The sequence below is a fragment of the Streptomyces sp. NPDC002055 genome, from assembly GCF_040296705.1.
Classification (GTDB): domain Bacteria; phylum Actinomycetota; class Actinomycetes; order Streptomycetales; family Streptomycetaceae; genus Streptomyces.
In genome coordinates, this window is the sequence record NZ_JBEOXS010000048.1 from 1 (window position 1) to 54,806 (window position 54,806).

Sequence of the window (54,806 nt, forward strand, 5' to 3'; positions counted from 1 at the left end):
GCCCCGCACGCGGCTGCGTGCGGGGCCCTGCGGACCGTACGGGACCGTGGCCCGGTCCCGTCCGGCAGCGGCGTCCGGAGAGGTCAGCGGACGTCGCCCATCAGCTGAATGATCTTCTTCCGGTAGGCGTAGACCCCGGCACCGGCCAGGACCGCCATCGTGGCCTCGGTCGCCACCACGGCGGAACCGCTCAGGTCGACACCGCCGATGGAGAGCAGCCCGGTGATGCAGTCGCCGGCGGTGACGGCCAGGAACCAGACACCCATCATCTGGCTGGCGTACTTCTCCGGAGCCATCTTGGTCGTCACGGAGAGGCCGACGGGGGAGAGGCAGAGCTCACCGGCGGTCTGGATCAGGTAGATCGAGACGAGCCACATCGGGCTGGCCTTCGCGCCGTCCGCGGCCATCAGCATCGGCACGACGAAGACGAAGAACGAGCCGCCGATCATCAGCAGCGAGAGAGCGAACTTCACCGTGGTGGTGGGCTCCCGGTCGCTGCGCGCCAGCCACAGCCACAGCCAGGCGAAGACCGGGGCCAGCGCCATGATGAACAGCGGGTTCAGCGACTGGAACCAGGACGACGGGAAGTCGATCCCGAACACCTCGCCGGCGGTCTTCGTCTCCGCGAAGGCGGCCATCGTGGAGCCGCCCTGGTCGTAGATCATCCAGAAGATGGCGGCGACCACGAAGAACCAGATGTAGCCGCTCACCTTCGTCTGCTCGACGGCGGTGAGCTCCTTGTCGCGCTTGATGCGCACCAGCACCGCGGCCGGGATGACCAGGCCGAGCAGGGTGATCGGGACCAGCGCCCAGTTGAGGGTGAAGTTCCCGGTGAAGGTGACGACGCCGTAGAACACGGCGGCGACGACGAGCCAGAGCAGGCTCTTGATCAGCGTGGAGTTCCGCTCCTCGGCGGAGAGCGGGGTGGGGACGACACTGCTCTGCGCGTCGAGGTGCCGCGAGCCGATGAGGAACTGGATCAGGCCCAGACCCATGCCGACGGCGGCGAGCCCGAAGCCCAGGTGCCAGTTGTACTGCTGGCCGACCGTGCCGATGACCAGCGGCGCGAAGAAGGCACCGAGGTTGATGCCCATGTAGAAGACGGTGAAGCCACCGTCGCGGCGCGGGTCCTGCGGGCCCCTGTAGAGCTGGCCGACCATCGTGGAGATGTTGGCCTTCATCAGGCCCGAGCCGAGCGCGACGAGCACCAGGCCGAGGAAGAACATCGCCTCGCCGGGCACGGCCAGCGTCAGGTGACCCGCCATGATGACGCTCGCCGCGATGGCGACCGTCTTCCGCGGGCCCCATACCCGGTCGCCGAACCAGCCGCCGGGCATGGCCAGCAGGTAGACCATCGCCATGTAGACGGAGTAGATGGCCACCGCGTCGGCCTCGGGCATGCCCAGACCGCCGCCCTGGGCGTCCTTGTCGGCGTCGGGGCCGCCGGAGATCAGATACACGACGAGCAGCGCCCGCATGCCGTAGAAGCTGAACCGCTCCCACATCTCCGTCATGAACAGGGTGGCCAGGCCGCGTGGGTGGCCGAAGAACGTCTTGCCGCCGGCAGGGGTCTCCTGCGGGGAAGCGCCCTTCGTCTGGCTGGATGCCATGGTGGGATCCTTGCTCGCTCGGGACGCGCCGCCGCGGGGTGGGCGCCCGGAATGGGGGGAGGACGGCACCGGAGCAAGCAAGTACACAGGACCGCATCCGTGCACCGTGCGGCGCGCGGACCGGCCCAGAGGTCCTTCACCTTGTCCCATGCCGGTGGTACCGGCCCTGCACCGCAAAGGGACCCTCGGCGTGTCCTACGAGCCAAAGGTCCCTGAGGTGCTATGGGCGCATCGACACCTTACGTCACAGTAGCGTGCTATATGAAAGGACTTGAGATATGGATCACAGCCGCACCGGGAACTGGTGACGCGTGTCCGACGGTAACTGACAGCCCGTCCAACGAGTCCTCCGGGGGGCTCCCTCCGAGCGGCCCCACCCCACCACCTGCGCGGACTACCATCGGTCCATGACCCGAGTACTGCTCGCCGAGGATGACGCATCCATCTCGGAGCCGCTCGCCCGCGCACTGCGGCGCGAGGGGTACGAGGTCGAGGTGCGGGAGGACGGTCCCACCGCGCTCGAAGCCGGCCTCCAGGGGGGTGTCGACCTCCTCGTGCTCGATCTGGGCCTGCCGGGCATGGACGGCCTCGAGGTCTGCCGGCGCCTGCGCACCGAGGGCCATGTCTTCCCCGTCCTCGTGCTCACCGCCCGCGCCGACGAGGTGGACACCGTCGTCGGTCTCGACGCCGGCGCCGACGACTACGTGACCAAGCCCTTCCGGCTGGCCGAACTCCTCGCGCGGGTACGGGCCCTGCTGCGCCGGGGCGCCGTCGAGACCCAGCAGCAGGCCCCCGCCACGCACGGGGTGCGGATCGACGTGGAGTCGCACCGCGCCTGGATGGGCGAGGAGGAGCTCCAGCTGACCGCCAAGGAGTTCGACCTGCTGCGGGTGCTGGTGCGGGACGCGGGCCGGGTGGTGACCCGCGACCAGCTGATGCGCGAGGTCTGGGACACCACCTGGTGGTCCTCCACCAAGACCCTCGACATGCACATCTCCTGGCTGCGCAAGAAGCTCGGCGACGACGCGGCGAACCCCCGTTACATCGCCACCGTCCGGGGCGTCGGCTTCCGGTTCGAGAAGAGCTGACGCCGCCGCCGGGCGCGCCCGCTCACGGCGCGTTCCGGACGCGCAGCTCTCCGCGTCCGCGGAAGCGGCGGGCCGGTGATGCGACATCATCGGATACCGGGCGGCGGAGACATCCGCCGCGCTCCGCTCCAGAAGCGGACCCGATTCGCGAAACCGGCCCGGAGGGCACTGTGCGCCGCCGACTGATCAACTCCACGCTCGCCGTGGTGCTCGTGGTGATCGCCGTCTTCGGCGTCTCCCTCGTCATCGTGGAAACCCGCACCATCGAGAACAGCGCCCGGGAGAGCGTCGAGTCCGAGGCGGTGCGCCTGGTCAGCATCGTCGACAGCCGGCTCCTCGGCGGTGAACGGGTCAGCACCGAGGTGCTGCGCGACCAGGTCGGCGAGGGGCGCTACGCACGGATCGAGATGCCCGGCCGGCAGCTCATCGAGGTCGGCAAGCCGCCCGGCGGCGGGGTCATCGAGTCCCGCGAGACCGGCGAGCGGGGGGAGACGGTCACCGTCCAGGCCCCCGCCGCCGCCGTCAGCGAGGAGATCGGCCGGACCCTGCTGATCATCCTCGCGGTCGCGCTGCTCGCGGTCGTCGCCGCCGTGCTGCTCGCCGTACGGCAGGCGCACCGGCTGACCGCGCCGCTCACCGACCTCGCCGAGACCGCCGAGCGGCTGGGCTCCGGCGACCCGCGCCCGCGTCACCGCCGCTACGGGGTGCCGGAGCTGGACCGGGTCGCGGACGTCCTGGACGCCAGCGCCGACCGCATCGGACGCATGCTGACCGCGGAGCGCCGGCTGGCCGCGGACGCCTCCCACCAGCTGCGCACCCCCCTGACGGCGCTCTCCATGCGGCTGGAGGAGATCTCCGCCACCGACGACCCGGACACGGTGAAGGAGGAGGCGACGATCGCGCTCGGGCAGGTCGAGCGGCTCACCGACGTCGTGCAGCGGCTGCTCACCAACTCGCGCGACCCGCGGAGCGGCTCCGCGGTCGCCTTCGACCTCGACGAGGTGGTCAAGCAGCAGATCGAGGAGTGGCGCCCGGCCTACCGGAGCGCGGGGCGGGCCATCGTCTGCTCGGGCACGAAGGGGCTGCGGGCGGTCGGCACCCCGGGCGCGGTGGCCCAGGTCCTCGCCACGCTGATCGAGAACTCCCTGATGCACGGCGCGGGACCGGTGGCCATCCGCACCCGGGTCACGGGCAACCAGGTGGTGGTGGAGGTCACGGACGCGGGTCCGGGCGTGCCGCCCGACCTCGGGGCCCGGGTCTTCGAGCGCACCGTCAGCGGCCGGAACTCCACCGGTCTGGGGCTGGCGGTCGCCCGGGACCTGGCGGAGGCGGACGGGGGCCGCCTGGAGCTGGTGCAGCAGCACCCACCGGTCTTCGCGCTCTTCCTGAGCCGCGAGGCGGGTCACTAGGCGTCGCGGCGGACCGGCCGGGCGGGGCTCCCGCGGCCGTGGGGCGGGCGCCGGGAAGCGGCGGCCCGAGCGGCCGGAGCGGCCGGAGCGGCCGGAGCGGTGCCGAGCCCCTGCGCCGAGCCCTTGCACCGACCCGGCGCCGGGCGGCCGGGAGGCCGGCCCGGGGAGCCGCCGGGGCTACTTGGTCCGGCCGGCCTGGTAGCGGGCCTCGCCGAGCAGGGCGTCCTCCTCGAGGAACGATTCAGCAGTCTCCACCGCCTCCCGCGCCGGAAGCGCGCGGAAGACCCAGGTCCGGTAGGACCAGAAGCGGAACGCCGTCCCGATCCCGAGCCCGATCACGTTCTTCGCGACGTTGTCGGCCACGGTCGAGGTGAAGCCGAAGCCGTAGTGCGAGAGGGCCAGGATGCCGTTCTCGATGATCAGGCCGATGCCGCTGAACAGCAGGAAGAGCGAGAGCTCCCGGCTGCGGTGGGACTTGTCGGAGCTCCGGTAGGTCCAGTAGCGGTTGCCGATGTAGTTGGTGCCGATCGCGACGACCGTGGCGATCACACCCGAGCGCACCACGGCCAGGCCGAAGGCGTGCATGCACAGGTTGAAGACGACGAAGTTGACCAGGAAGCCGACGGCGCCGACCGTCCCGAATTTGGCGAGTTCGCGGGCCAGCTGCCGCAGCCGCGAACGCAGTGTGGGCCGTTCACTCATAGGGATCGTGTGGCTCCGTGGTTGGCGTTGATCGTCTTTGTCCGGCTTCCTCATGCTAACCAGGGGGCGGGCGGCCCGCCGCCCGGACGGTCCCGAAGGCGGCCGTCCGGGGCGGAAACGGAACGCAGCCGGAGCAGTACCGTCGCATTAGAGGATCCTCCAATGTCCAGAAGTGCGCCGCTCCGGTGTCCGGCTACTCTGGTCGGGTGACATTCCCGGTAGTCGGCATGGTCGGCGGCGGTCAGCTCGCCCGTATGACCCACGAGGCGGGCATCCCCCTCGGCCTGAAATTCAAGCTCCTCAGCGACACCCCGCAGGACTCTGCGGCACAGGTCGTCAGCGAGGTCGTCATCGGCGACTATCGCGACCTCGACACGCTTCGTGCTTTCGCACAAGGCTGTGATGTGGTCACCTTCGATCACGAGCATGTGCCGACCGAGCACCTCCGTGCCCTGGAAGCCGATGGCATCCCGGTGCGCCCCGGTCCGGACGCCCTGGTGCACGCCCAGGACAAGGGCGTGATGCGGGCCAGGCTCCGGGAGATCGGTGTGCCGTGCCCGCGGCACCGGATCGTCTCCGGCCCCGAGGACGTCGAGCGGTTCGCCGTCGAGGAGGGCGACGGGTACCCGGTCGTCCTCAAGACCGTCCGCGGCGGATACGACGGCAAGGGCGTGTGGATCGTCCGCGGCCAGGAGGAGGCGGCCGAGCCGTTCCGCGCGGGCGTGCCGGTGCTGGCCGAGGAGAAGGTCGGCTTCGTCCGGGAGCTGGCGGCCAACGTCGTCCGGTCCCCGCACGGCCAGGCGGTCGCCTACCCGGTCGTGGAGTCCGTCCAGGTCGACGGCGTCTGCGACACCGTGATTGCCCCCGCCCCCGGACTGTCCGAGGAACTCTCCGCCCGGGCGCAGCAGCTGGCCCTCACCGTGGCCGAGGAGCTCGGCGTGGTCGGCCATCTCGCGGTGGAGCTGTTCGAGACCCGCGGCGCGGACGGAACGCCCGGGATCCTCGTCAACGAGCTCGCCATGCGCCCGCACAACTCCGGCCACTGGACCCAGGACGGCGCCGTCACCTCCCAGTTCGCCAACCATGTGCGGGCCGTGCTCGACCTGCCGCTCGGCGACCCCCGCCCGCGCGCCACCTGGACCGTGATGACCAATGTCCTCGGCGGCGACTTCCCCGACATGTATCCGGCCTATCTGCACTGCATGGCCCGGGACCCGCAGTTGAAGATCCATATGTATGGCAAGGACGTGAAGCCGGGCCGTAAGGTCGGCCATGTCAACACCTACGGCGACGACCTCGCCGAGGTACGCGAGCGCGGCCGGCACGCCGCGGACTACCTGCGCGGGACCGTCGTTGAATAGTTCCGTGGCCGAAGAGGAGAGCTCAGGAATGACCGCCCCGTCCCCCGGCCACGAATCCGGTACCGGCACCGGACCCTCCGCTCCCCTCGTCGGCATCGTGATGGGCTCCGACTCCGACTGGCCGGTGATGGAGGCCGCGGCCCAGGCACTCGACGAGTTCGAGGTGCCCTACGAGGTCGACGTCGTCTCGGCCCACCGGATGCCGCGCGAGATGATCGCGTACGGCGAGCGGGCCGCCGAGCGCGGCCTCAAGGCCGTCATCGCCGGTGCGGGCGGCGCCGCCCACCTGCCCGGCATGCTCGCCTCGGTAACGCCGCTGCCGGTGATCGGCGTCCCGGTGCCGCTGAAGTACCTCGACGGCATGGACAGCCTGCTGTCCATCGTGCAGATGCCCGCGGGCGTTCCGGTCGCCACCGTCTCGGTCGCCGGCGCCCGCAACGCCGGGCTGCTGGCCGTCCGGATGCTCGCCGCCCACGACGACGAACTCCTCGGGCGGATGCGGCAGTTCCAGGACGACCTGAACGAGCAGGCCACCGAGAAGGGCAAGCGACTGCGCGCCAAGGTCGACGGCAGCGCCGGCTTCGGCTTCGGACAGTAGGGCGGCGACGGTGACCGATCATCTCGCCGCGGCCGGGGAGCTCCTGGCCGCCCACCCCGTCGTCGACGGACACAACGACCTGCCCTGGGCCCTGCGGGAGCAGGTCCGCTACGACCTCGACCGGCGGGACATCGCCACCGACCAGAGCGCTCACCTCCACACCGACCTCCCGCGGCTGCGGGCGGGCGGCGTCGGCGCGCAGTTCTGGTCGGTGTACGTCCGCACCGACCTGAGCGGGGACGCGGCCGTCAGCGCCACCCTCGAACAGATCGACGTGGTGGGCCGGCTGATCGACCGCTACCCGGCCGACCTGCGCCGGGCGCTGACCGCCGACGACATGGAGGCCGCCCGCGCCGAGGGCCGGATCGCCTCCCTGATGGGCGCCGAGGGCGGCCACAGCATCAACTGCTCGCTGGCCACCCTGCGCGCCCTGTACGAGCTGGGCGTCCGCTATATGACGCTCACCCACAACGACAACATCCCGTGGGCGGACTCGGCGACCGATGAGCCGCGGCTGGGCGGCCTCAGCCGGTTCGGCGAGGAGGTCGTCCGGGAGATGAACCGCACGGGCATGCTCGTCGACCTCTCGCACGTCTCGGCCGGCACGATGCGGGACGCGCTACGGGTCACCGAGGCACCTGTGGTCTTCTCGCACTCCTCGGCGCGCGCCGTCTGCGACCATCCGCGCAACATCCCGGACGATGTCCTGGCGCAGCTGCCCGCCAACGGCGGCATCGCCATGGTCACGTTCGTCCCGAAGTTCATCCTGCCCGCGGCCATCGAGTGGACGTCGGCCGCCGACGAGAACATGCGCGCCCACGGTCTGCACCCGCTGGACACCACCGAGGCCGGGATGACGGTGCAGCGGGCCTTCGAGGCGGCCCGCCCGCGGCCGGTCGCCACCGCGGCCACCGTCGCCGACCACCTCGACCACATGCGCGAGGTCGCGGGGGTCGACCACATCGGCATCGGCGGCGACTACGACGGCACCGCCTTCACCCCGTCCGGCCTGGACGATGTGGCGGGCTATCCGAACCTGGTCGCCGAACTGCTGCGGCGCGGCTGGTCGACGGCCGACCTGGCCAAACTGACCTGGCAGAACGCCGTCCGCACGCTGCGGGCCGCGGAGGACGTGGCGCGCGGGCTCCGGGCGGATCCGCGCCGCGGCCCGTCGAACGCGACCCTGGAGGAGCTCGACGGCGCGGCCGCCGACGCCCGCACCTGAGGCGGTCGACGTCCCCACCTGAGGCTGTCGACGCCCCCACCTGAGACGGCGGACGGCCCTCCCGCCCCGGCGTTCCGAGGCGGGCGGGCCGTTCCGTGGTCCGTCCCGTCAGGAGGGTCGCGGTGCCGGTGCGCCCGGCACGGCGGGATCAGGCGCGGGGCCGCCCCAGCGCCCGGTACGTCCAGCCCGCCTCGCGCCAGCGCCCCGGGTCCAGCGCGTTCCGCCCGTCCAGCATCCGCCGCTGTGCGACGACCTCGCCCAGCGCCGCCGGGTCGAGCTCGCGGAACTCCTGCCACTCGGTGAGGTGCAGCACCACATCCGCACCGCGCGCCGCGTCCAGCGCGGTCGGCGCGTAGCCCAGCGTGGGGAACAGCCGGCGGGCGTTCTCCATGCCCTTGGGGTCGTAGACGGTGACCTGGCCGCCCTGGAGGTGGATCTGGCCGGCGACGTTGAGCGCGGGGGAGTCCCGCACATCGTCCGAGTCGGGCTTGAACGCCGCGCCCAGCACGGCCACCCGCTTGCCCAGGAAGCTGTCGCCCACCGCCTCGCGGGCCAGCTCCACCATCCGCGCCCGGCTGCGCATGTTGATCGAGTCGACCTCGCGCAGGAAGGTCAGCGCCTGGTCCGCGCCCAGCTCACCGGCGCGGGCCATGAACGCCCGGATGTCCTTCGGCAGGCAGCCGCCGCCGAAGCCGATGCCGGCCCGGAGGAACTTCTTCCCGATGCGCTCGTCGTGGCCGATGGCCTCCGCGAGCTTCACCACATCGCCCTCGCCCGCCTCGCACACCTCGGCCATCGCGTTGATGAACGAGATCTTGGTGGCCAGGAAGGAGTTGGCGGAGGTCTTGACCAGCTCGGCGGTCGGGAAGTCGGTGACGACGAACGGCGAGCCCTCGCCGATGGGGGCCGCGTACACCTCGCGCAGCTGCTTCTCCGCGCGCTCGCCGGCCACCCCGACGACGATCCGGTCGGGGTGCAGGGTGTCCCGGACGGCGAACCCCTCGCGCAGGAACTCCGGGTTCCAGGCCAGCTCGGCGTCGGACCCGGCCGGGGCCAGCTCCGCCAGCCGCGCCGCCAGCCGCTCCGCGCTGCCCACCGGCACGGTGGACTTGCCGACCACCAGCGCCGGCCGGGTCAGATGCGGGGCCAGCGACTCGAAGGCGCTGTCCACGTAGCTCATGTCACACGCGTACTCGCCGTGCTTCTGCGGAGTGTTCACACAGACGAAGTGGATGTCGCCGAATTCGCCGGCCTCGGCGTAGGAGGTGGTGAAGCGCAGCCGCCCGGTGGAGCCCTCGTGCCCCGCGACGTGCTTGCGCAGCAGCTCCTCCAGCCCCGGCTCGTACATCGGCACCCGGCCCGCCGCGAGCATCTCGATCTTCTCGGGGACCACGTCCAGCCCCAGCACCTCGAAGCCCAGCTCGGCCATGGCGGCGGCGTGGGTGGCACCGAGGTATCCGGTGCCGATCACAGTGATCTTCGGGGCCATGTATCGCTCCGTGGTCGAACGGTCTGGACTGCGCGCCCGAGCATAGTCGGGCCGCGGACCGGGCATGGGGCCCGCTGTCGGCAAGCTCACGTATGCCCGGATGGGGCCGCACCCCTAGACTCGGGTTACTTAACGGTAGTTAGCAGTTTGGGAGTGAGGACACCGTGGCGCCCTCGGGGAGCACAGCGAACGACTTTGACCTCTACCGGCCGTCCGAGGAGCACGACATGCTCCGGGACACGGTGCGCGCGCTCGCCGAGGCGAAGATCGCGCCGTTCGCCGCCGAGGTCGACGAGGAGGGCCGCTTCCCGCAGGAGGCCCTCGACGCCCTGGTGGCCTCGGACCTGCACGCCGTGCACGTGCCCGAGTCCTACGGCGGCGCGGGCGCCGACGCCCTGGCGACCGTGCTCGTCATCGAGGAGGTGGCGCGCGTCTGCTGTTCCTCCTCCCTGATACCGGCGGTCAACAAGCTGGGCTCGCTGCCGGTCATCCTCTCCGGCTCCGAGGAGCTGAAGAAGAAGTACCTGGGCCCGCTCGCCAAGGGCGACGCGATGTTCTCCTACTGCCTCTCCGAGCCGGACGCCGGCTCCGACGCCGGCGGCATGAAGACCAAGGCGGTCCGGGACGGCGACCACTACGTCCTCAACGGTGTGAAGCGCTGGATCACCAACGCCGGCGTCAGCGAGTACTACACCGTCATGGCCGTGACGGACCCGGAGAAGCGCACCAAGGGCATCTCGGCCTTCGTCGTCGAGAAGTCCGACGAGGGTGTCTCGTTCGGCGCCCCGGAGAAGAAGCTCGGCATCAAGGGCTCCCCGACCCGTGAGGTCTACCTGGACAACGTCCGGATCCCGGCCGACCGCATGATCGGCGCCGAGGGCACCGGCTTCGCCACGGCGATGAAGACCCTCGACCACACCCGCATCACCATCGCGGCGCAGGCGCTCGGTGTCGCCCAGGGTGCCCTGGACTACGCCAAGGGCTACGTCCAGGAGCGCAAGCAGTTCGGCAAGCCGATCGCCGACTTCCAGGGCGTCCAGTTCATGCTCGCCGACATGGCCATGAAGGTCGAGGCCGCCCGCCAGCTCACCTACGCGGCCGCCGCGAAGTCCGAGCGCGGCGACAGCGACCTCACCTTCCAGGGCGCCGCCGCCAAGTGCTTCGCCTCGGATGTCGCCATGGAGGTCACCACCGACGCCGTGCAGCTGCTCGGCGGCTACGGCTACACCCGTGACTACCCGGTGGAGCGCATGATGCGCGACGCCAAGATCACCCAGATCTACGAGGGCACCAACCAGGTCCAGCGCATCGTCATGGCGCGCAACCTGCCGTAGCAGGGTTTTTGCAGGTCATGGGCTGTTTGAGAGCGTCGGGGGAGTCCGCCACGGCTGCCGGTCCGTTCGGGCTCCATCCGGCCCGTTCCTGGGCGTCATGCCGGGGAAATCCCGGTCCGGCGCTGCGGCAGTAGGGCACTTGACCTGCGGAAACATCACGGCCCCCGGCATCACGCCGGGGGCCGTTCGCGTCGGCCGTCAGGCCACCCCACGTCCGTTGCGCTGGGCGTCGGCTTCGCATTTCTCGATCTTGAACGGTTTGGACGGAGACATGAGGGCGCTGCGGGCCACTGCTTCGGCTTCTTTTCCGGATGCCACTCGCAGCGCCCGCAGCGCGGCTCCGAGCTGTGCTCTGTTCACGTCCCGTACTTGTGCCACCATTCGGTAAACGGTTCCGCGTGAGCGAGTGCCGCGTCACGGTAGCGCTTGAATTCCGCCGTTCGTTCCGGCGGCAGAACTTCCGAACCCAGGTATTTACCTGTTCCGTCATAGTCCATCACGGCAACGGACCCGGAGTCGAAGAACCAGAAGTCCGGAACCCTCTCCAGAGGGTTGGGTTTGCCGGTGACGTCGAGGATGAAGAACTCCTCACCCCCGGTCATGTTCCTTTGATAGCCCCACCCGAGCTCGAACCTGAGGTAGTCCGTCAGTGGGCGGGAAAGAATGTGCACCCGGTAGATCCGATTCCCCTTCTCGGTGTGCGAGCGCAGTTCCTCGACCCAGTCCGCGTTGTAGCGGTCCGGCCGCGACTCCCCGGCCAGGAACGCGTGATACGCGTCAACGTTCCCGGACTTGCTGTAGTCGTCCAGGGTTTCGAGGCGGAACGCCTCGCGCTCGAATACGTCGAAGAGGTCGCTGAGGGTCCTGGATGAGGTCGTCACGGATGGCCTTCCGGATCAGTTCCATTGGAATCTCGACCAGGGTTTAGTGCGCGGGAAGCCGAAGCCCGTGGTCGGTCGGCGTCTCGCCCTGTAAGCGAGTCCCGGCCACAACGACCGAGGCTTCCTTGGTGCTTCGACTATGCCACAGGGCAGGCCAGTTCAAGGTTCGAACGATTCGGGGAGCACGTCACCACTGCCAGGGACAGAAACGAGGGACGTTCGAGGTAGAAGCCGTACGACACATCAGCACCGGAGTGCAGTTGTGCGGCAGCCGTGTTCACGAGCCGGGCCAGATGGGGCGGGTCGCGCTCCCTCTCGGAAGCGAACCGGGACGCGTATTCGGCCAGCCGCTCACCGAGCCAGGCCGCCGCCTCTTTCGCCTCATCCCATGTGCCACGAACGAGAGAACGGGGCTTGATGAGCCAGTACGCCGTTTCCAGGGGCGGCAGGTCGACGGTCGGGAACTCTGCCGCCACCTCGCGGTACCGCTGAATCAGTTCCGGTCTGCTTCCGGCAGGGGGCGGCTCAGGATGCGGGGGCCGTCGTAGCGCTTCCTGGTCGAAGCGCTCTTTCGGGCCGGTCCATAGATAGCCGTGGTGGTGCACCTGTCGATCCCGGTTCGTGTTGTCGGTCGAAAGACCAACCGGCCCCGATCCTGTGGAGGGTCGGACCGGAGCCGGCTGGAGATGCTGGAGGATCAGGCGCTCAGGCCGAAGCGCGCGGGGTCGATCCCAGCCACGCCCAGCTCCTCCGTGGTGAACCGCAGCGGCTCCGCGTCGGGCCGCTTGCTGTCACCGAGGGCCCAGGCGTCGTCGCCGATGCGGGCCAGGGTCACGCACCCTTCGGTGCAGGGGCCGCCGCACGCCTTCAAGAACGAGGCCCCGTTGATGTCGAGTGCGTACAGCTCATTTCCGTTCAGCATCACTGCACCTTCCTGCTCAACTGATCGCGATCATGACTGACCGCCGCCGCCCATGCCGGGCGGGAGTCCATTGGAGAGGAGAGCGGGAAAGCCTGCGCCTGAAACTCTGGCGGCAGAGCGGTAAAGGCATACAGGGCAGCCGAAAACTGTCTGCGGTTCACGATCCAGTTTGGTCGGTCGTGTTCCTTCGGCGGCAGCTCCCTCGCTGGACGAGGTTTTCTGTTCGCTCTCCATGACTTCCATCATGGACCCTCAATGCGTCTGCATGGAGTGCTAGTTACGTTGACGCATAAAGCCGCCTGCTGCCCCTTCCAGGAAGGCGGAAGCATCGTCACCGGTCAGAGCGTGCGACCAGAAGAGCTCAAAAAGGCCAAGGTGCTGGGTTATGTCCCGAGGGTCACGCAACACGACTTCGCCGGAGAACAGTTCGACAGTCACGAGGCGATCGTCGTAGACCACGAAGATGTTCATGGGAGTTCCGGGGACGCGCGCCCCTTGTGGGACTATCCCAATTTCGACGTTGGGTTTCCTGTTGACCTCGGCCATGTGTGAGCACTGGGCCGACATGGCTTCGATGCTCGCTCGTTGCCACTTGACAGCCTGTTCGGTCATCAGGAACCAGAATGAGCGCGCTGTGTCATCCAGAATGGCCTGACGGTCCATACGTGCCTGCACAGCCCGTGCCACGTCCCTGGCCGGGTCACCTGTCACCGTAGGTGAAAGAGTCTCGAAGGCGTACTGACGTACGTGCAGCAGGCCAGTAGGGATGGCCGGGAGGAAGTGCCGCATCACCCGCGAGGAAGACTCGAGGGCTCCTAGCTCGGCCTGCTTGTGATACAGGCCAACGCGTGCATAAGCCCGCCAGGACGCATAGTCCACATTGGCTCGGCGTGCCAGTCGAAGAAGCTCGTCGGCCACCTCGTCAGGCACAGCGAGCGCTTTGAGAATGCGCTCGACATCGATGACCGTTGGCAGGGCGCGTCCGGTCTCAATGCGGCTGATCTTTGTTTGGCTCATGTTGCAGCGCAGCGCCAGGCGTTCGCCGCTGAGGCCGGAAGCGCGACGGAGACCCCGAAGGGCCTCCGCCAAATCCTTCCGTTCCCGTGCTTGCGTCTCAGGTTCGATAGGCACTGAACGGTACGGCACTTTCTAGCGCGAGATCCCGCCATGCGAGATACTTACTGATGTCCGGGTTCTGGATCAGTTCCCGATTGATCTGCGTTCCGTCGGGACGGTAGTTGAGATGAACCACGGTCGATTCGTCGAACAGCCAGAAGTCTTGCCCGGGCAGTCCGAGGTTCGGCCCCTCTGTCGAATCAACGATCTGGTAGTTCTCCCCGGCCGCGACATTTCCGGGGATGCACCACTCGAACAGGTAGCGGCTGTACGGCGTGAGCGGGCGACGCACGATCTTGGCTCGGGTCATCGTCCGACCGGCGGCCGTGTGGTCGCGAATCGTCTGGTGCCATGGCGCGTTGAAGCCCTCCGGCATCGACGCCCCGGCGAGGAAGTCGCGGACCGTCCGAGCTTCCGCAGGCATGGTGTAGGTCTGGTGGACTTCCAGCCGGAACGCGGAGCGCTTGAAGTCGCGGAAGTACGCCTGCCACTCGTCGCCGTCCAGTAGAACGGGGCTAGAGCCATCCACGGGCACGCGCGGCCTCCTTGAGGATGTCCTCCGGGATCAGTACAACCGACTCGCCTTGCGGCGTCGGGTGGGTCACGTCGTAGCCCTGGATGGCCAACATGCCCGGCTCCTGGGTGGCGTACACGGTCGGGCAGTCTCCGTTCCCACACTTGTCGTCGTCGCCGCTCTTGCACGGTCCGCCCGCGATCATCCGCAGTTCGTCCACTGAGGCCCCTTCCAGTCTGTGTGGTCAGCAAACTACGAACCGTGATACCCGTCGGGCAAGGGTGGCTCAGCGGCTAGTCACGATGTCGCATAGACCCGCGGGTGTGTGTCATCAGCCGGCACTGCCTGCGCAGGAGGACGAGGGCCGCTCAGGCGCACGGTGCGTGACCGTCTGCCAGGCCCGCGACCACGCCGACATACGCAGAAGGGCCCCACCGACCGGTGGGGCCCTTCTGCGTACGAGGAATGGTGTGCGGCGGGGCGGTCAGTTGCTGGAGACGGTGACCTTCTCGTCGTTCTTGAGCTGGCTCACCAGCTGCTTGACCTTGGCCTTGTCCCACTGGAGGTTGCCGCCGCCGACGCTGCCGGAGGTCGGCATGTTCATCTGCTTGCCCTCGCCGCCGGAGACGCTCTTCATCGCGAAGAACATCTCGGACAGGTCGAACAGGCCCATGTCCTTGTCGACCACCAGCGTGTCCAGGCCCGCGCCCATCGTCGGGTAGAGCCGGAACGGGTTGAGCACCGTCGACGGGGTCGCGGTCTGGCTCGCCAGCGCGGAGAGGAACTTCTGCTGGTTCTTCGTCCGGTCGAGGTCGCTGCCCGGCAGGGCGTAGCGGGTCCGGACGAAGGCGAGCGACTGCTGGCCGTCGAGCGTCTGCTTGCCCGACTTGAAGTCCGCGCCCGACTTCTCGTCCTTGAAGCCCTTGGGGATGTTCATCTCGACGCCGCCGACCGCGTCCACGATCTTGGCGAAGCCGCCGAAGCCGATCTCCGCGTAGTGGTCGATGTGCAGACCGGTGTTGGACTCGACGGTGCGGACCAGCAGCTGCGGGCCGTCCTCGGAGTAGGAGGCGTTGAGCTTGGTGTGCCGGCCCTGGCCCGGGAAGAGCTTGCCGGAGTCCGAGCCGCGGTAGGAGGGGATCTCCACGTCCGAGTCGCGGGGCAGCGAGATCATGGTGTTCCCGTTGCTGCCGACGTGCAGGATCATCATCGAGTCGGTGCGCTTGCCGTTCGCCGACCCGGTGTGCAGCCGCTTCTTGTCCGCGGCGGTCATGCCCTCACGGCTGTCGGAGCCGACGATCAGGTAGTTGGTGCCCTCGCCGGTCTCCGGGCGCTCGATCACCTTGCTGAGGTCGACCCGGCGCTGGAGCTTGGAGTCGGCCCAGAAGTAGGTGCCGATCGAGACCGCCAGCAGCGCGACGACCAGGGTGATCGCGCCTATCTTGATCCGGCGGCGCCAGTCCGGCGCCGGGCGGCCGTACTGATCGCCGCCGGCGCGGCCCCCGCGCCCGCCGCCGTAGACCTGGCCGGTGTTGTAACCGTTGTCGTACTCCGCGTAGTCGTCAGGGCCCCGCTGGCCCGGGACGGAGCCGCGATGCGGCGACAGATGCGGCGGCAGCGGCGGCTCCCCCTGCTGCCCGCCGCCGTAGCCTCCACCGCCGCGCTGCACATGGCGCATGGCGCGGGCGGACTCGGGACGCGAGCTCGCACTGCCGCGTCCGTACCTGTCCCTGCTGTCGCCGGTCCATCCCTCAGGCCAATCATTCATAGGCAGAAGTGTGCCTGCCCGGGGGGACCCTCTTACAGGGTGAGTGGCGAATCGCACCTGGCCTGTAGCAGATCTGATGCAAAGAGGGGAAGGCGGGGGCAGGGTGTTTCCCCGCATATGGTGGACGGCATGACTGACCAGGCCCAAGCCCCGGAGGGCGAGATTCCGGGCAAGCCCACCGCAGCCTCCCGTACCACGCTGTCACACATCATGACCGGCAGTGACACCAACCTCCTCGGCACCGTCCACGGCGGCGTGATCATGAAGCTGGTCGACGACGCGGCGGGCGCCGTCGCCGGGCGGCACTCCGGCGGGCCGGCGGTCACGGCGTCCATGGACGAGATGGTCTTCCTGGAGCCCGTCCGGGTCGGCGACCTGGTGCATGTGAAGGCCCAGGTCAACTGGACCGGCCGGTCCTCCATGGAGGTCGGGGTCCGGGTGATGGCCGAGCGCTGGAACGAGTCCACGCCCGCCTCCCAGGTCGGCAGCGCCTATCTCGTCTTCGCGGCGGTGGACGCGGACGGCAAGCCGCGGACGGTGCCGCCGGTGGTGCCGGAGTCCGAGCGCGACAAGCGGCGCTACCAGGAGGCGCAGATCCGGCGCACGCACCGGCTCGCCCGCCGCCGCGCCATCAAGGAGCTCCGCGAGAAGCGGATCGCCGAGGGATTCGACGACTGACGCCTGACGGCCGGCGTCTGACGCCTGACGCCCGACGGCCGGCGACAGCGGGCAGCGGACCGGCCCCGGGCGGCCCCTCAGCGGCACATGATGTGGTCGCCGGTGAGCGCCGCGTCGTCCAGCGCGTCCGCCACCCGCACCCGCCGCACGGACCGGAAGTCCGGTCCGACCGTGACCCGCATCACCGGGCCCTGGCCGTACACCGGCCGCAGTTCGGCGCCGGGCAGCGCGGCGGCGAGCGTACGGGCCGAGCGGTCCCAGCCCGGGTCGTAGCCGATGACGGTGCGCCGCACCGGGGCCGCCGCGGTCACGGGGGCACCGGAGGTGACGAAGCCGGCCTTCCGCAGGGCCGTGTCCGCCCGGGTGCCCAGGCCGGCGCGGTCGGTGCCGTTCTCCACCTGCACCCGGATCCGCTGCGGCGCGACCTCGACCAGCTTGCCGCGGCCGCCCCGCCGGTGCCGGACCGCGAGCGGCCGGTCGGCCCGGAGAGCACGGAAGATCTTCGTGGCCTTGGCGGTGTCCCAGCGCACGGTGGAGCCCAGGCCCGGCACCCGGTACCCGGCGTCCGCGACCGGCACGGAGACGAACTCCGAGGAGGCCGGGGAGAAGCCGCGCATCGCCCGGCCGAGGTCCATCAGTTCGTCCGCGCCGAGCCCCCGGTCCGCGCGGACCGAGCCCACCAGCGTGCCCGCCACCTTGTTGAGCAGCACCGGGTTCATCAGCACCCCGCCGCTGGTGACGCGCTGCACCAGCGCCGCCATGAAGTGCTGCTGACGGCGCATCCGGCCCAGGTCGGCGGCGCCGTCCACATGCCGGGAGCGCACGTACTGCAGGGCCTCGCCGCCGTTCAGCCGGCGGGTGCCGACCGGCAGGTCCAGGCCGGTGTAGCTGTCCCGCATCGGGCGCACGGCACAGATCTCCACCCCGCCGAGGGCGTCCACGGTCCGCATGAAGCTGGTGAAGTCCACTTCGAGGTAGTGGTCGATGTGGATGCCGGTCATCTGCTCGACGGTGCGGACGGTGAGCCGGGGACCGCCCTGGGCGTAGGCCGCGTTGATCTTCCCCGGGTGGGCGGGGAACTGCTCCCCGGTGGCCGGGTCGGTGTGCTCGGGCAGCTGCACGTAGCTGTCGCGCGGGATGCTGACGACGGAGGCGCGGTCCCGGTCCGCCGAGAGGTGCACCACCATGATGGTGTCGGTGCACCGGCAGGGGGCGCCGCCGAGGTGGTACTTCCGGCGGGTCGCCGGGTCGAGCCTCTCCCGCCCGTCCGTGCCGACGACCAGGAAGTTCAGCCCCTCGGTGCCGCGCGGCCGGTCGTTGAGGCCGGCGAAGGGGTCGACCCTGCCGATCGCGGTGTCCAGCCCGGTCACCATCGCGTGCCCGGCTCCGGCGCCGGCCAGCAGGAGCGCGGCTCCCGCCGTGGCCAGCCGCACCCCCCAGCGGGGGCGGCGCGGCGGGGGCACGGTGCGGGGGTGCGGCTGGGTGGGGGGAGCCGGGACGGTCACAGATGACACCTCCGCGGGCGCGTGGGGCGTGACCGAACTCACGGTAGGTCCATACGATCTGCATCCCGTGGCCCCACGCCGCCCGCGCACCGCCCTGCCACTCGGCCGCGTACGGGCGTGTCGGCCATTCGCGGTAACGTGAGTGCCGACCTGCAGTCTCCGGGGGCGCGGCCCCCGTACCCCCGAGGACCCACCGTTGCCCGCAGCACCCGAAGCGAAGCTCCCGGCCGTCTCCGTGATCATGCCGGTGCTCAATGAGGAACGGCATCTGCGCAATGCGGTGCGGCACATCCTGGAGCAGGAGTACGCCGGTGAGCTCGAGGTGGTGATCGCCCTCGGCCCGTCGGCGGACCGGACGGACGAGATCGCCGCCCAGCTCGTGGCCGAGGACCCCCGGGTGCACACCGTGCCGAACCCGACGGGCCGCACCCCCGCCGCGCTCAACGCGGCCATCAAGGCGTCCCGGCATCCGGTCGTGGTCCGGGTCGACGGGCACGGCATGCTCTCCCCGGACTACATCGCCACGGCGGTGCGGCTCCTTGCGGAGACGGGCGCGCAGAACGTCGGCGGCATCATGCACGCCGAGGGGGAGAACGACTGGGAGCACGCCGTCGCCGCGGCCATGACCTCGAAGATCGGCGTCGGCAACGCCGCCTTCCACACCGGTGGCGCGGCAGGCCCGGCCGAGACGGTCTACCTCGGTGTCTTCCGCCGGGAGGCCCTGGAGCAGCAGGGCGGGTACAACGAGGAGTTCATCCGGGCCCAGGACTGGGAGCTGAACTTCCGGATCCGCGAGGCCGGCGGGCTGATCTGGTTCTCCCCGGAGCTGAAGGTCTCCTACCGGCCGCGGCCGTCGGTGCGGGCCCTCGGCAAGCAGTACAAGGACTACGGCCGTTGGCGGCACGTGGTGGCCCGCTACCACCAGGGCTCGATCAACCTCCGCTACCTGGCTCCGCCGACCGCGCTGACCGCCATCGCCGCCGGAATCGTCGTCGGCGCGGCGCTGACCCCGTGGGGCTTCCTGGTCCCGGGCGGGTACCTCGCGGCCATCGCGGCGGGCTCGGTCCCGGCCGGCCGCGGCCTGCCGCTGAAGGCCCGGCTGCGCATCCCGATCGCGCTGGCCACCATGCACATGGCCTGGGGCTGGGGCTTCCTGACGAGCCCCCGGGCGCTGGCGCGCAAGGTCATCGCCAGCCGGCGCCCCGCGGTGCTCGCCGGATAGCCGACCGCCACCCGTACGCAGCAGGGGCCGGACCCGACGGGTCCGGCCCCTGCTGCGTAAGCCGCTGTCACCAGACGTTCGCCGGGTTCACCTTCATGCAGGCGGACTTGTCGTCGCCCTTCAGCGCGTCGGCGCTGTCCGGGGCCTTGTCGTCGCCGGGCTTCTCGGCCCCCGCGGACTTCGGGTACTCCATTCCGGTCCGCCAGTCGGCCCCGATGACCAGGGTGACCTGCGAGACCTCCGCCGCCGGCCGCACGGCGCTGTCCGGCAGCCCCAGGGCCTTGGCCACCGCCTGGGCGTCACCGCGCTGGTCCGCCTTGGCGTAGGAGACCGTGGTGTCCGCCCGGGACTTCGGGGTCGCGTCGGTGGCGGCCTGGGCGAAGCCGAGCCGGGTGAGCTGCCCGGCGATCGTGGCGGCCCGGCCGCGGACCGCGATCTGCGCCGCGGTGCCGGTGCCGTTCTGCACGGTGACCGGGATCTCCCCCTTGGGGGCGGCCGGGTCGCTCGGCACGGGCTTCTTCTTCGGCCCGTGCTTCTTCTTGTCCTTGCCGTCGAGCCCGACGTCGTTCCGCATCAGCGAGAAGGTCTTGTCGGCATCGCCCGGCTTGGGGATGACATGGGCGGGGTTCTGCGCGTCGGGGACCCAGGGCATGGTCGCCATGGTGATCCGCTTCGTCGGCACCCGCTTGAGGTCGTTGCCCAGGTCGTAGAGCTTCTTCACGGTGCCCAGGCCGTCGTCCACGGTGAGTGCCTTGGTGGCCGCCTCGGCGAGGTCGGTGAGCTTGTCCGGGTCGGTGAGCTTCGTTCCGGCCTTGAGCTGGCGCACCATCGCGTTCATGTACAGGTGCTGGGCCTTGGCCCGGCCGATGTCGCTGCCGTCCTCGAAGCCGTGCCGGGTGCGCAGCCACTGCAGGGCCTGCACGCCCTTGATGGTCGAGTCGCCCTTCTTCAGCCGCAGCCCGGATTTGGCGTCGTAGACGTTGTTTTCCACGCAGACCGGAACGCCGCCGACCGCGTCGGCCATGTCCACCACACCCGAGAAGTCGATCATCATGAAGTGATCGATCGGGATGCCGGTGAGCTCCTCCCAGGTCGCCACCGTGCAGCCCGGACCGCCGTGCGCCAGGCTGGAGTTGATGGTGTCGCTGGTCTCCGGATAGACCTTGTCGCTGTCCTTCTTGTCGGTGCACCGCGGGATCGTCACCCGGGTGTCGCGCGGGACGCTGATCACCGACATGTTGCTGCGGTCGGCCGAGACGTGCAGCAGCATCTGCACATCGGCGAGCGCCGGGCGGTCCCGGTCGGCCCGGGCCCCGCCCAGCTTGACGTTCTCCTTGGACTTCCGGCTGTCCGAGCCCAGCAGCAGGATGTTGAGCGGCGTCTGACCGGCGGCGTTCGGCGCACTCTTGTCGAGCTTGTTGTCGCCGAGGTTCAGATCGTCCTTGTCGAGATTGCCGTTGAGGTGCTCGTAGTAGAGGTATCCGGCGCCGGCCGTCCCGAGTATCAGGACGGCCAGCGTGGTGGAGACCCAGCGCAGGACCCGGCGTTTGCCACCGGGCCCCGGCGGCCCGCCCCCCTGGTGCCGGCCGCCCCGGCGCTGCCCCGGTACGTCGCCCGTCCCGGCCCCGTCCCGGCGCGGGCCCCCGCCCGGCTCCGTCGTCTCGGCACCGGAGGTGCGGCGTTGCGCTCCCGGTCCCTGAACACTGCTCTGCCGCATCGGGCCTCCCCCATGGATTCGGTTGTGCCGACCCGCCCGAGCGGCGGCCGTGTCACTTGGCGCAGACCTGCTTGTCCGCGTGGACCTTCTGGACGCCTTCCGGTGCCTTCTGCGGTGCGGTCAGCGGCGTCCCGGCGGACTTGAAGTCGGCGCCGAGCGTGAGGGTCATGTTCGCCCTCGGTGCGGCGTTCTTGCCGCCCGGCTTCAGAGCCGACGCCGACAGGCCCATCATGTCGGCGAGCCGCCGCGCCTGGTCGGCCTGGTTCGGCGCGTACTCCAGCGTGGTCTTCTTCAGCTTCGTGCCGGTGGCGTTGCCGCCGTTGCTGGACTTCAGCACACCCTCGGTGTTCTGCATCCAGTCGACGGTGTCCTGTGCGGCACCGAACGGCCCCCCGCCGTTGAGCACCTCGACACGCACGTCGGCCGGATCCGCCTTGGGCCCCTTGAGCTTGGCGGCCTCCTTGGCCTTCGCCTTCTTCTTGACCTCGGTCAGCGACTGGTCGGCCCGCATCATCGCGAAGAGCTGCTCCGCGGGCTGTTCGTTGAGGACGACCGTGGTCTTGACCTTCTCGGCCGGGTTGTCGATGACCGGCAGGGTCGCGAACGTGATGTTCTTGGTGTCGACCCCGCTCAGATTCTGGCCCAGGTCGCTGAGTTTCTTGATGCTGCCTATGCCGGTGTCGACGGTCAGCGCCTTGGTGGCCGCGTTCGCCAGCTTCCAGAGCTTGCTGCCGTCGGTGAGCGTCTCGTTCGACTTCATCTTGCGGATCATCGAGCTGAGGAACTGCTGCTGCAGCTCGATCCGGCTCAAGTCGCCGCCGGTGCCCACCGAGTGGCGGGTCCGGACGAACGCCAGCGCCTGCTCACCCTGCAGGGTGTGCGGGCCCTTGTTCAGCTTGAGGTGGGAGTCCGGGTCGTCGATGTCCTTGCCGAGGCACACGTCGACGCCGCCCACGGCGGTCGTCAGGGACTTCACCGCGTTGAAGTCGGCCATCATGAAGTGGTTGACCGTCAGGCCGGTGAGCTTCTTGACCGTCCGCATGGTGCAGCCGGGGTCGCGCCCCTCCTGCCCGAGGCTGGTGTTGAACCGGGTCTTCGGCGTCCCCGGAATGACCTTCGTCGACCCGTCCTTCTGCTTGGTCGGGCAGTCGGGGATGTCGGTGATCAGGTCGCGGGGGATGCTCATCGCCGTGGCGTTGGAGCGGTCCGCCGACACATGGAAGAGGATCGTGGTGTCCGCGTGGCCGACGCTGCCCGAGTCGCCGTAGCCGTCGTTGCCCTTGCCGGTCCGGACGTCGGTGCCGAGGACGAGGATGTTCATCGGCCCGTCGGGGATGGTGTCGCCACTGCCCGCGTCACCGACGTCGACCGTGTTCAGATTGCCGTTGAAGTGCTCGTACACGAAGTACGCGCCCGCACCGCCGGCGACCAGGACGAAGGCCATCACGCCACCGGTCCAGTGCATGGCCCGCTTCTTGCCCGACGCCTTCGCCTTCGGCTTCCGCCGGCTGCTGCCGGGCTGCGGCGTACCGCGTCCGGCACCGGCACCGGCACTGGCACTGGCACCGGCACCCGCACCCGCGGCACGCCGGCCGCGCTGCGTGGGCAGCGGGCGGGTGTCGTCGTCGACCGGCGCGGCGGCGGCCCTTCTGGACGCTCTGCGCTGCGTAGGGGGAGCCGACTGCTCTGCGGAAGGTTCCAGTCGCAGTTCGTAATTACCGGTGTCCGGGTCGAACACCCACTGGTCCGCGGGATCGATATTGCCCGCCCGCCCACGTTCTTGCGCGTCCACGGTTGCCTGAATCCTCCGTCGGTGCCACGCGGCGCCTCCCCCTCAAGGCGCTCGGTCCATCGTCCTCGGCTGCCCCACGAGAGGTCGGGCAGCACCGGGTCGCTCACACTATCCGCCCAGTTCAGCGTCGGGCGACGCCGGTGACAAATTCCACTCCCCTACAACTGGGCAATCTGCCCAATCCCTTTCGCGCGGGGTCTCCACGCCCCTCGAATTCATCCGCACATACCGTTCGCCGCTGTTGTTCCGCGGTAGGTGGGAGCCGGATCGGTCGGCTCGGCGCCGGGGCGCGCCGTCCGCTGATCACCGGTCATCGTTCCCGGTCTGTTGTCCGGCCGGGAGCTGGGGGTCGCACCGGCCTCGCGCCGCTTGGGCGCGACCGATACGGGGAGGTCGTTACGGAGGAGATTGAACAGCTGAGCCGCGTCCGGCTGGACGAGTTCGTCCCGGTTCGCGTTGAGCGAGTACGCCCGGCGCGGCACGGTGAGGAACTGTACGCGGTCGGTCGGGATCTTGCGCAAACTGCGGGCCAGGTCGTACAGCTCCCGCAGCGAGTCCAGCCCGGAGTCCGTGGTGAGCGAGGACGTCGCGGCGTCCAGCACCGGGTAGAGCCGGGCCGGGTTCAGCAGCACCCCGTTGCTCTGCACCTTCTTCACCAGGGCGCCGAGGAACTGCTGCTGCCGGTCCATCCGCTCGGTGTCGCTGCCGTTGCCGATGCTGTAGCGGGCGCGGACGTAGCCCAGTGCCTGCTCGCCGTTGAGCTTCTGCCGGCCGGCGGGCAGCTTCAGATGGGCCTCCCGGTCGTCCACGGGATCCTTGAGGCAGACCTCCACCCCGTGCACCGCGTTCACCATCCGCTTGAACCCGGTGAAGTCCACGATCATGTGGTGGTCGACCCGGATGCCGGTGAGGTTCTCCACGGTACGGATCGTGCAGGCCGGGCCCGCCACCTCGAACGCCGAGTTGAACTGGGCGAACTGCGGCTTGGTGCGGCTGCCGTCCGGCTTCCGGCAGGCGGGCACGTCCACCATCAGGTCCCGCGGGATGCTGACCCCGGTGGCGCTCTTCCGGTCCGCGGCCAGGTGCAGCAGGATCGTGGTGTCCGAGCGCTGCGTGCCGTTGTCCCGGCCGTACTTGCTGTTGCCGTCGCCCCGGTTGTCGGAGCCGATGAGCAGGACGTTCCGGGCGTCGTGCACCATCGGCGCCGGGCGCTCGGCCTCGTACCGCTTCAGCTCCTCGGCCGTGCCGGTGTCCGTGGTGATGTTGCCTTCGAGCTTCTGGTAGATCATCCAGCTCGCGCCGGCCGCCACCAGCACCGCCACCGAGGCCACCAGGGCCGTCCGGCGCAGCCAGGGCCGCCATCGGCCGTGGGGCGCGGACTCGGATCCGTCACCCGTCGCGGCGTCACCCCGCGAGTCGTCTCCCGCCGAGGAGGCCGTCGCGGCGGCGGCACCGTCCACGACGTCCCGGTCCGAGGGGCCGCTGTCCTCCGGCGCCGCCTTCCCCGACGCTGCGTCCTCCGGCGCCGCGTCGGAAGCACCGACATCCGAGGCACCGGCGTCCGAGGCGCCTGCATCCGAAGCACCCGTGTCCGAGGCGCCAGCGTCCGCAGCCTCCGCGTCCGAGGCACCGGCCTTCGAGGCACCGGCCTTCGAAGAGCGGCCGCCGGACGGCGCGCCGCCCGGTGCCGGGTCCCCGGCCCGGGGCGCACCGTCCGCCCGCTCGCGCCCGGAGGAGTCCTCGGGCTCCTCGGGTGTGCCAGCACTGTCGGTCACGTCTGCGTCCATCCCTCACGGAGTAAGGCGGCTTCGCTCCGCGCGGGCCCGCCGGTCACAGGAGCAGACGGTCGAGCCCCTCGCTTGGTTGTGCGTACGACTGCACTTTCGCGCCCATCATCACTCCGGGAGGTCGGCGCACCCGGCAGGCCAGGCCCGCTGTGCGCCGGACGAGTGGCGGTCCGAGCCGGTGCTCAGCCCGCCGTCGTGGTGACCCGTTCGCTCTCCCGCCGCTGCTCCAGGGCCTGCGGCGGCAGCCGGTCGAGATGCCGGCAGAGGACGACGGAACCGCCGGCCGCCAGCGGGGCCAGCAGCCCGGCCGACAGACCGTCCCAGCTGTCGTAGGGGAGCCCGGACAGCTGGCGCGAGGCGGGGGTCAGGCCGTGCGCCGCCGCGTCGGCCCGCGCCCGCTCGACCGTCCCGGCGCCGGTGAGTTCGCCGGAGCCCGCGAAGGCCAGCGCGGGGGAGTCCGGGTCGACCGGCGCGTACGGGGCGAAGCGGTCGCCCTGGCTGGGCACCTCCACCGCGTAGTCGGCGAAGCCCGCCGGGGTCTCGGGGAAGCGGCCGCCCAGGGGGCGGAGGGCGAGCGCCATGCGCTCCCCGCGGCAGGCGCGCGCCTCGTCGAGGGTGTCCGGGCCGCTGACCACCAGATCGGCGGCCGCGGGGTCGCCTCCCAGGTCCGCGACAACTCCGGTCGAGGAGCAGGCGAGTACCCAGACGGCCGTCTGCCAGTGGGCGGGCAGCAGCAGCGCGACCCGGTCGCCCGGCTCGGCTCCGAGATCGTCCTGGAGCAGGTTGGCGGTCTTCGCCACCCAATTGGCGAAGGTGGCCACGGACAGTTCGACGCGTTCGCCGGTGGCGTCGTCGTAGAAGGTGACCAGGGGGCGGGCCGGGTCCGCGGCGAGCGCGGATCGCAGCAGGTCGGCAGGGGTGCGATCGGTGGCGTTCACCCGCGCAAGGGTACGCGGCCGGGCAAGCAGGAGGAGTCGGTCACGGGCCCGCGGAGCTCACCTGTTCGGCAGACAGCCCGTCAGATCACGAATAGACAGATTGTCGTGATATGCCCACGATTTTGTTCATGCGTGGACTCCTTGCTTCTTCCATCGGCGTCGCCTGCACGGCCGCTCTCGCGCTCCCGCTCGCTCCGCCCGCCGGAGCGGCCGCCGCAGCCCCCGCCGAGCCCCATGTGCCCGGCAGCACCCAGTCGCTGCCCCTCGGTCCGCTGGGCGGCCCCGACCGCGCCGGGACCACCTCCCCGGACGCCGGTGCCCCGCAGGGCCTCCCGAAGCGTGACGTCCGGCCGTTCTCCCTGGTGGGTGTCGTCTGGGACGACCCGGCAGCCGACTTCCACGGACAGGTGCGGATCCGCACCCGCGCCGCGGACACCGGCCGCTGGACCTCCTGGCAGGACCTGCAGACCCACAACGACGACCAGCCCGACCTCGATTCGCCCGAGCGGAACGGCGGCCGGATGCACGGCAGCACCGCCCCGCTCTGGGTCGGCGACTCCGACGGCGTGCAGGTCCAGGCGCTGCCCGAGCCGGCCTCCGACCGGGGCGCCCCGACCGCGCTGCCCGGCGGGCTGCGCATCGAGCTCGTCTCGCCGGACGACGCCCCCGCCGCCGGGGCCGGCCGGACCGCCGAACCGCCGGAGCAGACCCCGGAGGAAGCGGCGGCCTCCGCGGTCAACGCCGAACTGGCGCCGCTGGGAGCCACCGAGATCCCGGCTCTCGCCCAGGAGACGACGCCGGAGGACGACCCGGACGCCGTCACCGGAGCGAACGGCTCCGTCGCGACCCGCGCCTACGTCGGCCCGCGGCCCGGCATCGTCACCCGCCACGGCTGGGGCGCGGACGAGTCGCTGCGTGAGCGGAACTTCCTCTACACCAAGACCGTGAAGGCCGCGTTCGTGCACCACACGGCCAGCGGCAACAACTACACCTGCAAGCAGGCGCCGTCCGTGCTCCGCAGCATCTACCGCTACCACGTCAAGAGCCTGGGCTGGAGGGACTTCGGCTACAACTTCGCCATCGACAAGTGCGGAAAGATCTACGAGGGCCGGGCCGGCGGCGTGGCCAGAGCCGTGATGGGCGCACACACGCTCGGTTTCAACACCAACACGATGGGCATTGCGGTCATCGGGAGCTTCTCGGGCGTCACACCACCCGCCGCGGCGGTGCGGTCCGTCGCCGCACTGTCCGCCTGGAAGCTCGGCCTGTTCGGCAGAAACCCGGCCGGCAAGGTCACTCTGGTGTCCGGCGGCAGCAACAAGTACAAGAAGGGCACCAAGGTCTCGCTCAACGTCATCTCCGGGCACCGCGACGGTTTCTCCACCGACTGCCCCGGAGCCCGCCTCTACAGCAAGCTCGGCTCGATCCGCAGCACCGCCGCCAGAGCTCAGGGGCGGTGAGGACCGACCCGGTCCACTTCGGCTGAGCCGAGCGTCAGTCCACGTCAGCCGGTCGGCGTCTGCTTACACTGGCCGCCGGCCTCAACCGGTGGGGGCCCGTCAGCCGACCCCTGGCAGGAAGCAGAGAAGACAAGGTGACAGAAGCGATCCTCCTGGTCGGCGGCAAGGGCACGCGGCTCCGCCCGCTGACGGTGCACACGCCGAAGCCCATGGTCCCGGCAGCCGGTGTGCCGTTCCTCACCCACCAGTTGGCCCGCGCCCGGGCGGCCGGGGTCGAGCACGTGGTGCTCGCCACGTCCTACCTCGCCGAGGTGTTCGAGCCGTACTTCGGTGACGGCTCGTCCCTCGGACTGCACCTGGAGTACGTCACCGAGCACGAGCCGCTCGGCACCGGCGGCGCCATCCGCAACGTCGCCTCGCGCCTGCACTCCGGCCCCGACGAGCCGGTGCTCATCTTCAACGGCGACATCCTCACCGGCCTCGACATCCGCGCCCTGGTCGACACCCACCGCACCTCCGGCGCGGACGTCTCCCTGCACCTCACCCGGGTCGAGGACCCGCGGGCGTTCGGCCTGGTGCCCACGGACGCCGACGGCCGCGTCACCGCCTTCCTGGAGAAGCCGCAGACGCCCGAGGAGATCGTCACCGACCAGATCAACGCGGGCGCCTACGTCTTCAACCGCTCCGTCATCGACTCCATCCCCGACGGGCGGCCGGTCTCGGTCGAACGGGAGACCTTCCCCGGCCTGCTCGCCTCCGGAGCCCACCTCCAGGGCATGGTCGACTCCACCTACTGGCTGGACCTCGGCACCCCGCAGGCCTTCGTCCGCGGCTCCGCCGACCTCGTGCTGGGCCGCGCCCCCTCCCCGGCCGTCCCGGGCCGCTGCGGCGACCGCCTGGTCCTCGAAGGAGCCGAGGTCGCCGCGGACGCCAAGCTCACCGGCGGCACGGTCGTCGGCACCGGCGCCCGCGTCGGCGAGGGCGCGCGGATCGACGGCAGCACCGTCCTGGAGGGCGCGGTCGTGGACGCGGGCGCACAGATCCAGAACTCCCTGATCGGCGCGGGCGCCCGCATCGGCGCGCGGACCGTCCTGGACGGCGCGGTGATCGGCGACGGCGCGGTGATCGGCGCCGACAACGAGCTGCGGGACGGCATCCGGATCTGGTGCGAGGCACAGATCCCGGCGGGAGCGGTCCGCTTCTCCTCCGACCAGTGACGCCGCCTACCCTCGGAGGGTGACCCCTGAGGACCGGCCGACCCGCACCACCGTCCGCGGCGGCCGGCTGCGGGTGCCCACACCCCGGCACGCGTCGGCCGCCACCCGCCGCTGGCGCCCCGCCGGCCCGCTCGATCCCGGCCTGACCGTCGGCCCGCTGCGCCGCGGCCCCGGCGATCCGGCCTTCCGGGTCACCCCGGACGGCTCGGTCTGGCGCACCGGGCGCACCCCGGCCGGCCCCGGCACCCTCCGCTTCACCCGGCACTCCGGGGAGATCGAGGCCGAGGCCTGGGGCCCGGGCGCCGACTGGCTGCTCGACGGCCTCCCCGCCCTCCTCGGCGCCGACGACGACCCGACGGCGTTCACCCCGCGCCACCGCCTGGTCCACGAGATGCACCGCCGCACCCCCGGCCTGCGGCTCACCCGCACCGGGCTGGTCCTCGAATCCCTGATCCCGTCGATCCTGGAACAGAAGGTCACCAGCGACGAGGCGTACCGCGCCTGGCGGCTGCTCCTCCAACGCCACGGCGAACCGGCCCCCGGCCCGCTCGACGGCCTCCACGTGATGCCCGACGCGCACGGCTGGGCCATGCTCCCGTCCTGGGAGTGGCACCGGGCGGGTGTCGACGGCAAACGCGCGGCCACGATCGTCCGCGCCGCCCGCGTCGCCCGCCGCCTGGAGGAAGCGGCGACCATGGACCTCCCGGCGGCCCTCGCCCGGCTCCAGCTGATCCCCGGCATCGGCCCCTGGACGGCCGCGGAGACCCTGCAGCGCAGCAACGGCGCGCCCGACGCGATCACCGTCGGCGACCTCCACGTACCGAAGATCGTCGGCTACGCCCTCACCGGCCGCCGGGGCACGGACGACGCGACCATGCTGGAACTCCTGGCCCCCTACACGGGCCAGCGCCACCGCGCATGCCGCCTCATCCTCCTCTCCGGCCACACCCCACCCCGCCGCGCCCCCCGCTTCACCCCGAACGACATCCGAGCCCTCTGACCCGGATCCGAACGGCCGCAGCGCACCGGACGTCGGTAGCCCCTGCACATGGCGGCCCGAGCCATCGGGACGAGCCGCCCACGCCGGGCCGAGGAGGGGCTCCATCACTCCCGCACAGGGCCCATCACGGATGTTTCGAGGCACCTGCCCTGAGCCCACCGGACGTGAGGGTGCCGGGGCCGGAGGGGTGGGGGGTTCCGGAAGCTTCCGTGTATTTGTGGCCCCCAGGGCCGTAAATATACGTTCCGGAACCCCCCACCCCGGAGGCCCCGGCACCCGCCCGCAACCCCAGCCCAGCAGCGGCACACACCCGGCACCCGCCCGCACCCTGCCCGCGGCGGAACGCCCCCCAACGCACCCCCACCGGCAGGTGCTACCGCACGGCGATGAACCCCTCCACCCCCCGCTCCCCCCGCTCCCGCGGCACCCCCGCCGCATGCCCCACCGCCACAGCCCCCATCGGGTCCCAGTCCCCGGGCAGCCCCAGCACGTCGCGGACGACGTCCCGGCAGAACATCGTCGACGACACCCACGCCGAGCCGAGCCGTTCCCCGGCCAGCGCGACCAGCAGGTTCTGCACCGCTGCCCCCGCCGCCACCACGAACATCTCGCGTTCGGCGCCCTGCCGCCGCGCGTCCGGGTAGGCGTGCGCACCGTCGGCGACCAGGCACGGCACCACCAGATACGGCGCCCGCCGCAGCACGTCCCCGCGCCGCACCCGCTTCGCGATGCTCTCCTCGGTGAAGCCGTCGCCCCGCAGATCGGCCACCCACGCGTCCCGCATCGCGTCGAGCAGCCGCTCCCGCGTCTCTGCCGACTCGAGCAGCACGAACCGCCACGGCGTCGTGTGGTGCGGGGCGGGCGCCGTCACCGCGGCGGCCACGGCGCGCCGCACCGCCGCCCCGTCGACCGGTTCGTCCGTGAACTCCCGCACCGTGCGCCGCAGGGTCACGGCCTCCCGTACGGCCTCGGACGTCCCGAGCCGGAACATGTCGTCGACGGCACTGCGCACCAGAACCCGCGCCCCGGCGTCACCCCGGCCTTCGTCCCCGTCCCCGTCGCCGTCCCTGTCCCCGTCCTCGACCACATGCGGCAGCCCGCGGACCACGGCGACAGGCAGCCCATCGGCCTTCCCCTTCACCAGATCCCCCGCGGCGGCCAGTTCATCGGCGGTGGCCACGACGGTCGCGGCGAGCGGATTGCCGTATGCGTCGGTGCCGCCCCGCAGGTCGTCGAGGACCCGCACCCCGGCGGCCCCGATGGCGACATCGGTCAGCCCGTTGCGCCAGGGGCGGCCGAACGTGTCGGTCACCACCACGCCGATGTCGACCCCGAGCGCGTCGCGCAGCCCCGCGCGGATCCGCCGGGCCGAGGCGTCCGGGTCCTCGGGCAGCAACAGCACGGTGCCGGCCGGGGTGTTGGAGGCGTCGACCCCGGCCGCGGCCATGACGAAGCCGTGCCGGGTCTCGACGATCCGGGTCGGCCCGCGCCGGGCGACGACCCGCACCGCCTCGGCGTCGATCGCCGCCTCGCGGTCCGCCGCCTCCATCACGCGGCCCTCGGCCTTGCTGACGATCTTCGAGGTCACCAGCAGCACATCGCCGTGGGCCAGGCCCGGCAGCCCTGGTGCGGTGGCGGCGTCCGCGATGAGCTTGGCGAGGTCGTCCCCGGACTGCACCTCGGGAACGCCCGGCAGCGCCCACACCGTGTACGACGGCGCCTCCCGGCCGGCGCTCACGGCCGGACCTCCGCGGCCAGCGCCAGCGCCTCGCTCGCCATCCGGGCCGTCGCCTCGGTGTCGCTCATGATCAGCGGGACGGCCCGGCAGCGGATGCCCGCCGCCTCCACCTCGTCCACGGAGGCGGCGTCGACGGTGTCGACGAGCCAGCCGTCCAGCAGCCCGGAACCGTAGTGCCGGGCGACGGCGGCGGCGGTCGACTCCACACCGACCGCGGCGAGCACCTTGTCCGCCATGCCCCGCACCGGTGCGTCGCCGACGATCGGGGAGAGCCCCACGACCGGCACCCCGGCCTCGGCGATGGCCTCCCGCACGCCGGGCACCGCCAGGATGGTGCCGATGCTGACGACGGGGTTGGACGGCGGGAACAGCACCACGTCCGCCTCGGCGATGGCTTCGAGCACTCCGGGCGCGGGTTTGGCCTGCTCGGCGCCGACCGGCACCACCGCGTGGGCCGGGACGGAGGCCCGCAGCCGCACCCAGTACTCCTGGAAGTGCACGGCCTTCCGGCCCTCGCCCGCACCCTCGGCGGAGTCGCCGAGGTCCGCCGTGTCGATGAGGACGTGGGTCTCGATCCGGTCGTCGGACATCGGCAGCAGCCGGACGCCGGGCTGCCAGCGGGCGCACAGCGCCTCGGTGACGGCGCTGAGCGGATAGCCCGCGCCGATCATCTGCGTACGGACGATATGGGTGGCGAAGTCCCGGTCGCCGAGCCCGAACCACTCGGGGCCCACGCCGTAGGCCGCCAACTCCTCCTTCACGGCGAACGACTCGTCCGTCCGCCCCCAGCCCTGTTCCTCGTGGATGCCACCGCCGAGCGTGTACATCACGGTGTCGAGGTCCGGGCAGACCTTGAGCCCGAAGAGATGGATGTCGTCACCGGTGTTGCCGATGACGGTGATGTCCGCGTCGGGGGCAGCCGACTTCAGACCACGGAGAAAACGGGCGCCACCAATGCCGCCGGCCAGAACCACAATGCGCATACAGACAGTCTGTCAGCCGGAGGCTGATCGATTGTGGGTGGTGGTGGGCGACGGGTGGGCCTGTCAGCCGGAGGCTGGTCGATTGTGGGTGGTGGTGGGCGACGGGTGGGCCTGTCAGCCGGAGGCTGATCGCTTGAGGGTGGTGACGGTGGGCCTGCCAGCCGGAGAACGCTCCCGTGAGGACGGTCAGGGGCGACCGGCCTGATCGCCGACGGCCGCACACCCGCGGAGCACGCCGCCGAGCACCCCACCCCGCCCCGCCGTCAGACGGTGACGGCCACGTCCGCCCGGGCCGAGCACTGGCCGCTGTGCATGGTCATCTCGGTCAGGCCCGGGAAGTAGACGTGCAGGCTGACGGCCGGGGTGAGTGCGTCGTTGGTGACCTCGTGGACGTAGCCGGGCGCGAAGACCCGCTGGGCGCCCGCCCCGAGTGTCCGCCGTGCCTGCCCGGACTGCTCGGTCAACTCGCCCTCCAGGACGGTCAGTACACCGGAGGAGCTGCCGTGGTCGTGCCGTCCGCTGCCCTGGCCGGGCACCCAGCTGAGCAGCCACACCTCGTAGCCGGGGCCGGTGCGCAGCCGGTGGTACCAGCGGCTGGTGGCGTCGTACCGGACGAGGTGCTCCCAGCTCGCGCGGTCCTCCGCGACGGAGCGGGCGAGGCCGGCGAACTCCGCGACGGTGGAGGGGTGCGCGGGTACGGGCGGCAGCAGATGGGGGATGGCGAGCGGGTCACCGGCGATCGAAACATCGCTGTTCATGTGCGGAAGGTTCCTCGGGAGAAGTTCTTGGGCACAGATGGCTGGAGCGCGGGGGCATCAACAGCTGGAACAGCGACAGTGAGCCTGCACAGCGCAACGGAACCCGCGGGGGCGGGTCCGGAAGCGGTCTCCCGTGCCCAGGGCAAGGGGGGTGTGCGTCACTGGCATGCCCCAAGGAGAGCGGTTCGCCCCCCGGATGTCAACTTGACGCCCGTTTCGCCGCTGATCGTTCACCTCATCCGGTTGCTGTCTCCGGAGAAAGGTTTGTGCGCTCAACCGCTGGGACACACGGGGCATCAGTCGCACCTCTGAGCGCCGTTACCTTCTCGTCACCGCACTGTGATCCGCTCCGCTTCCGTGATCGGATCGCAACGAAACGAGTCGCGTTCTCGTCCTCCTCTGCAAGGAGAAGGGGAGTGGCGATGGAGCAAGGGCCGATAGTGGTTTATGGCGATTTGAACACTTTCCGCACGGCTTTGGTTCCGCAGAGTGAATAAGGGGCTCAATAGCAGATCTCGGCTTGACTGGCCCGGAGCCACACACTTGTAATTTCACTCGTGTCGTTCGGCCGTGATCGGTAACGGCAGCATCACGGGGACGCAAAAAAAGACAAACGAGGGGCGCACATGACCGAGCTGTTCCAGCAACTGCTGGTCGAGGAGGCGGACGAGGAGCTCGGGTGGCAGGAGCGCGCACTGTGCGCCCAGACCGATCCCGAGTCGTTCTTCCCGGAAAAGGGCGGGTCGACCCGCGAGGCCAAGAAGGTCTGTCTCGCCTGCGAGGTGCGCTCCGAGTGCCTCGAGTACGCCCTGGCCAACGACGAGCGGTTCGGTATCTGGGGCGGCCTGTCCGAGCGGGAGCGCCGGCGTCTGAAAAAGGCCGCTGTCTGACGGTCTTTCCGAACGGGCGTGGACCGCGCCCATTCCCGCCGCCTTTCCCGAGTGCGCCTTCCTCCGCCGCGGCGCCCGGTGTCCCGGAGTTCCGGCCCGAAGTCCGGCCCCGGCGTTCCGGTTCCGCGCTGCGGGGCCACTGCGGGGCCATCGGGCCAAGGCCCTGAGGCCCCTTCCGGTCACCGTTGCGAGACTGCGGCCCCTCGGATCGTGGTGCGGGGCAAAGAGGTGCGGGACAAAGGGGCACCCTCGCCCGCGAACGGCACTTCCGGGTCACCCTTCCGGACGGCCGCGTGGATTTGCCGGAGGCATTCGCCGAGACGGCGGCATTCGCCGGGATTTCGGCCCGGTTTCCCGCCGGACGTCAATTTTGCCCGGCGTCTCTTCTCGCGTTCACCGGTGCTCTCGCGTTCACCGGTGCGCCCAGCCCCCCCTGATCCGCCGCCCCCGCCCGGTACGGGCCCGCATCCGGGACGGCCGTCTCTCGGCGCCGGCGCACTCCGCACCTGCACCCGCACTCGCCACTCCGCACCCGCACTGCCACTCCGCACCCGAAGTCCGCACCGCACTCCGGACCCGCGCATCGCACCCCCACACCCACCCCCACACCCCACCCGCGCACCAGCCCCCCGACCGGACCCGAAACCCTGCCGCGCGCCCGCGCGCGGGCCGGGGCAGCCGTCCCGCCCGCCCCGGCGCACACGGCCGGTTCCGGGGTGGCCGCGAGCCGTTAGTGTTGGGGGCCGTCCGAGACGCACCAACGCCCCTGCGGGCGTGCGTCCACCGCAGTCCAGCGAACCGGGGCCCGTACCTCGATGTCCGTGCACAGTCACTCGACGGCCCACCACGAGGCCGCCACTCCTGAGTTCCCGCGGCATGTCGTCACCGCCGTGCTCGTCGCCCACGACGGCGCCCGCTGGCTGCCGCAGGTGCTCTCGGGCCTGGCGGGCCAGGAGCGCCCGGTCCAGAACGTGATCGCCGCCGACACCGGCAGCGCCGACGACTCCGCGGCCCTCCTCGCCGACGCCCTCGGCGACGAGCGGGTGCTGCACCTCGCCCGCCGCAGCGGCTTCGGCACCGCCGTCGACGAAGCGGTCCGGACCGCGGCCGTCCTCACCCCGGACGACCTGCCGTACCTGAAGCGGCCGAGCGGCTGGGACCCCGTCAACCGCACCTGGCGCGACGACGCGTACGACATGCCGGAGCTGCCGCACGGCGAGCCCGTCCAGTGGCTCTGGCTGCTGCACGACGACTGCGCCCCCGAGCCGGGCGCCCTGGCGGAGCTGCTGCGCGTCGCCGACGCCAGCCCGTCCACGGCCGTCATCGGACCCAAGCTGCGCAGCTGGTACGACCGGCGGCAGCTGCTCGAGGTCGGCGTCAGCATCGCCAACAGCGGGCGCCGCTGGACCGGTCTGGAGCGGCGGGAGCAGGACCAGGGGCAGCACGACCAGGTGAAGCCCGTCCTCTCCGTCTCCAGCGCGGGCATGCTGATCCGCCGTGACGTGTGGGAGGAGCTCGGCGGCTTCGACCGGCGGCTGCCGCTGATGCGCGACGACGTCGACCTGTGCTGGCGCGCGCAGGCCGCCGGGCACGGCGTGCTCATCGCCCCGGACGCCGTCATGCGGCACGCCGAGGCGTCCGCCCGCGAGCGGCGCCCCATCGACTGCGTCGGCCGGTCCGTCGCCAACCCGCACCGGGTCGACAAGGCGGGCGCCGTCTACACGATGCTCGTCAACAGCCGCGGTGCGGTCCTGCCGTACGTGCTGCTCCGGCTGGTGTTCGGCACCCTGGTGCGCACCCTCGCCTATCTGGTGGGCAAGGTGCCCGGCCAGGCACTGGACGAGGTCACCGGACTGCTCGGGGTGCTGCTGCGCCCCGGCAGGGTCCTCGACGCGCGCAAACGGCGCGGGAAGCAGGCGGTGGAGGCGAACGAGCTCCGGCAGCTCTTCCCGCCGCCCGGCGCGACCGTACGGGCCACCGTGGAGCAGGTGGCCGGCAACTTCAGCGGACGCTCGGAACCCGAGCTGGCCTCCGGCGGGCGGCACGGGGCCGTCGAGTCCGGGCCCGGCGGGGACGACGCGGATTTCCTGGAGGTCGAGCAGTTCGCCCGGCTGAAGCGGATCGGCCGCAAGCCGGGCCCCGTCCTCTTCCTCGTGCTGCTGCTGGTCTCGCTGATCGCCTGCCGTGGACTGCTGGGTACCGGGGCGCTGTTCGGCGGCGCGCTGCTGCCCGCCCCCGACGGCGCCTCCGAGCTGTGGGAGCGGTACGCCGCCGGCTGGCACCCGGTGGGGGTCGGCGGGACCGGGTCGGCGCCGCCCTATCTGGCGGTCGTCGCCGCGTTCGCGTCCCTGCTGTTCGGCAGCACCGGCCTCGCCCTCACCCTGCTGCTCGTCTGCTCGGTGCCGCTCGCCGGGCTCACCGCCTACTTCGTCTCCCGGCCGCTGGTCGAGTCCCGGCTGCTGCGGGCCTGGGGGAGCGTCGCCTACGCCTTCCTGCCGGCCGCGACCGGCGCGCTCGCCGCCGGGCGTCTGGGCACCGCGGTCCTCGCCGTGCTGCTCCCGCTGCTGGCCCGGGCGGGGGTGGCCGCGGCCGGACTGCGGCTGCCCGCCCGCGGCGGCGCGCGCCCCGGCTGGCGCGCCGTGTGGGCGTACGCGCTGCTGCTGACCATCGCCACCGCGTTCACTCCCGTGGTCTGGCCGGTCGCCCTCGTCCTGGGAGCGGGCGTCCTCGTGCTGCGGGCGCTCGACGGCCACCGGGACCAGCTGCCCGCGTACGGACTGCGGTTCGGCGCCGCGCTGGTGACCCCGCTGGTGGTGCTCGCCCCCTGGTCGCTGTCGCTGCTGGCCCGTCCGTCGGCCTTCCTCCACGAGGTGGGCCTGGACTACGGCACCGGCTCCGCCTCCGCCCTCGACCTGCTGACGCTCAGCCCGGGCGGCCCCAAGGCGGCGGGCGGCGTGCTGCTCATCGGTGCGGTGCTGGCCGCGCTCGGCGCCCTGCTGCGGGAGGACCGGCAGACGACGGTCCGGGCGGCCTGGGCCGCCGCGCTGACCGGTCTGCTGTTCGCGGCGCTGTCCAACGGCTCCGCCTGGGCCGGTCCGGCCACCCTCGTCTACGGTCTCGCGCTGCTCGCGGCCGCCGCGGTCGGCGCCGAGGGCGCGCGCGAGCGGGTCGCGGCCCGGAACTTCGGCTGGCGGCAGCCGGTCGCGGGCCTGATCGCCACCGCCGCCGTGGTGGCACCCCTGGTGGCCGCCGTCGGCTGGATGGTCAGCGGCGCGGACGGCCCGGTCGAGCGGCGGGAGCCCGTCCAGGTGCCCGCGTTCGTCGCCGAGGAGAGCGGCACCCGGGACCAGGCGCGCACGCTCGTCATCGGCGGGGACCAGGAGGCCCGCGTCGGCTACACCCTGGTGCGCGGCTCCGGCGCCCGGCTCGGGGACGCCGACCTCGCCGCCACGAGCGGCGGGGACGCCCGGCTGGACCGGATCGTCGCCAATCTCGTGGCGGGGTCCGGCGCCGACCAGACGAGCCAGCTCGGCGGGTACGCCGTGCGCTATGTGCTCGTCCGGGACGGCGCCCCGCGGGAGATGAGCCGGGTGCTGGACGCGACGCCCGGCCTGACCCGGCTCAGCCAGGAGGACGGCAGCGCGCTGTGGCGCGTGGACCAGCGGGTCGCGCGGGCCGCCATCGTGCCCGCCGGAGCCTCCGGCGGGCAGGGCGCCGCCGCCGCGGTCCCGGTGGCCGCCGGTCCGGTCGAGGCGCACACCACCGTCCCCGCGGGCGGGAACGGCCGGGTGCTGCGGATCGCCGACAAGGCCGACGCCGGCTGGCAGGCCACGCTCGACGGCAAGCCGCTGACGCGGAAGACCGTCGACGGCTGGGCCCAGGGCTTCGAACTGCCCGCGAGCGGCGGCCGGCTGGACCTCACCTACGAGACGCCGCTGACCCGCACCGCCTGGGTCTGGGCCCAGGGGCTGCTGGCCGTGGTGCTGCTGGTGCTGGCCCTGCCGGGCCGCCGCCGGGACGTCGACGACGACCTTCCGGACCAGGTGGCCGAGGCCGTGCCCGCCGAGGCCGTCGCCGGGGAGGGCCGCCGGGCCCGCCGGCTGCGGGCCGCCGCGGAAGCGGAACAGGCCGCGCGGGGCGGCGAGCAGGGGCCGGGTGCCCCTGCCGGGCCGCCCGCCGAGCCGGTGCAGGCGCCGTACGCCGGCGCCGGAAGCGCGGGCCCCGGGGCGGAGTTCGCCGACCCGATGGGTCCGGTGCCCGCCGAGGCGATGCCGCCCGGCCCGCAGGATCCCGGAGCCGGCCCCGCACAGCAGCCCTACGGCACCGTGCCGCACCAGCCCGCGTACGGCGAGTGGGACGGGCAGCAGCCCGCCGCGGGCCAGGGCGCCGATCCCTATCAGGCCGTGCACCCCGGTGAGCAGTACCCGGCCGACGCCTATCCGGCGGCCGGCTACGGGGACGGGGCGTACTCCGGGGGCATGTACGACACCCGGTACGCCGAGGGGCAGTACGCGCCCGGACCGTACGACCCGGGGCAGTACGGCGGCCAGTACGCCGACCCGTACGGCTACGGCGCGCAGCAGCCCTACGCCGACGGCACCTACCCTCCGGAGGGCGAGACGATCCACGGGGACGGCACCGAGCCCGGCCCCCGCCGCGACGGGAGCGAGCACCAGTGAACCGCACCACCCTGTCCCTGATCGGCACCGCGACCGCGCTCGCCGCCGTGACCGGGTTCGCCGCGCTCACCGTCCCGGACGCGTCGTCGGGCGGCACCGCGGCGACCGCCGCCCGGCTGCCCGTCGAACGCTCCACGCTGCTCTGCCCGGCGCCCACCTCCTCGGACCTCGCCGAGACCACGTACACCTCGTTCACGCCGAAGGGGAAGGACGCCCGCACGGCCGGACAGCGCAACCGTGCCGAACTCCTCCCCGCGGAACGGGCCGTGGAGGGCGCCGAGAAGAAGCCGGAGGGCCGGGGCAAGGACGCCCGGCGCCCGGACAGGCCGGTGGTCACGCTGAAGCAACCGGGCACCCCCGTCACCGCGGAGACCTCCGACGCCGAGGCCCCGGCCCTGATCGGCACCGCGGACGGCACCCTCGCGCCCGGCTGGACCACCCAGCAGACCACGGTGATCACCGCGGGCGAGGCCCGCGCCGTGCTCGGCGCGCGGTGCACGGCGCCGGACACCGAGTTCTGGTTCCCCGGGGCCAGCACGGCCAAGGACCGGCAGGACTACGTCCACCTCACCAATCCGGACAGCTCCGCGGCCGTCGTGGACCTGGAGATGTACGGACGGAACGGGAAGCTGAAGTCCACCGCCGGAGAGGGGATCACGATCCCGGCCCGGTCCACCGTCCCCGTCCTGCTCTCCACCCTCACCGAGGAGCCGACGGCCGACGCCACGCTGCGCGTCGTGGCCCGCGCGGGGCGGGCCGGCGCCGCCGTGCAGGCCGAGGACGACAAACGCGGCGGCGACTGGCTGCAGGCCGCGGCCGACCCGTCCGGCAGCGCTGTGCTCCCGGGCATCCCCGCGGACGCCACCTCCGTGCAGCTGGTCGCGATGGCCACCAGCGAGGACGACGCCGACGTCAAGGTGCGGCTCGCCGGGCCGTCCGGCCCGATCACCCCGGCCGGTCACGAAACGCTGCACGTGAAGAGCGGCATGACCGCGGCCGTGGACCTCGCCGACGTCACCAAGGGCGAGCCGGGCTCCCTGGTCCTCACCCCGGCCGAGAAGGACGACGCGGCCCCGTTCGTCGCCGCCCTCCGGGTCACCCGCGGCAAGGGCGGCAAGCAGGAGACGGCGTTCATCCCGGCGACCGGACCGGTCGAGGAGCGGGCCACCGCCGCCGACAACCGGGCCAAGGGCACCTCCCTGTCGCTCGTGGCGCCGGGCGCCACCGGGAGGGTGAAGGTGATCGCCTCGGCCGGGAGCCGCGGCGGCAGCGCCACGGCCAAGTCCTACACGGTCAAGGGCGGGACGACGCTCGCGGTCCGGCCGCCGGTGCCGTCCGGGGCCAAGGGCAGCTACGCGGTCACCGTGGTCCGGGAGTCCGGCGGGCCCGTGCACGCCTCGCGTTCGCTCGAACTCCGGAAGGGCGGTGTCCCGATGTTCACCGTGCAGACCCTGCCGGACGACCGGGGCACGGTCGTCGTCCCGGAGGCGGAGCAGGACCTGTCGCTGCTGACCGACTGACCGACTGACCGACTGACCGACTGACCGACTGACCGGACCGACTGGCCGGCCGGCCGCCCGACCGGCCGGGAGGCGGCCGGCGCGGCTCGGTGCGCGGAGGCCTGGGGCCCGCCGTCGCGGCTCAGTCCTGCCCGTACCGCGGATCCACGGACTCCGGTGCCAGCCCCAGCAGTTCGGCGACCTGTTCGACCACGACCTCGTGGACCAGGAGGGCGCGGTCGTCCCGGCCCTTGGTGCGGATCTCCACCGGGCGGCGGTAGATCACGATCCGCGCCGGGCGGTCCCCGTGCGCGGCGACCATCCGGCCCAGCGGCACCGTCCCGTCGTCCCAATCGCCCGTCCCCGGGGGCTCGGCACCGCCCGGCGGGGGCACCTCGCGGACGAGGAACTCGACGTCGGACAGCTGGGGCCACCGCCGCTCCAGCCGGTCCACGGAGTCGTGCACCAGGTCGACGAAGGTGTCGGCCCGGCTGACCGACAGCGGCACCTGAGGGGGTGCGATCGGCCCGCGCATGCCGCGGCCGTGGCGGTCACGGCGTCGTGGTCGCGGCTCGGACGGGCGGGGAGGTACGGGGTTGTCCATCACGTCCGAGGGTAGCCGTCCCGTCGCACCCGGCACGCGCTGACGGATCCGCCGCACCGCATGTCGGTACATGTGTGTTCCAGCCACGGTTGCGACCGTTTCAGCACACTCCTGCCGTCGATGATCGCGAGATGAATGACACTATTTGGACCCAGTGGTGACGGTGATCGTCGTCACCGGTCTGCCGCACCCCGGCCCTCCGTGCAGGTCAGAATGGGTGTCCGCAGGTCAGGCCCCGCGTGTCGGCGGCAACGACACGGCGGGGTGAGCTCGGGGAGAGTCGTCGCGGCCCGCTCAAGAGTGCGGTACCGTCCAACGTCGTGAGCCCTGTACGTCGCTGTTCGCGCACCGCGTGCGGCCGCCCCGCCGTCGCGACGCTGACGTACGTCTACGCGGACTCGACCGCGGTCCTCGGGCCGCTCGCCACCTACGCCGAACCGCACTGCTACGACCTGTGCGCCGAGCACTCCGAGCGGCTGACCGCCCCCCGTGGCTGGGAAGTCGTCCGGCTCGCCGTCGACACCGGTCCCGCCCGCCCCAGCAGTGACGACCTCGAGGCGCTGGCCAACGCCGTGCGCGAGGCCGCCCGCCCGCAGGAGCGCGCGGCAGGAGGCGGTGGCGGCAGGGGAGCGGAGCCCATGGAGGTCGCCCGGCGGGGCCACCTCCGCGTCCTGCGGTCGCCGGACTCCTGACGCCCGCGGGTGCCCCGGCCGGTCTCGGCCCGGGGGTCCACGCCCTCTCCTGAATCCGTGCCCGCCCGGCCGGGCGCCCCGTGCCGCGGCGCGGCGGCCCCGGAGCCCGCGGCGCGGCAGTTCCGAAGTGTGCGGCGCGGCGGTCCCGAGGCCTGCGGCGCGCGGTCCCGGAGCCTGCCGGGGCCTGCACCCCCGCTCCGGTCCACGTCCCCGCGGTGCTCCTCTTCGGCTCGGTGGTTCCGTCCTGCCCGACTTGTCACCTCGTCCGGGTACTGTGCTGTCACGAGGTCGCCAGCAGGGGCAGGACCGACTCCAGGAGGCGTACAAGGTGCCCGACTTGTCGCAGATCGTGAAGGCCTACGACGTGCGCGGTGTGGTCCCCGACCAGTGGGACGAGCCGCTCGCCGAACTCTTCGGCGCCGCCTTCGCCCAGGTCACCGGCGCGGACGCGATCGTCATCGGTCATGACATGCGGCCCTCCTCGCCCGGCCTGTCGCGGGCGTTCGCGCGCGGCGCCGCGGCCCGCGGCGTGGACGTCACCGAGATCGGCCTCTGCTCCACCGACGAGTTGTACTTCGCCAGCGGCCAACTCGGCATGCCCGGCGCGATGTTCACCGCCAGCCACAACCCGGCCCAGTACAACGGGATCAAGATGTGCCGGGCCGGCGCCGCCCCGGTCGGCCAGGACACCGGGCTCTCCGAGATCCGCGCCCTCGTCGAGGAGTGGGCGGACTCCGCGCCCCCGGCCGCCGCCCCGTCACCCGGCGCGATCACCCAGCGGGACGTCCTCGAGGACTACGCCGCCCACCTGCGCTCGCTCGTCGACCTCACCGCGATCCGCCGGCTGAAGGCCGTCGTGGACGCGGGCAACGGCATGGGCGGCCACACCGTGCCCACCGTCCTCGCCGGACTGCCCATCGAGGTCGTCCCGATGTACTTCGAGCTGGACGGGACCTTCCCCAACCACGAGGCGAACCCGCTCGACCCGAAGAACATCGTCGACCTCCAGGCCAAGGTCCGGGAGACCGGCGCCGACATCGGCCTCGCCTTCGACGGCGACGCCGACCGCTGCTTCGTCGTCGACGAGAACGGCGACCCCGTCAGCCCCTCCGCGATCACCGCCCTGGTCGCCGCCCGGGAGCTGGCCAAGCACGGCGGCGGCACGGTGATCCACAACCTGATCACCTCCTGGTCCGTCCCCGAGGTCGTCAAGGAGGAGGGCGGCACGCCCGTCCGGACCCGGGTGGGGCACTCCTTCATCAAGGAGGAGATGGCCCGCACCGGCGCGATCTTCGGCGGCGAGCACTCCGCCCACTACTACTTCCGCGACTTCTGGAACGCCGACACCGGCATGCTGGCCGCCCTGCACGTGCTCGCCGCGCTCGGCGGCCAGTCCGGCCCGCTGTCCGGGCTGGTGGCGCAGTACGACCGGTACGCCGCCTCCGGAGAGATCAACAGCACCGTCGCCGACCAGGCGGGGCGCGCGGCGGCCGTCAGGGCGGCGTTCGAGGGCCGGGAGGGCGCCGTGCTCGACGAGCTCGACGGGCTGACGGTCACCACGCCGGACTGGTGGTTCAACCTCCGCGCCTCGAACACCGAGCCCCTGCTCCGGCTCAATGTCGAGGCCCGCGACACCGAGACCGCCGACCGGATCCGCGACGAGGTCCTCGCCATCGTCCGCGCCTGACCTGCCGCCGCGTCCCGGTCGGCAGGCACAGCCCGGTCGGCAGGCACAGCCCGGTCGGCAGGCACAGCCCGGTCGGCCGGTACCGCCCGGCCGAACCGCGCGGCCGACCGGCCCGACCGGCCGACGGGGCCGCGCTCGGGGGCGGCCCGGCGGTACCCTGGCCGGGCCGAACCACCTTCCTTCCCGGGGGAGGAAGGCCCATCCGAAGGGACAGCCCATGCCGCTCGAAGCCGGTCTCCTGGAGATCCTCGCCTGCCCGGCGTGCCACGCTCCGCTCCGCGACGACACCTCCGCCGCGGACACCGGGACCGACGCCGGCGAGCTGGTGTGCACCGGAGCCGGCTGCGGCCTGGCCTACCCGGTGCGCGACGGCATCCCCGTCCTGCTGGTCGACGAGGCCCGCCGCCCGGCCTGAGCGCGGGACCGGGCCCGGCCATGACAGCCCACCGGTGATCGGAGGCTCCGTACACGATGCTCGACGAGTCACTGCTCGACACGGCCGAATCCCTGGCCCGGGCCGACACCCTCGGCCTCCTGCGCGGCGCCGCCGAATCGGGCGCCCGGGTCCGCACCGCCGCCCGCGCCGCCGTCGAGGCCGGGCTGGCGGACCTCAAGCCCGACGGCCGGCCGCGGGCGCTGCTCGTGGCCGGCCCCGGCCCCACCACCGGCTGCATCGCCGAACTGCTCTCCGCGCTCGACGGCGGCAACGTCCCGGTCAGCCACATCCGGCCGTACGGCGCGCTGGCCGACCCCGGAGCCCTGCTGTGGACCCTGCCCGGCTGGGTCGGTCCGATGGACCTGCTGCTCGTCGTCACCACCGACGGCACGGAACCCGGCCTCTCCGCACTCATCGAGCAGGCCTACCGGCGGGGCTGCTCCATCGTGACGATCACCCCGCCGAACTCGCCGCTCACCGAGGGCGCGGGCGGCCGGCACGGGCTGGTGGTGCCCCTCGCACCCGCGTCGCCGTACGAGGAGGTCCCCGAGAACCAGCCGCTGCCGACGCCCCGGCTGCGGCCCGCCCCCACCGCCGAGCTCCCCGGCACCCTCTGGGCGCTGCTGACCCCGCTGCTGGTGCTGGCCGACCGGATCGGCCTCTTCTCCGTCCCACCGCACGTCGTCCAGGCGGTCGCCGACCGGCTCGACCAGGTCGCCGAACGGTGCGGACCCGCCATCGCCACCTACGGCAACCCGGCCAAGACACTGGCCGCCGAGCTCGCGGACGCCCTTCCGCTGCTGTGGAGCGACGGCCTCGTGGCCGGGGCCGCCGGGCAGCACTTCGCCCGGGTGCTGACCTCCGTCGCCGGCCGCCCCGCGCTCGCCGCCGCGCTGCCCGAGGCGTTGACCGCGCACGGCACCCTGCTCTCCGGCGCCTTCGCCGCCGGCGCCGATCCGGACGACTTCTTCCGCGACCGTGTGGAGGACCCGCAGGCACTGCACGCGCGCGTGGTGCTGCTCCGTGAACAGAGCACCCCACCCGCCCACTCGCCGGTCCCCGCCGCCCGCGAACTGGCCCTGACCCACGACACACCCGTCAGTGAGCTCGAACCGTCCCTCGGCGGCCACTCCGTGGAGGTACTGGCGGAACTGCTCGCCGTCTCGGATTTCGCCGCCGTTTACCTGGCGCTCGCTTCCGGAGAGAGAACATGAGCGGTCAGCGTTCGTAGCGCGGTCCCAGCCGCCGCGAGCACCGGCTCACCCCTCGTCCGCACAGTCAGGATCAGCCGCATGGACCGCCTCACCAACACCGTGCGCCCCTACGCCTGGGGCTCCACCACCGCCATCCCGCAGCTCCTCGGCACCGAGCCGACCGGGGAGCCGCAGGCCGAGCTGTGGATGGGCGCACACCCCGGCGACTCCTCCCGGGTCGACCGCGGCTCCGGCCCGGTCGCGCTCTCCGAGCTGATCGACGCCGACCCCGAGGGCGAGCTGGGCAAGGTCGCGGCCGACCGCTTCGGTCCGCGGCTGCCGTTCCTGCTGAAGATCCTCGCCGCGGGCTCACCGCTGTCCCTCCAGGTCCACCCCGACCTGCCGCAGGCGAAGGCGGGGTTCGCCGACGAGGAGGACCGCGGGGTCCCGGTCGAGGCACCGCACCGCAACTACAAGGACGCCAACCACAAGCCCGAACTGATCTGCGCGCTCACGCCGTTCGAGGGGGTATGCGGCTTCCGTCCCCCCGCCGAGGCCGCCGAGCTGCTCGCGAGCCTGGAAGTGGACTCCCTCGAGCCGTACGTCGACATCCTGCGCGCGGAGCCGGAGGGCGACGCCCTGCGCGAGGTGCTCACCGCCGTGCTCACCGCGGAGCGGGGCGCCATGGCCGAGACCGTGGCGCGCGCCGCGACTGCCGCCGAACGGCTCGCCGGACACGACGGACCGTGGCAGGACGACTACGCCGCCTACGCCTTCCTCGCACGGCACTACCCCGGGGATCCGGGCGTGATCGCCGCCATGCTGCTCAACCACGTACGGCTGCAGCCGGGCGAGGCGCTCTTCCTCGGGGCCGGTGTGCCGCACGCCTACCTCGACGGCCTCGGCGTCGAGATCATGGCCAACTCCGACAACGTCCTGCGCTGCGGCCTCACCCCGAAGCACGTGGACGTTCCCGAACTCCTGCGCGTGGTCCGCTTCGAGCCGACCGCGCCGGGCGTGCTCCGCCCCGAGACCGTCGGCGGCGACGGCGCGCAGGGGACGTACCGCACGCCGATCGACGAGTTCCGGCTCTCCCGCATCGAACCGGCCGAGGGCGACGGTCCGCTGCGTCTGGGCACCGGCACCCCGGACATCCTGCTCTGCACCCACGGCACCGTCCGGCTGCGGTCCGGAGCGGAGGAACTGCTGCTCACACCGGGCGAGTCGGCGTTCGTCCCGGCCGCCGAGGAGGTCACGGTCTCCGGGGAGGGAACGGTCTTCCGGGCCACCGTGGCGGTCTGAGGAGACGGCTGTCGGCCGGGCTGCAACAATGTCCGCCGGTAAAGGGGGAGCAAAGCTCCCGGTCGACGGAAGGGACACTCGGCACTCATGAGTGCATCAGGCGGAACCAAGGCGATCGTCGCCGCCCTCGGGGCCAACCTGGCCATCGCCGCAGCCAAGTTCGTGGCCTTCGCCTTCAGTGGCTCGTCGTCGATGCTGGCCGAAGGCGTGCACTCGCTCGCCGACTCCGGCAACCAGGGGCTGTTGCTGGTCGGCGGCAAGAAGGCCAAGCGCGAGGCCACGGCCGAGCACCCCTTCGGCTACGGCCGCGAGCGGTACATCTACAGCTTCCTCGTGTCGATCGTGCTCTTCTCGGTCGGTGGCATGTTTGCCCTCTACGAGGGCTACGAGAAGATCAAGCACCCGCACGAGATCGAGGATTGGTACTGGCCCATCGGCGTGCTCGTCTTCGCGATCATCGCGGAGAGCTTCTCGTTCCGCACCGCCATCAAGGAGTCCAACGAGCTGCGCGGCAAGCAGTCGTGGACCGACTTCGTGCGCCGCGCCAAGGCGCCGGAGCTGCCGGTCGTCCTGCTGGAGGACCTCGGCGCGCTCGTGGGTCTGGTCCTCGCGCTCGTCGGTGTCGCCCTGGCCATCACCACCGGCAACGGCATCTGGGACGGCATCGGCACCCTCTGCATCGGCGCTCTGCTGATCCTGATCGCGCTGGTCCTGGCGGCGGAGACCAAGTCGCTGTTGCTCGGCGAGTCGGCCGGTGCGGAAGACGTGGCGAAGATCCGCGAGGCGGTCGTCGACGGCACGGGCGTCACCCGCCTCATCCACATGCGCACCCTGCACCTGGGCCCGGAGGAACTGCTCGTCGCCGCCAAGGTCGGGGTTCCGCAGGACAGCAGCGGCGCCCAGGTCGCGGAGGCGATCAACGCGGCCGAGGCCCGGATCCGGGAGGTCGTGCCGATCGCCCGGGTGATCTACCTGGAGCCGGACATCTACAGCGAAACCGCGGCGGCAGCGGGCGCCGACCCGACGAAGACGCCGGGCGGCGCGGGGGCGCACTGACACCGTCCGGGCGCACGGACACCGCTTGGGCGCACGGACACTGCCTGGGCTCCCGGCGGTGGTGTTGCGCAGGCCCGGGCTTCGGCCGCGGCCCTGAGCCGGCCCAGGCCTCGGACCGTCCCCGACTGTGCCGGGGACGACGCAAACAGCACCTGACGGCAAGCAGCACCTGAATGCACCACGAAGGCCCCCACTCACCGGTGGGGGCCTTCGCTCTGCACGGACTACTGGACCCCGTTCACCGGATCTCGCCCAGCACCCGCATGATCGCCGCCGTGTCCGGTGCCGCCGTCAGCCGCTCCCGGAACGTGGTGTCCATCAGCTTGCGGGAGAGCAGCGCCAGAATGCGCAGATGCTCGTCGCCCGCCGCGGCCTCGGGCACGGAGATCATGAAGAGGAGCCGGGCCCGGGTGCCGTCGAGCGAACCCCACTCGATGCCCTCGGCCGAGCGGGCGAAGCCGACGACCGGGGCCGTCACCGCGTCCGTCTTGGCGTGTGGGATGGCGATCTCCTCGCCGAGACCCGTCGTTCCCTGGTCCTCACGGGCGAGCGCGGCCCGTATCAGGCCCTCCTCGTCGGTGACCTTGCCGGTTGCGGCGAGCATCCGCGCCAGCTCGCGGATCGCCTCCGCCTTGCTGCCGGCGGAGAGCTCCTCCCGCACGGTCTGCTCGCTCAGATAGCCGGACAGCACCACCGCGTCCTTCGTGCCGGCGTCCGCTACTCCGGCGTCTTCCGCTCCGGCGTCCGCTGTCGCGGTGTCTTGTGCCCTGGTGTCTTCCGTCAGCGCGTCCTGCGCTCCGGAGCCCTCCGGCCCGGCGCCGAGCGCCGTGTCCGCCTTCGCGTCTGCCTCCGTGTCCGGCGCCGCGTCGGCCTTCCCAGTGATCTTCCCGGCGATCTCCACAGTGGACTTCGCAGCGGACTTCGCGTCGGTCTCCGTACGGGGATCGGCCCCCGGTGCCGGTGCCGGCACGGTTTCCCGCCCGGCTCCCGCACTGTCCCCGCCGACGAGTCCCGTACCCGTACCCGTTCCCGCTTCCGTTCCCGATCCCGTACTCAGTCCCGCTCGCGCGCCCGACTCCGTACCCGACCCCGAACCGAGCCCCGAACCCGCTCCCGCGCCGACCCCGGCCAGGACGGGCTCGGCCATGCTCACCGGGGACGGCGCCGGGGCCGCCTCGCTCGCGGCCGGGCCCCGGCCGCCGAGGGCCATCAGAGTGACGGTCGTGAGCGCCGTCGCCACCGTGCCGACGACCACGGCCAGGAAGAACATCGGGACACCGCCGACGGCCCCGAGCACCGCCACGATCGGCCCGCCGTGCGGCACGCTGTCCGTGACCGCCGCGAGCCCCGCCAGAGCCCCGGCCAGAGCGCCGCCGAGCATGTTCGCGGGAATGACCCGGGCGGGCCGTGCCGCGGCGAACGGGATCGCCCCCTCGGTGATCCCGAAGAAGCCCATGAACAGTGCCGCCAGTCCGGTCTCGCGCTCCTGCTCGCTGAAGAGCTTCCGGCGCAGCAGCGTGGCCAGCCCCTGGCCCAGCGGAGGCACCGGGATGGCCGCGGCACACATGCCCATGATCTCGGGGTTCTTCGACACCAGCCCGGCGCCGAACAGGAAGGCGGTCTTGTTGACCGGTCCGCCCATGTCGAACGCGATCATGAGGCCGAGGATGATGCCCAGCAGCGCCGCGCTGGTCCCGGTGAGGCTGCCCAGCAGACCGGTGAGGTTCTCGAAGACCCAGGAGATGGGCCGGCCGACCACATAGATGAAGAAGAGGCCGAGCGCCGTGGTCGCGACGATCGGGATCACGATGATCGGCATGATGGGCTGGACGAACTTCGGCACGCGGACCTTCTTGATCCACGCCACCAGGTACCCGGCGAGGAAGCCGGTGACGATCGCGCCGATGAACCCCGCTCCCGACTTGGAGTCGTACAGCTCACCGGTGTTGGCGATCCAGCCGCCGATCATGCCGGGCACCAGCGCCGGGCGGTCGCCGATGGCGTAGGCGATGTAGCCGGAGAGGACCGGGATCATCAGCGTGAAGCCGATCACACCGATGTCGTTCACGTGCTTCCAGAACGTCCCGTCCGGGATGACCAGGCCGCCGTCCGCCTGCGGAGTGCCGCCGAGGGCGAGCGAGACCGCGATCAGCAGACCGCCCACGACGACGAACGGGATCATGTAACTGACCCCGTTCATCAGGGCCTTGTAGGCGAGGCTGCGCTCCTTGCCGCCGCCGCTGTCACCGGCCGCCGCCCTCGCCGGGGCGGCGCCCGCGGCGCCACCGCCGTCACCCTGCTGGAGGGGCGCGTCCAGCACCCGCTCGATGAGCCGCTCGGGGTGGTGGATCCCCTCGGCCACGCCGACGACCAGGACCCTTTTGCCGGCGAACCGGCTGCGGTCGACGTCCTTGTCCGCCGCGATGATGATGCCGTCCGCTTCGTTGACATCGTTGTCGGAGAAGGCGTTCTCGACCCCGATGGAGCCCTGGGTCTCCACCTTCATCCGGTGACCGAGGCTCTCCGCGGCGCGGGCCAGTTTCTCGGCAGCCATATAGGTATGGGCTATGCCGGTCGGACAGGCCGTCACCGCGAGCAGTGTGAGGCCCTGCCCGCTCCCTCCGGTGGCCTTCAGCGGGTCGGCTGAACTGGTCACGTGGTTCTCCTTACCGATCTTGCGCGCGAGTCGTGCAAGTGTTCTCGGGCGGGCCGCATCCCGCAACACCCTGCGACCGGAACCACATCCCGCGACGGCCGGATCAGAAGTCGGCAGCCTCCAGGACCAATCGGCGCAAGGCAGGCGCAGATCGTCACCATCGGACCGGAGGCGGGCTGGGGTCCGCTGTGCTGATCGGTGTAGATTCGTGCCCAGACAGACGTCGCTGCTGATGGCGGTCGGGCGGTCCGTGTCGTGGACCGGCCGAGGGAGAGAGGGCCTCCGACGGACTGCGCTGCGGCCCGGGGGACCTGTGTGTCCACTGCCGCAGAACAGCCGTGTCCACTCGCACTCGATTTCACGAGGAGCAGCCGCATGACCACTGCAGCCACCGGCCAGGACTTCAAGGTCGCCGACCTGTCCCTGGCCGCCTTCGGCCGCAAGGAGATCACCCTCGCCGAGCACGAGATGCCCGGTCTGATGGCGATCCGCGACGAGTACGCCGCCTCCCGGCCCCTCGCCGGCGCCCGCATCACCGGCTCGCTGCACATGACCGTGCAGACCGCCGTGCTGATCGAGACCCTGGTCGCCCTCGGCGCCGAGGTCCGCTGGGCCTCCTGCAACATCTTCTCGACCCAGGACCACGCCGCCGCCGCCATCGCGGTCGGTCCGGACGGAACCCCCGAGAACCCGCAGGGTGTCCCGGTCTTCGCCTGGAAGGGCGAAACCCTCGAAGAGTACTGGTGGTGCACGGAGCAGGCGCTGACCTGGCCGAACACCCCCACCGGCGGGCCGAACATGATCCTCGACGACGGCGGCGACGCGACGCTCCTGGTCCACAAGGGCGTCGAGTACGAGAAGGCCGGTGCGGCACCGGACCCGTCCACCGCCGACAGCGACGAGTTCCGCAACGTCCTGCAGCTGCTGAACCGCACCCTCGGTGAGAACCCGCAGAAGTGGACCCAGCTGGCGTCGGAGATCCGCGGTGTCACCGAGGAGACCACGACCGGCGTCCACCGCCTCTACGAGATGCACCAGGCCGGCTCGCTCCTCTTCCCGGCCATCAACGTGAACGACGCCGTCACCAAGTCGAAGTTCGACAACAAGTACGGCTGCCGCCACTCGCTCGTCGACGGCATCAACCGCGCCACCGATGTGCTCATCGGCGGCAAGGTCGCGGTCGTCTGCGGCTACGGCGACGTCGGCAAGGGCTGCGCGGAGTCGCTGCGCGGCCAGGGCGCCCGCGTGATCGTCACCGAGATCGACCCGATCTGCGCCCTGCAGGCCGCCATGGACGGCTACCAGGTCGCGACCCTCGACGACGTCGTCGAGACGGCCGACATCTTCATCACCACGACCGGCAACAAGGACATCATCATGGCCGCCGACATGGCCAAGATGAAGCACCAGGCCATCGTCGGGAACATCGGCCACTTCGACAACGAGATCGACATGGCCGGTCTCGCGGCGATCCCCGGCATCGTCAAGGACGAGGTCAAGCCGCAGGTCCACACCTGGACCTTCGCCGAGGGCAAGAAGCTCATCGTGCTCTCGGAGGGCCGTCTGCTCAACCTGGGCAACGCCACCGGTCACCCGTCGTTCGTGATGTCCAACTCCTTCGCGAACCAGACCATCGCCCAGATCGAGCTGTTCACCAAGCCCGAGTCGTACCCGACCGACGTGTACGTGCTTCCCAAGCACCTGGACGAGAAGGTCGCCCGGCTCCACCTCGACGCGCTCGGCGTGAAGCTCACGACGCTGCGCCCGGAGCAGGCCTCCTACATCGGCGTCCCGGTGGAGGGCCCGTACAAGCCCGACCACTACCGCTACTGACAGCACCCAGCCGATGAGCCCGGGCCCCCGCCATCCGCGGGGGCCCGGCCCGTCAAGGACCTCACCATGCCCCGCGGCCGCTACTCCCTCCACGACCCCCACGACCGCACCCCCCTCGGCGAAGAACACTTCCACTGCGCCCCCGGCCCCTCCGGCTGGCGCTACGTCTCGCAGATCACCGCCCCTTCCGGCGATCACTCCGGCTCGGTCGACCTGACCATCGACGAGCTCGGCCGTCCCATCCGCCTCGAACTGAATGCCGGCGGCTGGCAGGTCCGGGGTGCCGCCCTCGAAGGCGTCACCTGGGTCCGTACCGATCCCGCCGGAGAGCACGCCACCGAGGGCAATGTCCGCGCCCATGCATTCACCGGTGCCTCCCCCGCCTTTCTCGTGGCCACGGCCCGGCTGCTGCGCCTGGAACCCGGCGCCCCCGCCACCCGCGTCCGTCTCGTCGCCCTGACCGACCCCGTCCTGGCTCCCCGCACGCTCGACCAGTCCTGGGCCTTGCTGCAGAGCGAAGCACACGCCACTGACAGCGGCCCCCTGACCGTGGACGCGTACCAGGTCACCGACCTGGACACGGGGGAGCAGCAAGCCGTGCACATCGCCGGCGACGTGGTCCTGGCGGCCCCCGGCATCGAGCTCGAGGACCTCGAAAGCCCGCCGTCGTCCTTCAGCTGACCCGGCACACGGACGGCGCGCGGGCACAGCACCGGCCCATCACGACGCGACCACCGGCGTCGACATCCGGTATCGAGCACCGGGCCTCGACCACCGGGCTTCGACTAACCTCAGCCCGGCCCGGCGCCACCGCGTCAGGCAGGCGGCACGAACCCCGTCCGAACCGTGGCGGCAGCACCCTCCGGCTCCGCGGAGACCGCCCCCGCCCCCGTCACCGGAACGGCCCCATCCGAATCCGGACGCCCCGGCGCCACAGACGGCGGACCTGCCGGAGCGTTCCCCGCCGCACCCTCCCCGGGGACAGCTCCCGGAGCCTCCACGATCGGAGCGGGTACGCCACTGCCCGGCCCGGCTCCATAGCCGTCGGAACCGTGCCGGCCGTGACCGTCACTGCCGTCACTCCCGCTAGAGCCGTGACCGCCGTGACCACCGGAACCGTGCCCGCCATGCCCCTCGGAACCATGCCCGCCGTGACCAGGGGCGACGGGTTCCCCGGCACTCCCGGCACTCCCCGGCACTCCTCCGAACACTCGCTGGGCATCCCGCGCCTGCCGCTCGCCCACGACACCCGCCAGATACGCATGGGGCGGCACCCCGTCCGGCACCGGAGCCCCTGTACAGGCCGCCACATCGCCCGCCAGCTGCTGCGCCAGTGCCCACCCGACCTGCGGATCCAGCTGTTCCGTCCGTGACAGGTACTGCCGCACCGCCAGCCACAGGGCCTCCGGAACCCGCGACAGATCGAGCGCCCCGAACTGTCCCGCCAGCCAGGGCGGAGGCGGCGGTATCCGCACCGGGTGCGGCGCCGGTATGCGCTCCCGTACGACCAGCGTCCCCGCGAAGACATCGCCCAGCCTCCGCCCCCGGGCGGACACCAGGGAGGCGATCACCGCGATCACCCCGAAGGTCAGCAGGATCTCGACCACGCCCATCGCGCCGCGGACCAGGGCGTGCCGGAACCGGATCGGCCCCCCGTCGTCCCGCACCACCCGCAGTCCGCACGCCATCTTTCCCAGCGACCGCCCATGGCTCAGCGTCTCGACCGCAATCGGCACTCCGACCAGGACGAGAAGGAACGTCGCCACCGAAACGGCCGCCCCGGCCGCCGTGTCCAGCGACGCCGTGGCCGCGGCCAGGCCCAGTGACACCGCGATGTAGACGGTGAAGACCACCACGAGGTCGAGCACGACAGCCAGCGTGCGGCTCGGCAGCTTCGCGGGCCGCAGCCCCAGTACGACCGCCTCGCCGGTCACGAGCTCACTCATACGCGGTGTCCTCCCTCTCCACGGACCGCCCCCGCTGTCGCCCTGCCCCCGGACGCCCGTACGGACAGTCTGCCCGCTCTGCCGCCGACCGCCTCCGTCTGCCAAGCTGATCGCCACCCCTGACCGCCCCTGCCGGCCCGCACCGGGCGGGGTGAGGGGACCGACGCCGCCGGAGGAGCAGCGCTTCATGGACCTCGATGTGTTCGTCGCCGCCCACCGAGCCGAGTGGACGCGGCTGGACGAGCTGCTGCGCCGACGGCGCCGGCTGACCGGGGCGGAAGCGGATGAACTCGTCGCCCTCTACCAGCGGACCGCCACCCACCTCTCCCTCGTCCAGTCGAGTGCCCCCGACCCACAGCTGATCGGCCGGCTCACCCAACTCGTCGCCGGTGCCCGCAGCGCCGTCACCGGCGCCCGCAAGGCGAGCTGGCGGGACGCCACCCGTTTCCTGTCGGCCGGCTTCCCCGCGGCGCTGTACCGGACGCGCCGCTGGTGGACCACCACCGCGGTGCTCTCCCTGGTCCTGGCGGCCGTGGTCGGCTGGTGGATCGGCACGCACCCGGAGGTCCAGTCGTCGATCGCCGCCCCCGACGAGCTGCGTGAGCTCACCCGCCCGGGAGGCCAGTACGAGACGTACTACTCCAGCCACGCCGCGGCGTCCTTCGCCGCCCAGGTCTGGACGAACAACGCCCAGGTCGCCGCCGTCTGCCTGGTCCTCGGCGCGTTCCTCGGGATCCCGGTGCTCTGGGTGATCCTGCAGAACATGCTGAACCTCGGGATCGGCATCGGACTGATGTCCTCCGTCGGACGGCTCGACACCTTCCTGGGCCTGATCCTGCCGCACGGCCTGCTGGAGCTCACCGCCGTATTCGTGGCCGCCGGTACGGGGCTGCGGCTCGGCTGGACCGTCATCGACCCGGGCCCCCGGTCCCGACGGTCCGCGCTCGCCCAGGAGGGGCGGGCGGCGATCGGCATGGCCATCGGCCTGGCCGTGGTCCTCTTCGTGTCGGGCGCGATCGAGGGGTTCGTGACGCCCTCCGGCCTGCCTCCGTGGGCCCGCATCGGCATCGGCGTTGTGGCCGAGGCGGCCTTTCTGGCGTACGTGTTCGTGGTGGGCCGGAGGGCGGCACGCGCCGGTGAGACCGGCGATGTCGCCGAGAGCGACCGCAGCGCTGAACTCCCGGCAGCGGCGTGATGTGCGGAGGACGTCCACGAAGTGCTAGTGTCCAGGTCTGCCCACCGGACCCGTTGACACGGGATCGGCGGGGAGGTAGAGTCTAACGGTTGCCCGAACTGGACAGGTTCGGACGCCAACCATTAGAATCCACTGCACTCCGACTTCGAGGAATTGCTCTTCGAAGGAGTGCGTCCGAAATTTATCGGGAACGTCAAGTCGATTAGGTCGGCCGAAACGAGTCTGATAAAGTCGGAGCAGCCGAAAGGCAAAAGGCCCCCAACGGCCACTGGATTCGAAACTCGGACCGGAAACGGAACGAAAAAGAGTCTGGTAAGGTTGGAGAC

44 protein-coding genes are annotated in these 54,806 nt (G+C 71.7%); 23 read left to right on the forward strand and 21 right to left on the reverse strand.

The window, feature by feature from the left end; genetic code table 11:
• Window positions 1-83 precede the first annotated feature (83 nt).
• On the reverse strand, window positions 84-1,610 hold the full coding sequence (locus ABT112_RS25585; RefSeq protein ID WP_351513347.1) for a peptide MFS transporter: 1,527 nt from the start codon (window positions 1,608-1,610) through the stop codon (window positions 84-86).
• A 407-nt stretch (window positions 1,611-2,017) separates the two neighbouring features.
• Between ABT112_RS25585 and ABT112_RS25590 the strand changes: the two genes are divergently transcribed.
• On the forward strand, window positions 2,018-2,698 hold the full coding sequence (locus ABT112_RS25590) for a response regulator transcription factor (RefSeq protein ID WP_351513349.1): 681 nt from the start codon (window positions 2,018-2,020) through the stop codon (window positions 2,696-2,698).
• A 170-nt stretch (window positions 2,699-2,868) separates the two neighbouring features.
• Entirely contained in the window at window positions 2,869-4,107 is a 1,239-nt protein-coding gene (locus ABT112_RS25595) for a sensor histidine kinase (protein ID WP_351513351.1), read from the forward strand.
• A gap of 177 nt (window positions 4,108-4,284) precedes the next feature.
• Here ABT112_RS25595 and ABT112_RS25600 read toward each other — a convergent pair whose 3' ends face one another.
• Complete coding sequence (locus ABT112_RS25600; protein ID WP_351513353.1) at window positions 4,285-4,809, reverse strand: GtrA family protein; 525 nt, start codon at window positions 4,807-4,809, stop codon at window positions 4,285-4,287.
• A 206-nt stretch (window positions 4,810-5,015) separates the two neighbouring features.
• Here ABT112_RS25600 and ABT112_RS25605 point away from each other — a divergent pair, with 206 nt between their 5' ends.
• From ABT112_RS25605 to ABT112_RS25615, 3 genes are read left to right on the forward strand one after another with little or no spacing between them, the layout of a single operon-like run.
• Window positions 5,016-6,170, forward strand: coding sequence for a 5-(carboxyamino)imidazole ribonucleotide synthase (locus tag ABT112_RS25605; protein WP_351513355.1), 1,155 nt, complete (start codon window positions 5,016-5,018; stop codon window positions 6,168-6,170).
• A 28-nt stretch (window positions 6,171-6,198) separates the two neighbouring features.
• A complete protein-coding gene (gene purE / locus ABT112_RS25610; RefSeq protein ID WP_351513356.1) occupies window positions 6,199-6,768 on the forward strand; it encodes a 5-(carboxyamino)imidazole ribonucleotide mutase in 570 nt (189 codons plus the stop codon).
• A 10-nt stretch (window positions 6,769-6,778) separates the two neighbouring features.
• Window positions 6,779-7,993 carry a dipeptidase gene (locus tag ABT112_RS25615; protein ID WP_351513358.1) on the forward strand — a complete coding sequence of 405 codons (1,215 nt, stop codon included), beginning with the start codon at window positions 6,779-6,781 and terminating at the stop codon, window positions 7,991-7,993.
• 148 nt (window positions 7,994-8,141) lie between these two features.
• Here the strand turns inward: ABT112_RS25615 and ABT112_RS25620 are convergent, their stop codons facing one another.
• A complete protein-coding gene (locus tag ABT112_RS25620) occupies window positions 8,142-9,482 on the reverse strand; it encodes a UDP-glucose dehydrogenase family protein (protein ID WP_351513360.1) in 1,341 nt (446 codons plus the stop codon).
• Between the two features lie 164 nt (window positions 9,483-9,646).
• Between ABT112_RS25620 and ABT112_RS25625 the strand changes: the two genes are divergently transcribed.
• Complete coding sequence (locus ABT112_RS25625) at window positions 9,647-10,816, forward strand: acyl-CoA dehydrogenase (RefSeq protein ID WP_351513362.1); 1,170 nt, start codon at window positions 9,647-9,649, stop codon at window positions 10,814-10,816.
• Between the two features lie 356 nt (window positions 10,817-11,172).
• On the opposite strand, the gene ABT112_RS25630 is transcribed toward ABT112_RS25625, so the two are convergent.
• From ABT112_RS25630 to ABT112_RS25660, 7 genes are all read right to left on the reverse strand, one after another.
• Window positions 11,173-11,697 carry a DUF6879 family protein gene (locus ABT112_RS25630; protein WP_351513364.1) on the reverse strand — a complete coding sequence of 175 codons (525 nt, stop codon included), beginning with the start codon at window positions 11,695-11,697 and terminating at the stop codon, window positions 11,173-11,175.
• Window positions 11,698-11,834: 137 nt separating this feature from the next.
• A complete protein-coding gene (locus ABT112_RS25635; RefSeq protein WP_351513366.1) occupies window positions 11,835-12,302 on the reverse strand; it encodes a hypothetical protein in 468 nt (155 codons plus the stop codon).
• Window positions 12,303-12,394: 92 nt separating this feature from the next.
• Window positions 12,395-12,619, reverse strand: coding sequence for a DUF397 domain-containing protein (locus tag ABT112_RS25640; RefSeq protein ID WP_351513368.1), 225 nt, complete (start codon window positions 12,617-12,619; stop codon window positions 12,395-12,397).
• 273 nt (window positions 12,620-12,892) lie between these two features.
• Complete coding sequence (locus ABT112_RS25645; RefSeq protein WP_351513370.1) at window positions 12,893-13,750, reverse strand: helix-turn-helix domain-containing protein; 858 nt, start codon at window positions 13,748-13,750, stop codon at window positions 12,893-12,895.
• On the reverse strand, window positions 13,734-14,270 hold the full coding sequence (locus tag ABT112_RS25650; protein WP_351513372.1) for a DUF6879 family protein: 537 nt from the start codon (window positions 14,268-14,270) through the stop codon (window positions 13,734-13,736). The genes ABT112_RS25645 and ABT112_RS25650 overlap by 17 nt, the downstream gene beginning before the upstream one ends.
• Complete coding sequence (locus ABT112_RS25655; protein ID WP_502975441.1) at window positions 14,251-14,469, reverse strand: hypothetical protein; 219 nt, start codon at window positions 14,467-14,469, stop codon at window positions 14,251-14,253. Before ABT112_RS25655 ends, ABT112_RS25650 begins: the two co-directional genes overlap by 20 nt.
• Window positions 14,470-14,733: 264 nt before the next feature.
• Window positions 14,734-16,017, reverse strand: coding sequence for an LCP family protein (locus tag ABT112_RS25660; RefSeq protein ID WP_351513373.1), 1,284 nt, complete (start codon window positions 16,015-16,017; stop codon window positions 14,734-14,736).
• A gap of 129 nt (window positions 16,018-16,146) precedes the next feature.
• On the opposite strand from ABT112_RS25660, the gene ABT112_RS25665 reads away from it, so the two are divergent.
• Complete coding sequence (locus ABT112_RS25665) at window positions 16,147-16,695, forward strand: acyl-CoA thioesterase (protein ID WP_351513375.1); 549 nt, start codon at window positions 16,147-16,149, stop codon at window positions 16,693-16,695.
• A gap of 77 nt (window positions 16,696-16,772) precedes the next feature.
• Here the strand turns inward: ABT112_RS25665 and ABT112_RS25670 are convergent, their stop codons facing one another.
• Window positions 16,773-18,200: an LCP family protein gene (locus tag ABT112_RS25670; protein WP_351513377.1), complete on the reverse strand. Its 1,428-nt coding sequence runs from the start codon at window positions 18,198-18,200 to the stop codon at window positions 16,773-16,775.
• Window positions 18,201-18,396: 196 nt separating this feature from the next.
• Here ABT112_RS25670 and ABT112_RS25675 point away from each other — a divergent pair, with 196 nt between their 5' ends.
• Entirely contained in the window at window positions 18,397-19,422 is a 1,026-nt protein-coding gene (locus tag ABT112_RS25675) for a glycosyltransferase family 2 protein (RefSeq protein ID WP_351513379.1), read from the forward strand.
• A gap of 67 nt (window positions 19,423-19,489) precedes the next feature.
• Here ABT112_RS25675 and ABT112_RS25680 read toward each other — a convergent pair whose 3' ends face one another.
• The 4 genes from ABT112_RS25680 to ABT112_RS25695 all read right to left on the reverse strand — a co-directional run bounded on the left by ABT112_RS25680 (window position 19,490) and on the right by ABT112_RS25695 (window position 25,656).
• On the reverse strand, window positions 19,490-21,139 hold the full coding sequence (locus ABT112_RS25680) for an LCP family protein (RefSeq protein WP_351513381.1): 1,650 nt from the start codon (window positions 21,137-21,139) through the stop codon (window positions 19,490-19,492).
• Window positions 21,140-21,191: 52 nt separating this feature from the next.
• A complete protein-coding gene (locus tag ABT112_RS25685; RefSeq protein ID WP_351513383.1) occupies window positions 21,192-22,931 on the reverse strand; it encodes an LCP family protein in 1,740 nt (579 codons plus the stop codon).
• Window positions 22,932-23,146: 215 nt separating this feature from the next.
• Window positions 23,147-24,718 carry an LCP family protein gene (locus ABT112_RS25690; RefSeq protein ID WP_502975442.1) on the reverse strand — a complete coding sequence of 524 codons (1,572 nt, stop codon included), beginning with the start codon at window positions 24,716-24,718 and terminating at the stop codon, window positions 23,147-23,149.
• Between the two features lie 182 nt (window positions 24,719-24,900).
• Window positions 24,901-25,656, reverse strand: coding sequence for a TIGR03089 family protein (locus tag ABT112_RS25695; RefSeq protein ID WP_351513387.1), 756 nt, complete (start codon window positions 25,654-25,656; stop codon window positions 24,901-24,903).
• A gap of 128 nt (window positions 25,657-25,784) precedes the next feature.
• Here ABT112_RS25695 and ABT112_RS25700 point away from each other — a divergent pair, with 128 nt between their 5' ends.
• The 3 genes from ABT112_RS25700 (at window position 25,785) to ABT112_RS25710 (ending at window position 29,333) form a co-directional block, all read left to right on the forward strand.
• Window positions 25,785-27,116, forward strand: a complete 1,332-nt coding sequence (locus ABT112_RS25700) for an N-acetylmuramoyl-L-alanine amidase (protein ID WP_351513389.1) — start codon at window positions 25,785-25,787, stop codon at window positions 27,114-27,116.
• A gap of 134 nt (window positions 27,117-27,250) precedes the next feature.
• Complete coding sequence (gene manB, locus ABT112_RS25705) at window positions 27,251-28,333, forward strand: mannose-1-phosphate guanylyltransferase (protein WP_351513390.1); 1,083 nt, start codon at window positions 27,251-27,253, stop codon at window positions 28,331-28,333.
• Between the two features lie 67 nt (window positions 28,334-28,400).
• Complete coding sequence (locus ABT112_RS25710) at window positions 28,401-29,333, forward strand: DNA-3-methyladenine glycosylase family protein (protein ID WP_502975443.1); 933 nt, start codon at window positions 28,401-28,403, stop codon at window positions 29,331-29,333.
• A gap of 373 nt (window positions 29,334-29,706) precedes the next feature.
• Here the strand turns inward: ABT112_RS25710 and ABT112_RS25715 are convergent, their stop codons facing one another.
• The 3 genes from ABT112_RS25715 to ABT112_RS25725 form a co-directional block, all read right to left on the reverse strand.
• Entirely contained in the window at window positions 29,707-31,071 is a 1,365-nt protein-coding gene (locus ABT112_RS25715) for a coenzyme F420-0:L-glutamate ligase (protein ID WP_351513392.1), read from the reverse strand.
• Complete coding sequence (gene cofD, locus ABT112_RS25720) at window positions 31,068-32,054, reverse strand: 2-phospho-L-lactate transferase (protein WP_351513394.1); 987 nt, start codon at window positions 32,052-32,054, stop codon at window positions 31,068-31,070. The genes ABT112_RS25715 and cofD overlap by 4 nt, the downstream gene beginning before the upstream one ends.
• A gap of 263 nt (window positions 32,055-32,317) precedes the next feature.
• On the reverse strand, window positions 32,318-32,812 hold the full coding sequence (locus ABT112_RS25725) for a cysteine dioxygenase (RefSeq protein WP_351513396.1): 495 nt from the start codon (window positions 32,810-32,812) through the stop codon (window positions 32,318-32,320).
• A 626-nt stretch (window positions 32,813-33,438) separates the two neighbouring features.
• On the opposite strand from ABT112_RS25725, the gene ABT112_RS25730 reads away from it, so the two are divergent.
• The 3 genes from ABT112_RS25730 (at window position 33,439) to ABT112_RS25740 (ending at window position 39,901) form a co-directional block, all read left to right on the forward strand.
• Window positions 33,439-33,702: a WhiB family transcriptional regulator gene (locus ABT112_RS25730; protein ID WP_004952403.1), complete on the forward strand. Its 264-nt coding sequence runs from the start codon at window positions 33,439-33,441 to the stop codon at window positions 33,700-33,702.
• Window positions 33,703-34,517: 815 nt separating this feature from the next.
• Window positions 34,518-38,381 (forward strand): glycosyltransferase family 2 protein, encoded by a 3,864-nt coding sequence (locus ABT112_RS25735; RefSeq protein ID WP_351513398.1) that lies wholly within the window; start codon window positions 34,518-34,520, stop codon window positions 38,379-38,381.
• A complete protein-coding gene (locus ABT112_RS25740; protein WP_351513400.1) occupies window positions 38,378-39,901 on the forward strand; it encodes a DUF5719 family protein in 1,524 nt (507 codons plus the stop codon). The genes ABT112_RS25735 and ABT112_RS25740 overlap by 4 nt, the downstream gene beginning before the upstream one ends.
• 121 nt (window positions 39,902-40,022) lie before the next feature.
• Here ABT112_RS25740 and ABT112_RS25745 read toward each other — a convergent pair whose 3' ends face one another.
• The gene (locus tag ABT112_RS25745) at window positions 40,023-40,484 is read right to left on the reverse strand and encodes a metallopeptidase family protein (RefSeq protein ID WP_351513402.1); all 462 of its coding nucleotides are present in this window, start codon (window positions 40,482-40,484) and stop codon (window positions 40,023-40,025) included.
• Between the two features lie 239 nt (window positions 40,485-40,723).
• Between ABT112_RS25745 and ABT112_RS25750 the strand changes: the two genes are divergently transcribed.
• From ABT112_RS25750 to ABT112_RS25775, 6 genes are all read left to right on the forward strand, one after another.
• Window positions 40,724-41,176 (forward strand): DUF3499 domain-containing protein, encoded by a 453-nt coding sequence (locus tag ABT112_RS25750; RefSeq protein ID WP_351513404.1) that lies wholly within the window; start codon window positions 40,724-40,726, stop codon window positions 41,174-41,176.
• Window positions 41,177-41,504: 328 nt separating this feature from the next.
• Window positions 41,505-42,863 carry a phosphomannomutase/phosphoglucomutase gene (locus ABT112_RS25755; RefSeq protein ID WP_351513406.1) on the forward strand — a complete coding sequence of 453 codons (1,359 nt, stop codon included), beginning with the start codon at window positions 41,505-41,507 and terminating at the stop codon, window positions 42,861-42,863.
• Window positions 42,864-43,080: 217 nt separating this feature from the next.
• The gene (locus ABT112_RS25760; protein WP_351513408.1) at window positions 43,081-43,278 is read left to right on the forward strand and encodes a Trm112 family protein; all 198 of its coding nucleotides are present in this window, start codon (window positions 43,081-43,083) and stop codon (window positions 43,276-43,278) included.
• A 56-nt stretch (window positions 43,279-43,334) separates the two neighbouring features.
• Window positions 43,335-44,513 (forward strand): SIS domain-containing protein, encoded by a 1,179-nt coding sequence (locus tag ABT112_RS25765; RefSeq protein WP_351513410.1) that lies wholly within the window; start codon window positions 43,335-43,337, stop codon window positions 44,511-44,513.
• Window positions 44,514-44,591: 78 nt separating this feature from the next.
• Window positions 44,592-45,794, forward strand: coding sequence for a mannose-6-phosphate isomerase, class I (manA, locus tag ABT112_RS25770; protein WP_351513412.1), 1,203 nt, complete (start codon window positions 44,592-44,594; stop codon window positions 45,792-45,794).
• An 87-nt stretch (window positions 45,795-45,881) separates the two neighbouring features.
• Complete coding sequence (locus ABT112_RS25775; protein ID WP_351513414.1) at window positions 45,882-46,850, forward strand: cation diffusion facilitator family transporter; 969 nt, start codon at window positions 45,882-45,884, stop codon at window positions 46,848-46,850.
• A gap of 238 nt (window positions 46,851-47,088) precedes the next feature.
• Here the strand turns inward: ABT112_RS25775 and ABT112_RS25780 are convergent, their stop codons facing one another.
• Window positions 47,089-49,506, reverse strand: a complete 2,418-nt coding sequence (locus ABT112_RS25780) for a fructose-specific PTS transporter subunit EIIC (RefSeq protein WP_351513416.1) — start codon at window positions 49,504-49,506, stop codon at window positions 47,089-47,091.
• A 375-nt stretch (window positions 49,507-49,881) separates the two neighbouring features.
• On the opposite strand from ABT112_RS25780, the gene ahcY reads away from it, so the two are divergent.
• Window positions 49,882-51,339 carry an adenosylhomocysteinase gene (gene ahcY / locus ABT112_RS25785; protein ID WP_351513418.1) on the forward strand — a complete coding sequence of 486 codons (1,458 nt, stop codon included), beginning with the start codon at window positions 49,882-49,884 and terminating at the stop codon, window positions 51,337-51,339.
• 66 nt (window positions 51,340-51,405) lie between these two features.
• Window positions 51,406-52,020, forward strand: coding sequence for a hypothetical protein (locus tag ABT112_RS25790; protein WP_351513420.1), 615 nt, complete (start codon window positions 51,406-51,408; stop codon window positions 52,018-52,020).
• A gap of 134 nt (window positions 52,021-52,154) precedes the next feature.
• On the opposite strand, the gene ABT112_RS25795 is transcribed toward ABT112_RS25790, so the two are convergent.
• Complete coding sequence (locus ABT112_RS25795; RefSeq protein WP_351513422.1) at window positions 52,155-53,285, reverse strand: RDD family protein; 1,131 nt, start codon at window positions 53,283-53,285, stop codon at window positions 52,155-52,157.
• A 187-nt stretch (window positions 53,286-53,472) separates the two neighbouring features.
• Here ABT112_RS25795 and ABT112_RS25800 point away from each other — a divergent pair, with 187 nt between their 5' ends.
• Window positions 53,473-54,480, forward strand: a complete 1,008-nt coding sequence (locus ABT112_RS25800) for a stage II sporulation protein M (protein WP_351513424.1) — start codon at window positions 53,473-53,475, stop codon at window positions 54,478-54,480.
• Window positions 54,481-54,806: the final 326 nt, after the last annotated feature.

What these genes read in the sequence shown, in the direction of transcription:
- ABT112_RS25590 (WP_351513349.1), top strand. Translation starts at nt 2,018, where the DNA reads ATGACCCGAGTACTGCTCGCCGAGGATGACGCATCCATCTCGGAGCCG.
- ABT112_RS25800 (WP_351513424.1), top strand. Translation starts at nt 53,473, where the DNA reads ATGGACCTCGATGTGTTCGTCGCCGCCCACCGAGCCGAGTGGACGCGG.
- purE (WP_351513356.1), top strand. Translation starts at nt 6,199, where the DNA reads ATGACCGCCCCGTCCCCCGGCCACGAATCCGGTACCGGCACCGGACCC.
- ABT112_RS25640 (WP_351513368.1), bottom strand. Translation starts at nt 12,619, where the DNA reads ATGCTGAACGGAAATGAGCTGTACGCACTCGACATCAACGGGGCCTCG.
- ABT112_RS25745 (WP_351513402.1), bottom strand. Translation starts at nt 40,484, where the DNA reads ATGGACAACCCCGTACCTCCCCGCCCGTCCGAGCCGCGACCACGACGC.
- cofD (WP_351513394.1), bottom strand. Translation starts at nt 32,054, where the DNA reads ATGCGCATTGTGGTTCTGGCCGGCGGCATTGGTGGCGCCCGTTTTCTC.
- ABT112_RS25600 (WP_351513353.1), bottom strand. Translation starts at nt 4,809, where the DNA reads ATGAGTGAACGGCCCACACTGCGTTCGCGGCTGCGGCAGCTGGCCCGC.
- ABT112_RS25620 (WP_351513360.1), bottom strand. Translation starts at nt 9,482, where the DNA reads ATGGCCCCGAAGATCACTGTGATCGGCACCGGATACCTCGGTGCCACC.
- ABT112_RS25765 (WP_351513410.1), top strand. Translation starts at nt 43,335, where the DNA reads ATGCTCGACGAGTCACTGCTCGACACGGCCGAATCCCTGGCCCGGGCC.
- ABT112_RS25680 (WP_351513381.1), bottom strand. Translation starts at nt 21,139, where the DNA reads ATGCGGCAGAGCAGTGTTCAGGGACCGGGAGCGCAACGCCGCACCTCC.
- ABT112_RS25585 (WP_351513347.1), bottom strand. Translation starts at nt 1,610, where the DNA reads ATGGCATCCAGCCAGACGAAGGGCGCTTCCCCGCAGGAGACCCCTGCC.
- ABT112_RS25665 (WP_351513375.1), top strand. Translation starts at nt 16,147, where the DNA reads ATGACTGACCAGGCCCAAGCCCCGGAGGGCGAGATTCCGGGCAAGCCC.
- ABT112_RS25725 (WP_351513396.1), bottom strand. Translation starts at nt 32,812, where the DNA reads ATGAACAGCGATGTTTCGATCGCCGGTGACCCGCTCGCCATCCCCCAT.
- ABT112_RS25730 (WP_004952403.1), top strand. Translation starts at nt 33,439, where the DNA reads ATGACCGAGCTGTTCCAGCAACTGCTGGTCGAGGAGGCGGACGAGGAG.
- ABT112_RS25660 (WP_351513373.1), bottom strand. Translation starts at nt 16,017, where the DNA reads ATGAATGATTGGCCTGAGGGATGGACCGGCGACAGCAGGGACAGGTAC.
- ABT112_RS25795 (WP_351513422.1), bottom strand. Translation starts at nt 53,285, where the DNA reads ATGAGTGAGCTCGTGACCGGCGAGGCGGTCGTACTGGGGCTGCGGCCC.
- ABT112_RS25790 (WP_351513420.1), top strand. Translation starts at nt 51,406, where the DNA reads ATGCCCCGCGGCCGCTACTCCCTCCACGACCCCCACGACCGCACCCCC.
- ABT112_RS25700 (WP_351513389.1), top strand. Translation starts at nt 25,785, where the DNA reads ATGCGTGGACTCCTTGCTTCTTCCATCGGCGTCGCCTGCACGGCCGCT.
- ABT112_RS25690 (WP_502975442.1), bottom strand. Translation starts at nt 24,718, where the DNA reads ATGGACGCAGACGTGACCGACAGTGCTGGCACACCCGAGGAGCCCGAG.
- ABT112_RS25775 (WP_351513414.1), top strand. Translation starts at nt 45,882, where the DNA reads ATGAGTGCATCAGGCGGAACCAAGGCGATCGTCGCCGCCCTCGGGGCC.
- manA (WP_351513412.1), top strand. Translation starts at nt 44,592, where the DNA reads ATGGACCGCCTCACCAACACCGTGCGCCCCTACGCCTGGGGCTCCACC.
- ABT112_RS25735 (WP_351513398.1), top strand. Translation starts at nt 34,518, where the DNA reads ATGTCCGTGCACAGTCACTCGACGGCCCACCACGAGGCCGCCACTCCT.
- ABT112_RS25760 (WP_351513408.1), top strand. Translation starts at nt 43,081, where the DNA reads ATGCCGCTCGAAGCCGGTCTCCTGGAGATCCTCGCCTGCCCGGCGTGC.
- ahcY (WP_351513418.1), top strand. Translation starts at nt 49,882, where the DNA reads ATGACCACTGCAGCCACCGGCCAGGACTTCAAGGTCGCCGACCTGTCC.